This window comes from Agromyces sp. Y575 (assembly GCF_059445445.1).
The window spans coordinates 1,026,584-1,084,254 of the sequence record NZ_JCAIUI010000001.1; the positions used below are offsets into that span (position 1 = coordinate 1,026,584).

The 57,671-nt window shown below is 67.9% G+C and carries 47 protein-coding genes, 2 tRNA genes and 1 pseudogene (2 of these 50 running past the window's edge); 23 read left to right on the forward strand and 27 right to left on the reverse strand.

Annotation, left to right across the window (positions count from 1 at the left end; genetic code table 11):
* Nucleotides 1–62: the start of a winged helix-turn-helix domain-containing protein gene (locus tag AC1C2U_RS04915; RefSeq protein WP_495360585.1), read on the reverse strand. It extends 2,191 nt beyond the left edge of the window; the window shows 62 of its 2,253 coding nt (coding positions 1–62); the start codon lies at nt 60–62; its stop codon lies beyond the left edge, outside the window.
* A 90-nt stretch (nt 63–152) separates the two neighbouring features.
* The gene (locus AC1C2U_RS04920; protein ID WP_495360586.1) at nt 153–1,712 is read right to left on the reverse strand and encodes a DUF1254 domain-containing protein; all 1,560 of its coding nucleotides are present in this window, start codon (nt 1,710–1,712) and stop codon (nt 153–155) included.
* A 180-nt stretch (nt 1,713–1,892) separates the two neighbouring features.
* On the opposite strand from AC1C2U_RS04920, the gene AC1C2U_RS04925 reads away from it, so the two are divergent.
* The 4 genes and pseudogenes from AC1C2U_RS04925 to AC1C2U_RS04940 all read left to right on the forward strand — a co-directional run bounded on the left by AC1C2U_RS04925 (nt 1,893) and on the right by AC1C2U_RS04940 (nt 4,610).
* Complete coding sequence (locus tag AC1C2U_RS04925; RefSeq protein WP_495360587.1) at nt 1,893–2,210, forward strand: hypothetical protein; 318 nt, start codon at nt 1,893–1,895, stop codon at nt 2,208–2,210.
* Between the two features lie 12 nt (nt 2,211–2,222).
* Nucleotides 2,223–2,507: pseudogene (locus AC1C2U_RS04930) on the forward strand (DUF1254 domain-containing protein); the annotation flags it as partial.
* 105 nt (nt 2,508–2,612) lie between these two features.
* Nucleotides 2,613–3,461: a DUF1214 domain-containing protein gene (locus tag AC1C2U_RS04935; protein ID WP_495360841.1), complete on the forward strand. Its 849-nt coding sequence runs from the start codon at nt 2,613–2,615 to the stop codon at nt 3,459–3,461.
* Nucleotides 3,462–3,464: 3 nt separating this feature from the next.
* A complete protein-coding gene (locus AC1C2U_RS04940) occupies nt 3,465–4,610 on the forward strand; it encodes an AI-2E family transporter (protein ID WP_495360588.1) in 1,146 nt (381 codons plus the stop codon).
* Between the two features lie 72 nt (nt 4,611–4,682).
* Here AC1C2U_RS04940 and AC1C2U_RS04945 read toward each other — a convergent pair.
* Nucleotides 4,683–4,756: transfer RNA gene (locus AC1C2U_RS04945), tRNA-Met, on the reverse strand.
* A gap of 438 nt (nt 4,757–5,194) precedes the next feature.
* On the opposite strand from AC1C2U_RS04945, the gene AC1C2U_RS04950 reads away from it, so the two are divergent.
* Nucleotides 5,195–6,850 (forward strand): MDR family MFS transporter, encoded by a 1,656-nt coding sequence (locus tag AC1C2U_RS04950; protein WP_495360589.1) that lies wholly within the window; start codon nt 5,195–5,197, stop codon nt 6,848–6,850.
* A gap of 145 nt (nt 6,851–6,995) precedes the next feature.
* On the opposite strand, the gene AC1C2U_RS04955 is transcribed toward AC1C2U_RS04950, so the two are convergent.
* Nucleotides 6,996–7,069, reverse strand: a tRNA-Met gene (locus tag AC1C2U_RS04955).
* 251 nt (nt 7,070–7,320) lie between these two features.
* Here AC1C2U_RS04955 and AC1C2U_RS04960 point away from each other — a divergent pair.
* A complete protein-coding gene (locus AC1C2U_RS04960; RefSeq protein WP_495360590.1) occupies nt 7,321–8,730 on the forward strand; it encodes a glycoside hydrolase family 18 protein in 1,410 nt (469 codons plus the stop codon).
* Nucleotides 8,731–8,762: 32 nt separating this feature from the next.
* On the opposite strand, the gene AC1C2U_RS04965 is transcribed toward AC1C2U_RS04960, so the two are convergent.
* The 3 genes from AC1C2U_RS04965 to AC1C2U_RS04975 form a co-directional block, all read right to left on the reverse strand.
* Nucleotides 8,763–9,638, reverse strand: coding sequence for a class I SAM-dependent methyltransferase (locus AC1C2U_RS04965; RefSeq protein WP_495360591.1), 876 nt, complete (start codon nt 9,636–9,638; stop codon nt 8,763–8,765).
* 1 nt (nt 9,639) lies between these two features.
* Entirely contained in the window at nt 9,640–12,471 is a 2,832-nt protein-coding gene (locus AC1C2U_RS04970) for a UPF0182 family membrane protein (RefSeq protein ID WP_495360842.1), read from the reverse strand.
* A 131-nt stretch (nt 12,472–12,602) separates the two neighbouring features.
* Nucleotides 12,603–13,727, reverse strand: coding sequence for a YlbL family protein (locus AC1C2U_RS04975; protein ID WP_495360592.1), 1,125 nt, complete (start codon nt 13,725–13,727; stop codon nt 12,603–12,605).
* A gap of 220 nt (nt 13,728–13,947) precedes the next feature.
* On the opposite strand from AC1C2U_RS04975, the gene AC1C2U_RS04980 reads away from it, so the two are divergent.
* A complete protein-coding gene (locus tag AC1C2U_RS04980) occupies nt 13,948–15,267 on the forward strand; it encodes a zinc-dependent metalloprotease (protein ID WP_495360843.1) in 1,320 nt (439 codons plus the stop codon).
* A 908-nt stretch (nt 15,268–16,175) separates the two neighbouring features.
* Here AC1C2U_RS04980 and AC1C2U_RS04985 read toward each other — a convergent pair.
* Both AC1C2U_RS04985 and nudC read right to left on the reverse strand, forming a co-directional pair.
* Nucleotides 16,176–17,951 carry an ATP-dependent helicase gene (locus tag AC1C2U_RS04985; protein ID WP_495360593.1) on the reverse strand — a complete coding sequence of 592 codons (1,776 nt, stop codon included), beginning with the start codon at nt 17,949–17,951 and terminating at the stop codon, nt 16,176–16,178.
* Nucleotides 17,936–18,886: an NAD(+) diphosphatase gene (gene nudC / locus AC1C2U_RS04990; protein ID WP_495360594.1), complete on the reverse strand. Its 951-nt coding sequence runs from the start codon at nt 18,884–18,886 to the stop codon at nt 17,936–17,938. Before nudC ends, AC1C2U_RS04985 begins: the two co-directional genes overlap by 16 nt.
* Before the next feature lie 93 nt (nt 18,887–18,979).
* Here nudC and AC1C2U_RS04995 point away from each other — a divergent pair, with 93 nt between their 5' ends.
* Nucleotides 18,980–20,239, forward strand: a complete 1,260-nt coding sequence (locus AC1C2U_RS04995) for a phosphotransferase (protein ID WP_495360595.1) — start codon at nt 18,980–18,982, stop codon at nt 20,237–20,239.
* Here the strand turns inward: AC1C2U_RS04995 and AC1C2U_RS05000 are convergent.
* Both AC1C2U_RS05000 and AC1C2U_RS05005 read right to left on the reverse strand, forming a co-directional pair.
* Complete coding sequence (locus tag AC1C2U_RS05000; RefSeq protein WP_495360596.1) at nt 20,149–23,445, reverse strand: ATP-dependent helicase; 3,297 nt, start codon at nt 23,443–23,445, stop codon at nt 20,149–20,151. The two genes, AC1C2U_RS04995 and AC1C2U_RS05000, sit on opposite strands and share 91 nt — an antisense overlap.
* Nucleotides 23,442–26,609, reverse strand: a complete 3,168-nt coding sequence (locus AC1C2U_RS05005) for a PD-(D/E)XK nuclease family protein (protein WP_495360597.1) — start codon at nt 26,607–26,609, stop codon at nt 23,442–23,444. Before AC1C2U_RS05005 ends, AC1C2U_RS05000 begins: the two co-directional genes overlap by 4 nt.
* A gap of 93 nt (nt 26,610–26,702) precedes the next feature.
* On the opposite strand from AC1C2U_RS05005, the gene AC1C2U_RS05010 reads away from it, so the two are divergent.
* On the forward strand, nt 26,703–26,927 hold the full coding sequence (locus tag AC1C2U_RS05010) for a DUF3107 domain-containing protein (protein WP_495353491.1): 225 nt from the start codon (nt 26,703–26,705) through the stop codon (nt 26,925–26,927).
* A gap of 1 nt (nt 26,928) precedes the next feature.
* Nucleotides 26,929–27,234, forward strand: a complete 306-nt coding sequence (locus tag AC1C2U_RS05015) for a hypothetical protein (protein WP_495360598.1) — start codon at nt 26,929–26,931, stop codon at nt 27,232–27,234.
* Nucleotides 27,235–27,256: 22 nt separating this feature from the next.
* On the opposite strand, the gene AC1C2U_RS05020 is transcribed toward AC1C2U_RS05015, so the two are convergent.
* Nucleotides 27,257–27,970, reverse strand: coding sequence for a ferritin-like fold-containing protein (locus AC1C2U_RS05020; protein WP_495360599.1), 714 nt, complete (start codon nt 27,968–27,970; stop codon nt 27,257–27,259).
* A gap of 270 nt (nt 27,971–28,240) precedes the next feature.
* Here AC1C2U_RS05020 and AC1C2U_RS05025 point away from each other — a divergent pair, with 270 nt between their 5' ends.
* Nucleotides 28,241–29,776, forward strand: a complete 1,536-nt coding sequence (locus tag AC1C2U_RS05025; protein ID WP_495360600.1) for a DEAD/DEAH box helicase — start codon at nt 28,241–28,243, stop codon at nt 29,774–29,776.
* Nucleotides 29,777–29,984: 208 nt separating this feature from the next.
* On the opposite strand, the gene AC1C2U_RS05030 is transcribed toward AC1C2U_RS05025, so the two are convergent.
* A complete protein-coding gene (locus tag AC1C2U_RS05030; protein ID WP_495360601.1) occupies nt 29,985–30,857 on the reverse strand; it encodes a PHP domain-containing protein in 873 nt (290 codons plus the stop codon).
* A gap of 110 nt (nt 30,858–30,967) precedes the next feature.
* Here AC1C2U_RS05030 and AC1C2U_RS05035 point away from each other — a divergent pair, with 110 nt between their 5' ends.
* Both AC1C2U_RS05035 and AC1C2U_RS05040 read left to right on the forward strand, forming a co-directional pair.
* The gene (locus AC1C2U_RS05035; RefSeq protein WP_495360602.1) at nt 30,968–31,984 is read left to right on the forward strand and encodes an endonuclease/exonuclease/phosphatase family protein; all 1,017 of its coding nucleotides are present in this window, start codon (nt 30,968–30,970) and stop codon (nt 31,982–31,984) included.
* Between the two features lie 103 nt (nt 31,985–32,087).
* Nucleotides 32,088–33,659, forward strand: a complete 1,572-nt coding sequence (locus AC1C2U_RS05040) for an aminopeptidase P family protein (RefSeq protein WP_495360603.1) — start codon at nt 32,088–32,090, stop codon at nt 33,657–33,659.
* A 97-nt stretch (nt 33,660–33,756) separates the two neighbouring features.
* Here AC1C2U_RS05040 and AC1C2U_RS05045 read toward each other — a convergent pair whose 3' ends face one another.
* On the reverse strand, nt 33,757–34,098 hold the full coding sequence (locus AC1C2U_RS05045; protein WP_495360604.1) for a TIGR02611 family protein: 342 nt from the start codon (nt 34,096–34,098) through the stop codon (nt 33,757–33,759).
* A 67-nt stretch (nt 34,099–34,165) separates the two neighbouring features.
* Nucleotides 34,166–34,906 (reverse strand): YflT domain-containing protein, encoded by a 741-nt coding sequence (locus tag AC1C2U_RS05050; protein ID WP_495360605.1) that lies wholly within the window; start codon nt 34,904–34,906, stop codon nt 34,166–34,168.
* 79 nt (nt 34,907–34,985) lie between these two features.
* Here AC1C2U_RS05050 and AC1C2U_RS05055 point away from each other — a divergent pair, with 79 nt between their 5' ends.
* From AC1C2U_RS05055 to AC1C2U_RS05075, 5 genes are all read left to right on the forward strand, one after another.
* Nucleotides 34,986–36,314: a magnesium transporter MgtE N-terminal domain-containing protein gene (locus AC1C2U_RS05055; protein ID WP_495360606.1), complete on the forward strand. Its 1,329-nt coding sequence runs from the start codon at nt 34,986–34,988 to the stop codon at nt 36,312–36,314.
* Nucleotides 36,301–36,822, forward strand: coding sequence for a DUF1003 domain-containing protein (locus tag AC1C2U_RS05060; RefSeq protein ID WP_495360607.1), 522 nt, complete (start codon nt 36,301–36,303; stop codon nt 36,820–36,822). Before AC1C2U_RS05055 ends, AC1C2U_RS05060 begins: the two co-directional genes overlap by 14 nt.
* Entirely contained in the window at nt 36,809–38,020 is a 1,212-nt protein-coding gene (locus AC1C2U_RS05065; RefSeq protein WP_495360608.1) for an Mrp/NBP35 family ATP-binding protein, read from the forward strand. Before AC1C2U_RS05060 ends, AC1C2U_RS05065 begins: the two co-directional genes overlap by 14 nt.
* Before the next feature lie 4 nt (nt 38,021–38,024).
* The gene (locus AC1C2U_RS05070; protein ID WP_495360609.1) at nt 38,025–38,954 is read left to right on the forward strand and encodes a hypothetical protein; all 930 of its coding nucleotides are present in this window, start codon (nt 38,025–38,027) and stop codon (nt 38,952–38,954) included.
* 139 nt (nt 38,955–39,093) lie between these two features.
* Nucleotides 39,094–39,381, forward strand: coding sequence for a hypothetical protein (locus AC1C2U_RS05075; protein ID WP_495360610.1), 288 nt, complete (start codon nt 39,094–39,096; stop codon nt 39,379–39,381).
* 86 nt (nt 39,382–39,467) lie between these two features.
* On the opposite strand, the gene AC1C2U_RS05080 is transcribed toward AC1C2U_RS05075, so the two are convergent.
* The 5 genes from AC1C2U_RS05080 to AC1C2U_RS05100 all read right to left on the reverse strand — a co-directional run bounded on the left by AC1C2U_RS05080 (nt 39,468) and on the right by AC1C2U_RS05100 (nt 45,109).
* Nucleotides 39,468–40,259 (reverse strand): ABC transporter ATP-binding protein, encoded by a 792-nt coding sequence (locus AC1C2U_RS05080; protein WP_495360611.1) that lies wholly within the window; start codon nt 40,257–40,259, stop codon nt 39,468–39,470.
* Entirely contained in the window at nt 40,256–41,035 is a 780-nt protein-coding gene (locus AC1C2U_RS05085) for an ABC transporter ATP-binding protein (RefSeq protein ID WP_495360612.1), read from the reverse strand. The genes AC1C2U_RS05080 and AC1C2U_RS05085 overlap by 4 nt, the downstream gene beginning before the upstream one ends.
* Complete coding sequence (locus tag AC1C2U_RS05090) at nt 41,032–41,931, reverse strand: ABC transporter permease (RefSeq protein ID WP_495360613.1); 900 nt, start codon at nt 41,929–41,931, stop codon at nt 41,032–41,034. The genes AC1C2U_RS05085 and AC1C2U_RS05090 overlap by 4 nt, the downstream gene beginning before the upstream one ends.
* A complete protein-coding gene (locus AC1C2U_RS05095) occupies nt 41,928–42,998 on the reverse strand; it encodes an ABC transporter permease (protein ID WP_495360614.1) in 1,071 nt (356 codons plus the stop codon). The genes AC1C2U_RS05090 and AC1C2U_RS05095 overlap by 4 nt, the downstream gene beginning before the upstream one ends.
* A 533-nt stretch (nt 42,999–43,531) precedes the next feature.
* Nucleotides 43,532–45,109 carry an ABC transporter substrate-binding protein gene (locus tag AC1C2U_RS05100; RefSeq protein WP_495360615.1) on the reverse strand — a complete coding sequence of 526 codons (1,578 nt, stop codon included), beginning with the start codon at nt 45,107–45,109 and terminating at the stop codon, nt 43,532–43,534.
* Between the two features lie 465 nt (nt 45,110–45,574).
* Here AC1C2U_RS05100 and AC1C2U_RS05105 point away from each other — a divergent pair, with 465 nt between their 5' ends.
* On the forward strand, nt 45,575–46,465 hold the full coding sequence (locus tag AC1C2U_RS05105) for a serine hydrolase (RefSeq protein WP_495360616.1): 891 nt from the start codon (nt 45,575–45,577) through the stop codon (nt 46,463–46,465).
* A 106-nt stretch (nt 46,466–46,571) separates the two neighbouring features.
* Here AC1C2U_RS05105 and AC1C2U_RS05110 read toward each other — a convergent pair whose 3' ends face one another.
* Complete coding sequence (locus AC1C2U_RS05110) at nt 46,572–48,137, reverse strand: ABC transporter substrate-binding protein (RefSeq protein WP_495360617.1); 1,566 nt, start codon at nt 48,135–48,137, stop codon at nt 46,572–46,574.
* A 393-nt stretch (nt 48,138–48,530) separates the two neighbouring features.
* Here AC1C2U_RS05110 and AC1C2U_RS05115 point away from each other — a divergent pair, with 393 nt between their 5' ends.
* On the forward strand, nt 48,531–48,908 hold the full coding sequence (locus tag AC1C2U_RS05115) for a hypothetical protein (RefSeq protein WP_495360618.1): 378 nt from the start codon (nt 48,531–48,533) through the stop codon (nt 48,906–48,908).
* A gap of 14 nt (nt 48,909–48,922) precedes the next feature.
* Here the strand turns inward: AC1C2U_RS05115 and AC1C2U_RS05120 are convergent, their stop codons facing one another.
* The gene (locus AC1C2U_RS05120; RefSeq protein ID WP_495360619.1) at nt 48,923–50,488 is read right to left on the reverse strand and encodes a pyridoxal phosphate-dependent decarboxylase family protein; all 1,566 of its coding nucleotides are present in this window, start codon (nt 50,486–50,488) and stop codon (nt 48,923–48,925) included.
* On the reverse strand, nt 50,485–51,861 hold the full coding sequence (locus AC1C2U_RS05125; RefSeq protein WP_495360620.1) for an MFS transporter: 1,377 nt from the start codon (nt 51,859–51,861) through the stop codon (nt 50,485–50,487). Before AC1C2U_RS05125 ends, AC1C2U_RS05120 begins: the two co-directional genes overlap by 4 nt.
* A gap of 55 nt (nt 51,862–51,916) precedes the next feature.
* Here AC1C2U_RS05125 and AC1C2U_RS05130 point away from each other — a divergent pair, with 55 nt between their 5' ends.
* Entirely contained in the window at nt 51,917–53,467 is a 1,551-nt protein-coding gene (locus AC1C2U_RS05130) for a succinic semialdehyde dehydrogenase (protein ID WP_495360621.1), read from the forward strand.
* A gap of 33 nt (nt 53,468–53,500) precedes the next feature.
* Here the strand turns inward: AC1C2U_RS05130 and AC1C2U_RS05135 are convergent, their stop codons facing one another.
* Nucleotides 53,501–53,893 (reverse strand): sec-independent translocase, encoded by a 393-nt coding sequence (locus AC1C2U_RS05135; protein ID WP_495360622.1) that lies wholly within the window; start codon nt 53,891–53,893, stop codon nt 53,501–53,503.
* Nucleotides 53,894–53,985: 92 nt separating this feature from the next.
* On the opposite strand from AC1C2U_RS05135, the gene AC1C2U_RS05140 reads away from it, so the two are divergent.
* Both AC1C2U_RS05140 and AC1C2U_RS05145 read left to right on the forward strand, forming a co-directional pair.
* Entirely contained in the window at nt 53,986–54,618 is a 633-nt protein-coding gene (locus AC1C2U_RS05140; RefSeq protein ID WP_495360623.1) for an O-methyltransferase, read from the forward strand.
* Nucleotides 54,619–54,668: 50 nt separating this feature from the next.
* Complete coding sequence (locus AC1C2U_RS05145) at nt 54,669–55,709, forward strand: zinc-binding dehydrogenase (protein ID WP_495360625.1); 1,041 nt, start codon at nt 54,669–54,671, stop codon at nt 55,707–55,709.
* A 63-nt stretch (nt 55,710–55,772) separates the two neighbouring features.
* Here AC1C2U_RS05145 and AC1C2U_RS05150 read toward each other — a convergent pair whose 3' ends face one another.
* The 3 genes from AC1C2U_RS05150 to dapE form a co-directional block, all read right to left on the reverse strand.
* Complete coding sequence (locus tag AC1C2U_RS05150) at nt 55,773–55,946, reverse strand: DUF3117 domain-containing protein (protein ID WP_495353471.1); 174 nt, start codon at nt 55,944–55,946, stop codon at nt 55,773–55,775.
* A 140-nt stretch (nt 55,947–56,086) separates the two neighbouring features.
* Nucleotides 56,087–57,319, reverse strand: a complete 1,233-nt coding sequence (locus tag AC1C2U_RS05155) for a hypothetical protein (RefSeq protein ID WP_495360626.1) — start codon at nt 57,317–57,319, stop codon at nt 56,087–56,089.
* Nucleotides 57,320–57,344: 25 nt separating this feature from the next.
* A protein-coding gene (gene dapE, locus AC1C2U_RS05160; RefSeq protein WP_495360627.1) for a succinyl-diaminopimelate desuccinylase crosses the window boundary here: on the reverse strand, nt 57,345–57,671 show its 3' portion. The gene runs 774 nt beyond the window's last position; only the last 327 of its 1,101 coding nucleotides appear in the window; its start codon lies beyond the right edge, outside the window; its stop codon occupies nt 57,345–57,347.

Genomic DNA, 57,671 nt, shown 5'->3' on the forward strand with positions numbered 1-57,671 from the left:
TCGAGCAACAGCTGATCGAGCGCGATCGCTCGCGGAGCTGCGGCGCGAGCTGTCTCGGCCACGCTCGCATTGTATGGCCGTCGTGTCTCGGTCTCAACGCCCGGGTGCAAGCGGCAACCTCTTCCCGGCCGACCTCGGTCTCGCCTACTCGTTCAGACGGGTTCGATCTCGCTCGGTCGCCAGGTCTTGTCGAAGAACGGCTGCAGTGGGCTGTAGAGACGGAGGATGACGAAGTATCCCTTGCCGGGCACGGTCTGCAGCCAGTTGTTCGCCTTCTCCGACGGCGCGGACGGCCCGAAGTAGATATCGGTCGATCCGTCGGGGTTCTCTTCCACAGTCCCTGACTGGCTTCCGATATCGGGCTTGGACTGATCAGTCTGCAGCATCGAGCGGGTCTGGTTGTCGTAGACCATCACCGACCAGAACCGGCTCTGGGGGATGTCGGGTGGCAGCGTCAGGCGATAGTTCCGGCTTCCGTCGAGGAAGACGGCATCGGCGTCGCGCATGGCCCAGACGTATTGCGATCCGATGCCGGTCAGTCGCATGCACATCGCCGGCGTGATGCCCGTGTACGGGTAGAAGAAGGCGATCCGGGCGTTGAGCTTGCGTGCTCCGTCGCTCGGTGTGGGAACGACACCCTGTGCGGTGATCTGCGGCGGCGGGTCGAGGAAGGTGAAACCTCCGGAGAAGAGCACGTTCGTCCATTGCGAGCCCGGGTAGAACGCCCATCCTTCCTCCTCGCGCGGAGCAAAGGCCACGGCGCGCGCGGTCGCGTTGCCCACGACGACCGAGTCCTCGAGTACCGTCCGTGTTCGCCCGGTCGGAGCGAACGGCTCGCCCTTCACGATGCCCACGGCGGCCAGCAGGCCGAGCAGATCAGGATCACCGGCGCCGACCGGCTCGGACTGGACGAGCTCGTTGACGACGTTCCAGTAGTTGAAGTCGACAGGCGGAACCGTGTTGAACGCAACTCCCGAGCCCTCGATGAAGGGGGTGTCGGGGAACGTCGGCTCTTGGGCCATCGGCGTCCTGCCCGCGAGGAAGCTGGCAACGGCGGTGCCCGCGCCGCCCGGCGTGTAAACGTGGATGCGCAGGCCGTCACGCAGCGTCTGGGCAGGCACGGACGGGCTGTCATCGACCATGAACGCACGAAGGAGGAGCAGCACCCGGGTGGTCCGCGCGTGCGAGACGTGAAAGCCGCTGTCGGGAAGAGGCCCGTCGTAGCCCGGACCGACGAACAGGTAGCGGCCGCCCGTCGTGCGGTCGGGCCCAGGCAGGCCGATATCGGTCACCCAACGGAACCACATGTCGTCGACGGTGCCGAGGATCCCCGATGGCGCGGGAAGAGCGGGGACTTCGACCACCATCGGTCCGTTGCTCAGGTCGACGAAGCTGAGCGCGTAGAGCGTGTCGCAGTTCGCCGTCAGGAACAGCGACGCCGAGTCCATCAGGTCGGAGAAGATCAGGACCGAGTTGTCCTCGACGCCGATCGACTGGAAGCCGCGATGCAGCGCCGTCGTCGACGCCCCGGGGAACGCCCCGATGAATGCCTCGACGCCGTGGAGGAAGTCGAGATGGTCGTAGAGCAGCGCCGCGGTCGCATCGGATGGCGCACCATCCGTGAACTCCAGCGCACCGAGGCGACTCTCGACGCGGTCGGGCGTCGAGATCGACGCGAGTGTCTCAGCTGAGATCCCTGGTTGTGACTTCATCACGTACCCCTTCGTTGGCGTCGTCATGACCGTCCACACGCTAAGCAGCGGGTCCCGATGCCGCATCACACCATTTGCATGATCTGAGGACCTTCGACCTTCACCCAATCCGCGTGATGACCGTCACCTGCGTACTCACTACGTTGCCCGTGAGACGAACTCAGCGAGCAGGAGACCGTGATGCCAACCACCGATGCAACCAGGACGCCAGTGCCCGCCTCTGTACTGACGCCGTCGAGCGTCGCCGCCGGGATCGGGACGTTGGAATTCACCGACGGATACCCGACGAGTGAGACCTCGGCGATGCTGCGCAACCACTTGGACTACGTGCACGGCGTCGAAGCATTCATGAACACCGTCCAGGGGGTGTCGCTAGTTGCGCTGCGAAACGGCTTCCACGATGCCGGGGTTGATGATGGCGACGTGCTCCTCTACTCGAGGTTGATGGACTCGAGGTCGTTGTTCCTCACCGGCAACGCGGACACAGTGTACTTCTAGGCGTTTCTCGATCTTTCGCAGGGACCGCTCGTGGTCGAGACTCCGTCGGAGACCCTGGGCGTCATCGACGACATGTGGTTCCGATGGATCACCGACTTCGGGCTGCCAGGGCCCGATCGAGGCGAAGGTGGGACGTACCTGTTGGTGCCGCCTGCATATGAGGGGCCGCTGCCCGAGGGCGGATGCTATGTGCGCCATTCCCGTACGAATCGCGTGGTGTTCTTGGGGCGGGCGTTCATCAACGAGTACCCGGGCAACGATCCCACCCCCGCCGCCGACCGGATCCGAGAGCAGCTGAAGGTGTATCCGTACGCACCGGGTGGTGTGGGGAGCAGCATCGGGGCGTTCCTGACCGGGAAAGGGCCTCTTGGCCAGCTCGTAGGATCGAAGAGTCCTCGCTTCGTGGAGGGCAGCGGGCTCGCGATGAACACGCTCCCGCCCACCGACTTCGGCCACTTCGAGATGCTCGACGCGCTCGTCCAATTGGAGCCGGCCGAAGCACTCGATCCCGACGTGGCGGGCGACTTCGCTGCAATCGGGATTGTCAAGGGCGAGCAATTCGCGCCGAATGCCAGGCTGCGCGCCATTCTCGACGAAGCATCAGCCGTCGGGAATGCTGCCTCGCGCACGCTGGGGATGGGTGCTCACCCGTCGGACGACTTCCGGTACTACGACGACTCCGCCTGGTGGAACATGCTGTTCGACGGTGGCTACGAGTTCCTCAACCCCCCGCCCCTGATCACGGCCGATGGGGTGGAGCCCTTCCCCAACAAAGGGGCACGCACGCTCCACGCACGCACGTCGTTCTTCTACACGGCAACCGGCGTCACACCGGCGATGTGTATGCGCCTGACCAACGCCGGGTCGCAGTACCTCGTGGCGAATGTCGATCAGCATGGCGGCGCATTCGACGGCTCGAAGACCTATCGGGTACGGCTGCCGAAGGACATTCCCGCTGCCCGGTTCTGGTCGCTGAACGCCTACGACAACCAGACTCGTTCCCTGCTGCAGACCGACCAGATCTACCCGCGCGCCGGAAGCCAGGAATACCCGTCACCAGCCGCGCATGCTGAGACCGACGGTTCCACCGTGGTGTACTTCGCGCCGGCCCAGCCCGATGGCGTCCCCCGTTCCAATTGGATCCAGACCGACCCGGAGCGAGGCTGGTTCGTGCTCCTGCGCCTCTACAGTCCGCTGCAACCCTTCTTCGACAAGACGTGGAGACCCGGCGAGTTCGAGGTCGTGAGTTGACCGGTGAACGCGGCAACAGGAGACCATCGCAACGCGTTCATCCTGCTCGGGCTCGGGAGCGCAGTGCTCGTGGGGTTCGGCCTCGCCGGACTCGGGGCGATCGTCGCCCCCGTCTTCCTCGCCGTAGTGCTGACGATATGCATGCATCCGCTCCGGATCTGGCTGGAACGACGCCATGTTCCGCGCGGAATCGCCACCGGAGCCGTGATTCTGGCTGTCATTCTGCTACTGCTCGGCTTCGGCTACGCGGTGCTCGTCGCGTTCGGCCAGTTCAGTGCGCTGCTCCCGCAGTTCGCTGACCAGATCGCGGCGTTCGGTCAAGACGTGGTCGCGTGGCTGAACTCCCTCGGCATCACGTCGAGAGAGCTCAACACCCTCGTCGCGAACTTCGACCCGTCTTCACTGGTCGATTTCGTCGGCGGCTTGATCGGCGGACTGGCCGGCATCGGCTCGGCGCTGGTCATCCTCCTCACGATCGCACTGCTGTTGGGCATGGATGCCGGCTACGTGCCGACGGTGCTCGCTCAGACCAGCAAGACCCATCCAATGGTGGTGACCGGTCTGTCGAACTACGCCGCCAACGTGCGTCGGTACATGGTCTGGACGACCTTGCTCGGACTCCTGCAGGGTGTCATCGACTTCATCGCCCTGATCCTGCTCGGCGTGCCCGGCGCGTTCATCTGGGGACTGTTGGCGTTCCTGTGCAGCTTCATCCCGAACATCGGCTACTTCCTTGCGCTCGTGCCGCCGATCATCTTCGGCGCACTCGTCGGCGGATGGCCCACGGTGATCGCGGTCATCGTCTTGTACGGCGTCATCAACGCGGTCGTGCAATCGGTCATCCAGCCGCGCGTGATCGGCAACGCCGTCTCACTCAGCCAGACCATCACCTTCTTCTCGGTGCTCTTCTGGGCCGTCATCCTCGGCCCGATCGGCGCCATCCTCGCGATCCCGCTTACGCTCCTCGTGCGCCTGATGCTCGTGGACACGTACCCACCGGCCGGCTGGGTACGTCCGCTGCTCGGCGACCTCAGCGAGACGAAGGAACTCATCGCCGAGGAGGACGCCGCGATCAAGGGTGCCCGGAGGACTCGCTCGACGACCTCAACCCCAGCCGACGCCCCACCCCCACCCCCACCCCCACCGTGACCGATCGGACCGCCGCTGCTTCTCCGCGGAGAGAGAGAAGGCCCGGAACCTTGCGGTTCCGGGCCTTCTTTGTTGCGGGGGCAGGATTTGAACCTACGACCTCTGGGTTATGAGCCCAGCGAGCTACCGAACTGCTCCACCCCGCGGCACCGACCGCCTTGCGGCGATCATCCTCGTAGCAACGCTCGTCAGATCATGTTTCTCAGTCGACCTGATGCGATGCTCCCTTGAGTCTACGTCACCGCTCGAGTCCGCTTCGACCATCATCGCTTCAGTTCTGTCATCACGTCACCCGCGATGCCGGCCGCCGTTGTGCAGAATCTGCAGCGATGCGATAATCCAAAAGTGCAGCAAGCACAAGGGCAGCGTCAATACAGAAGCCCGGTTTCGCCCTGGGGAGAGGCGTCAGCGAGAGGCATCAGCGACGGGCCTGATCGCACTGTGAACGGCGTTGCCGCTCTCCGTGATGCACGTCGGTCACCTTCAGCGAGAAGGATGAGGGAGCTCCGGTTCTTCGAGAAAGGCTTCTGGGGTCTCGGTGAGACGATCTGTGTCCTTGAGTGACGAGTACTGGAGAAGGCCAAATGAGTGATTCGCCCGCTTCCGCAACGCCGACTGCCGCCGCCGTCGCGGCCCACAAGAAGAGCATCTTGTTGGTTTTCGCGGGACTCATGCTGACGATGCTGCTCGCGTCCCTCGATCAAACCATCTTCAGCACCGCGTTGCCGACCATCGTCGGGGATCTGGACGCTGCCGACGAGATGGGCTGGATAATCACGATCTACCTGCTCACATCGACGATCGTGCTCCCGATTTACGGAAAACTCGGTGATCTTGTCGGTCGCAAAGGCATCTTCATCACCGCGATTTCGATCTTCGTCATCGGCTCGACCATCGGCGGTTTCGCTCCCGACATGACCTGGTTGATCATTGGTCGCGGTGTGCAGGGCCTCGGTGGCGGCGGGTTGATGATTCTGTCTCAAGCGATCATCGCCGACGTGGTGCCCGCCAGAGAACGCGGTCGCTATATGGGAATCATGGGCGGCGTCTTCGCGGTGTCCTCGGTAGCGGGTCCATTGCTGGGCGGCTGGTTCACCGACGCCATCGGCTGGCGGTGGTGCCTCTGGATCAACATCCCCCTGGGCATCCTCGCGATCATCGCGGCCGTGGCCTTCCTTCACCTGCCGAAGCACAGCACCACCGGGTTGCGGCTTGACGTATTCGGAGTGGCGCTCCTCGCGCTTGCCTCGACCGGACTCGTGCTGATCAGCACGTGGGGTGGGACAACCTACGATTGGGACTCCCTCGTTATCATCGGTCTGATCATCGGAACAGTTCTCGCCGCGGGTGGCTTCGTCCTCGTCGAACGACGCACTGCGGAACCGGTCATGCCTCTCGACCTGTTCCGGAGGCGCAACTTCAATCTGAGCACCAGCGCAGGTCTCTTGATCGGCGTCGCCATGTTCGGCACCCTCGCATACGCGCCGACCTACCTGCAGATGGTGACTGGCGCCAGCGCAACACAGGCGGGACTGCTGATGGTCCCGATGATGGCTTCGTTGCTGGTCGCCTCGGTCGCCTCCGGGCAGATCGTGAGCAGAACCGGCCGCTACAAGTGGGCGCCGATAGCGGGGACGCTCGTGACTGCTGTGGGCCTGTTTCTGCTTTCGACGATGTCGTCGACGACGGAGGTATGGGTGACCTGCGCATATCTGAGTGTCATGGGCTTGGGCTTGGGCATGTGCATGCAGAACCTGATACTCATCGTCCAGAACACGTTCCCGAACGCCGTTGTCGGTACGGCGACAGCGACCAACAACTACTTCCGTCAGATCGGTTCGTCGCTGGGTGCTGCCATCGTCGGCGCCGTGTTCACGTCACGGCTCGCGACCCTTCTGGCGGAACGACTGCCATCAGACGAATCAGCAGCCGCCGGCTCGAGCAACGCATTCACACCTGAGTCTGTAAAAGATCTGCCTGCGCCGATCCGCGACATCATCGTCGGTGCGTACGGCGACGCTCTCACACCCGTATTCTTCGCCATGGTTCCACTGATGCTCGTCGCGGCCATCATTGTTTCGTTCCTCCGCGAGGACCCACTGAAAACGACGTTGGACCATGGCGACGTGATCTCAGGCAGCTTGGAGATCGACGGAGCGAGCGCCGCGGCACTGAGCACTGCATCGCTGGCGATTATCAGTCAGGAGCAGATCGACTCCGAGCGGGCGCAAAAACGGTAGCCGCTGGACGGGGCCACCTGGCTGGTCAGACCTGCACTACCGCAGTGGCATCGCATTTGCGAGAGCGACGACTCTCCGTCTGTCAACGCAAAAGTCCCGGCCTCATACGAGACCGGGACTCATGGCGCTTCTGATAAACACAGCGTTGCGGGGGCAGGATTTGAACCTACGACCTCTGGGTTATGAGCCCAGCGAGCTACCGAACTGCTCCACCCCGCGGCACAAGAATTGACTCTAGCACGGCGCAGAAGCGCCGTCCAATCGAGGGCATCCACGACGACGGATGCCCCGGCGCATCCGATTCCCGACCGCGACGACGGGCGCCCGGAGCGCACGAACTCGATCGCACTTTCTTTGTTAGGACTCTTTCCAAACGGGTCGAGCGTTGGTACTGTCGCCGCAACAGTTCGCATTCAGCCGTCCCGGCCATCGGGATCGGCATGGCCAGACAACGATCGATGAGGATTCACATGTCACCACGCCATCTGTTCCGTGGAGCGGCCATCACCGCCGTCGCCACCGCACTCCTCGCCGCTGCTGCGGTCTCCCCCGCCCTCGCCCACGGCAACGGCCATGGGAATGGGCACGGCAACGGCCATGGGAATGGGCACGGCAACGGCCATGGACACGGCCACTCCGACTCGGCCGGCCCCACCGACATCAACGGGTACCGCTCGGTCGGCTACCTCATGTCGGACACCCCGGTCACTCGCGATTACCAGATCGAGGACCTCCTGCGCACAGGCGCGATCGAGGATGTCACGCACCTCAACTACGCCTTCGGCAACGTGACGACGAACCTCACGTGCGAGATCACCGACGTACCCGGTGAAGGCGACGCGCAGAACGACTACCTGCGGCTCGTGTCTGCCGCCGATTCGATCGACGGCAAGAAGGACAAGACGAACAAGCACCAGCGCCTGGCGGGCAACTTCAACCAGCTGCTGAAGCTCAAGAAGGAGAGCCCAGACACCAAGGTGCTCATCTCCCTCGGCGGCTGGACCTGGTCCGACAATTTCTCGGCCGCGGCCTCGACACCTGAGAGCCGTGCCACCCTCGTCTCCTCCTGCATCGACGTGTACCTCAAGGGAAACCTCCCGCGGGTCGGCTCGCTCGGCGGCCCCGGCGCCGCGGCAGGGATCTTCGACGGCATCGACGTCGACTGGGAGTGGCCGGTCAACGGCGGCGAGACCGCGAACGCCAAGCCCGAAGACCGCGAGAACTTCCTGGCCCTCATGGAGGAGTTCCGCGCACAGCTCGACGCCTACGGCGCAGAGACCGGCGAGGAGTACCTGCTGACCGCCTTCGCCCCGGCGGGGGGCTGGAACACCAACGCCGGCGGCTGGACCGACCCCCGGCTCTTCGCCGTCATCGACTGGCTGAACGTTCAGGGCTACGACTACGCAGGCGGATGGACCGGCACCACCGGTCACCAGGGCAACCTGCACCCCGACGGCGACCACAACTGGGGGCTCGCGATCGACAACGCCGTCGGCCTGTACACGGCCGCCGGTGCCCGACCCGACCAGCTGAATGTGGGCCTGGCCGCCTACGGCCAGGGCTGGGCGGGCGTCACCGTCGGCGACTCGGCGTGGCAGGCGACCACGGGTTCGCTCGGAACGAAGCCGTACTACGAGATCCGCGACGTCGGCGAGGGCTACTTCGACCCCGCCCTCGGCGCTTCATGGCGATTCGACGCGGCCACCGGCGAGTGGTGGAGCCTCGACGACCCGAAGTCCGTCACCGCGAAGGCCGAATGGATCGCGAGCCAGGGCTTCGGCGGCGCCATGTGGTGGGATCTCTCGGGCGACTACCGCAATGAGCTCGGCGACGCGCTGGGCGACGCGCTCCGCGACGCCGACGAGGGCCCGCTCGACTGAGGCCGCGGCGCGGCGACCGCGTCGGGCAGCACTCAGCTGCCGGTCGCGGCCGTCGACGTCTGCGGCGACGCCACGATCTCGAATGACAACGGCAGCCAGCGCTCGGCGGGCCAGCCGTACATGCCCTCGCCGAGGTCGACCGTCGCCGGGAACATACGCCACGGCACGCGATAGTGCTCCTGGAAGGAGTCGATGGCGAGGCCTGCACCGCGCACAGCGTCGAACACCTCACTGAGCGGATGCATCCACTCCCACGTGCGCGAGTTGACGAGGGCGGCATCGGGGTCGGCGTAGTCGCTCGGGTCGTCGATCACGTCGGGCTCGGCATTCGCATACGGGTACGCGAACGTCGGCATGCCGCCTGGACCGCCATCGTCTTCGAAGACGAGAGCCGCCGGGTGACCGTCGGCGAAGTAGAACCGACCGCCGGGCTTCAGGAACCACGACACGATGCGCGCCCACTCCGCGACATCCGGAAGCCAGATGATGGTGCCCCAGGTCGTGAAGACCAGGTCGAACGACTCGGGCTCGGGCAGCATGTGGCGAGCGTCGTAGACGTTCGCCTCGATGAACCGGGCACGTTCGGCGAGACCGAGCTCGTCGGCCATCCGGCGGGCCTCCGCGATCGCCGAGGGCGAGAAGTCGATGCCCACGACGGTCGCGCCGAGGTTCGCGAGGGAGAGCGTGTCGGAGCCGAAGTGGCACTGCAGGTGCAACACCCGCACACCCTCGAGCCCGTCGGGGTAGAGGCGCTCGATCGCCGCGCGCGTGATCGGGTCGAGCACTCCCCCGCCGGCGCGCAACGGCTCCTGGTCGTAGAACTCCGACGCAACGTGCACGCCGACGCGTTCATCCCAGTTCGCGAGATTGTCATCGAGCCATTCGCCGCCCCGCAGGTCGACCTCCACGTCACTCCTCAGAGGTGAGCACGAGCAGTTGCGCGATGATCTCCGCAAGCTGGGCATCGGCGGCGCCGTAGGCCGCCCAGTCTCCGTCGGTGAGCGCCGCCTGCTTGTTCTTCAACGCCTGCGACGCTTCGTTGAGCAGGGCCTGCACCTCTTCGGTCGGAGTCGCGGGCGTCGTGGGCTCGTCGCCCTCGGCTGGCGGCGTCGGCTCAGCTTCGGGATCCACCTCGTTGTCTCCCGCATCAGCCCCGGAATCACCGCCGAAGAGCACGTCGAGCGCGAGGTCGAGCGTGTCTTGGAAGGCGATCTGGTCGCCGAAGGCGACGAGCACCTTCTGCAGGAGCGGATAACTGGTGTTACCGGTCGACTCCACGAACACGGGCTGCACGTAGAGCAGACCGCCGCCCACCGGCACTGTCAGCAGGTTGCCGTTGATCACGTTGGACTGTCCCTGTTTCAGCAGGTTCAGCGACTGGGAAACCGTGGGGTCGGAGTTGAACTTCGCCTGCACCTGGCCCGGGCCGGGCACGTTGTCGTCTTCCGGCAGGGTCAGGAGCCTCAGGTCGCCGTACCCCTCTGCGCGCTTGCCGTCGGCGGCGCCCGCATCGGCATCGACCGCGAGGTAGCCGCGAAGCACGTTCCGACTCTGGTCGCCGCGCGCCTCAGGGATGAACGTCGAGTACAGCGAGTAGCTCGGAGCATCTTGACCCGGCATCTGCATGGTCAAGTAGTACGGCGGCTGCAGCAACGTGCTGCCGGTCTCGGCGGTCGGGTCCTTCGGCGTCGTCCAGGCGTCTTCACGCGAGTAGAACGGAATCGCCTCGGTCACGTGGTAGCGGCCGAGCACCGAGCGCTGCACCTTGAACAGGTCGGACGGGTAGCGCACGTGGCTGATGAGGTCGCCCGACATCTCGCTCATGGGCTCGATCGATGTCGGGAAGACCTTCTGCCAAGTCTTCAGGATCGGGTCCTCGTCGTCCCACGCGTAGAGCTTGACGGTGCCGTCATAGGCGTCGACCGTCGCCTTGACGGAGTTGCGGATGTAGTTGATCTCGTCGAACGCCAGAGTGGGGGCGAGCCCCTCGCTGTCGGCGATCGCGTCGCTCATGCTGACCTTGTTGGAGTACGGGTACTGGTCGGAGAGCGTGTATCCGTCGACAATCCACACGATGCGCCCATCGACGACCGAGGGGTAGACATCGGAATCGAGCGTCAGGTACGGCGCGACCTTCTGCACCCGTTTGAGCGGCTCGCGGTCGTAGAGGATCTGCGAGTCGGTCGAGACCTGGTCGGAGAGGAAGATCTGCTCTGACTGGAACTTCAGCGCGTAGACGAGTTTCGTGAACGCGTTGTCGAGCTTCGGGCCGCCGTTGCCATCGAACGTCGTCTGGGTCTGATCGGCGCCCTCGGTGCCCGACGGGTAGTCGAGCTCGATCGGCTTGGCATCCGTCGGCGCACCGACGATCGAATAGGGCGGCGAGCCCTCTCCGAAGTACACGCGCGGCTGGAAGTCGCCGAGCACGCCCGATGACGGGATGCCGGACTGCAGGAACACGGGTTGCCCGTCGACTGAGCGCTGATTGCCTGCAGCGGCCACGAGCCCGTACCCGTGCGTGTAGACGAGATGCGAGTTGAACCAGGTCTCTGCGTCACCGAGGCCCGAGATCTTCACGTCGCGCACGGCGACGACCGTGTCTTGCGTCGCGCCATCGATCTCGTAGCGGTCGACGTCGAGCTGCTCGGGGAACTGGTAGTACTGGCGGAACTGTTCGAGCTGCTGGAAGGCCGGCGAGATCACGAGCGGATCCATGAGGCGGATGCTTGCCGTCGTTGCGGCATCCGCACGCAGCGCGCCCGACTCGGCATCGGTCTTCGCCTCGAACGGGATCTCTTCGACGTCGGCGACGCCGTAGGCATCACGAGTGAGGTCGATATTGCGCTGGATGTACGGCTCTTCGAGCGAGCGAGCGCTCGGGTCGACCTGGAAACGCTGCACGACCCACGGGTACAGCGAGCCGATGAGCAGGCTCGAGACCACGAGAAGGGCCGTTCCGACGAGCGGCAGACGCCAGCGTCCGATGATCGCGGTGATGAAGAACAGGATGGCGACGACGGCCGCGATGGCGGCCAGGATGCCGCGACCCGGGATCGTCGCATTGACATCGGTGTACGAGGCGCCCGTGAAGAGAGAACCGGTCTCGGTGACGGTCGCGTACTGGTCGAGCCAGATGCTGACGGCCTGGAGCAGCAGGTAGAGCCCCGCGGTGACTGCGATCTGGATGCGCGCCGACTTCGAGATGACGACCTCGCGGCCGCTGACCCGCAAAGCGCCGTAGAGGTAGTTGGTGGCGATGACGAGCAGCACCGACAACAGCAGCACTGCCGAGGCGAACCCGACGACGGCACGGAAGAACGGAAGTTCGAAGACGAAGAAGCCGACGTCGAACCCGAACTGCGGATCGGTGGTGCCGAACGGCGTGCGGTTCAACCAAGCGAGCGTGAGCTCCCAGCGGCTGGACGCCGAGACGCCGGCGAAGATGCCGAGCACGACGGGGATGCCGTACATGGCGAGCCGGCGCAGGGGCTCGAAGACCTCTTGGTAGCGGTCGAGCTGTGAATTCAGCTTCGCGTACACCGGGCGCGAACGATACGCGATCTGAATGGAACCCCATACCGGCAGCGCCATGGCGAAGAAGCCGACCGCGAAGAGCACGATGCGGGCGATCCACTCGGTGGTGAGCACCGAGAGGAAGCCGAGCTGGTCATACCAGAGCACGTCGGCGTAGAGCCCTGCGAAGGCGAAGAAGGCGATAACGAGAACTGCCACCACACCGATCGTGATGGCGATCGGCGCGCGACGGCGCTGAGTCCTCGGTTCCTGCGGCTGTGCTGACACTCTCGGCCTCGTGTTCGGTCGGGTTGGGATCGAGACTCCATCCTAGAGTCGCGTTCCTTGGAATCGGCTGTTCAGGCGGCCGGGCACGATGGGTAGGTGCCCGTGATCTGCCCATCTGCGACGTCTTCGACGATCGAACGCGCCTGATCGAGGGTGGACACCGCGAAGACGTAGACCCCGTCGGGAACATTCCCCATGACCTCGTCGCAGTTCGCCTCGGGAGCGAGGAACCAGTCGGCACCGGCTCTTTCGGCACCCCAGAGCTTCTGCTGGATGCCGCCGATCGGCCCCACGGCACCGGCCGAGTCGATCGTTCCCGTACCCGCGACGATCTCGCCGCCCGTCATCGCACCCGGCGTCAACTTGTCGACGATGCCGAGAGCGAACATCATGCCCGCACTCGGTCCGCCGACGTTGTCGAGTTGCAATTCGACATCGATCGGGAATTCGTAGTGCATGCGCACCCCCACACCGAGCACGGCGACTCCGTCGCGGGAGACGGGGGTCACCTCGACGGTCAGCGGGGAACCGTCGCGGATGAGTTCGATCGTCGCAGGGGAATCCGAACCGTGCTCGCGCACCGCCGCTTGAAGCTCGCCGATCGAATTCACCTGGGTGCCGTCGAGCGAGACGATCACGTCGCCCGCCTCGATGATGCCGTCGGCCGGCGACCCCTCGAGGAGCCCGGCGACGGTGACTTCGCGCGGGAAGTCGTACCCGAGCTCGACGAGCGCCGCCGCGATCGCATCCTGTTGCGAATCGACCATCGCCGCTTCGTTCTGCGCGTCACGATCTTCGTTGCTGACGCCGGGCGGGAAGATCGCTTCGACCGGCACGACCGAGCGTGTGCGATCGAACCAGGCAGCAAGCACCTCGAGCCAGCTCGGCGTCTGGCCGGGCCGACCGACGATCGAAACGGTCAGGAGGTTGAGCTCGCCGTCGGTGGGGAAGGTGGTCTCGTCGAGGATCTCGATGAGCGGCACTTCTTCGTCGTCGCCGTTCTCGGCAACGCCGAGCGTGTCGTAAACGGGTCCGGGCTGCTCGATCACGTACGGCGACGGCAGCAGCGCGAAGACAATGCCGATCACGATCGCGACCGTGAGGGCGCTCCAGCCGATGCGTTCAGCGAGCGAACGGCGACCGTGGCGCGCCGGCTGCGAAGACGACGCCGATGGCTCGTCGGAGAAGAGGGCCATCCCACATTCCTTCCGGGGCGACGGGTCGTCGCTGTTGCAAGCGCCGGGGCCGGCGCTGTTCGCGAAGGGCGGACACCCGGAACGCCCAGCCTAGGCCATTTCCCAGACACACGGCCGTGCCTCCGCGTTACGGTTGACATGACGCGACTGGGAGGTGGCGAGAGTGGCCGATCGGCATGATGAGCCCGACGACCGGAGCCCCGAAGACGAGTTCCGAGAGATGCTCCGCGAGCTGCTCTCGGGTGAAGGCGGCATCGATCCGTCGAGCCTCGCGGGCGCCGCAGGTCTGCCCAACGACCCGGCGAGCCTCGCGGCGCTGTTCGGGCAGTTGCAGCAGGCGATGAACCGCGCCGATGACGGCATCGACTGGAGCGTCGCTCTTCGCCAGGGCGAAGAGCGCGCCGCGACCGACCAGCGCCAGATCACCGATGAAGAACGTGCCCGGCTCGGCCAGGCATTCCAAGTGGCATCCCTGTGGCTCGATGAGGCTGTCGATTTCGGCGCACTGCCCGGCACCCCCGAACTGCTCACCCGGCGTGCGTGGGTCACCGCGACGATGCCCATCTGGTCGCAACTGGCCGAGCCCGTCGCGCTCTCCATCTCCGATGCGCTCACCCGGGTCATGAGCGAGCAGGCACCCGAAGAGATGCGCGAGATGATCGAAGGCGCGAGCCGCATGATGCGCGGCATCGGCGGTGCGCTGTTCGCCATGCAGCTCGGGCAGGTCGTCGGCCAGCTCGCCACCGAGGTGGTCTCCGGCGGCGACGTCGGCATCCCGCTGTTCGACGACGGACGCGCTGCGATCCTGCCGCAGAACGCGGCGACGTTCGGCGAAGACCTCGACATCCCGACCGACCAGGTCGAGCTCTACCTCGCCGTGCGTGAACTCGCGCACGCGCGACTCTTCCGGCACGCACGGTGGTTGCGGCTCCACCTGATCACCGCGATCACGACGTTCGCCCGCGGCATCGACATCGACACCGACCGGCTCGAAGAACTCGCCGAGGGGTTCGACCCCTCGAACACCGAAGAACTCCGCAACGCGGTCGTCAACGGCGCCCTCATCCGGGCCAAGAGCGAACCGCAACAGGCCGCCCTCGCGCGGCTCGAGACGATGCTCGCCCTCGTCGAGGGCTGGGTCGACGCGGCCACGGCCGATGCGACCGGGCGACTGCCGAAGTCCGACGCGATCGCGGAATCGATCCGTCGTCGTCGCGCCTCTGGCGGCCCGGCGGAGTCCGCATTCGCGACGCTCGTCGGTCTCGAGCTCCGCCCCCGCCGCCTTCGTGAGGCGACCGCCATGTGGCGGGCCGTCACCGACGCCGTCGGCGTCGAGGCGCGCGACGCTCTCTGGTCCCACCCCGACCTCCTGCCGACCTCTGAAGACCTCGACGATCCGGCTCGCCTCGTCGCGCGCCTCACGGGCACAGACACGGCCGAGGCCGAAGCCGACGACGAGTTCGACCAGGCGCTCGAGCAGCTCCTCCGCGGCGAGACACCGGCAGCACCGGGCGAAGACGGCGAGGAACCGACCGCCTGAGTGGCAGCGGCAGGCTGCTTCGGGCGCAGCCTGTGGAGGAATTCCACGGTGACCCGCGCGATTCGGGCAAGCTCTCGGCATGTCACCGCGCATCGATCCGAACCTCCCCCTCGTCTGGCGCACGCCGACCGAGCTGCAGCTCGGAGCAACGCCGCGCGTGGTGCTGAGCGAGCCGGGTGAGTTCGAGACCGGACTGATCACGGCCCTACGTCACGGCGTCTCGGTGCGCACGCTGCAGACGATCGGCGCGGGGCTCGGCGGTTCGGCGGGCGACGTGCAAGCATTGCTCGACGTGCTCGCGCCGGCGTTCGAGGCAGCACCCCCGACTGCGCCCGAGGCGGCACGCCGGGCAGCACCTGAGACGACCGCCGCCACCGCATCGGGTCCCGCATCGGGTCCTGCATCGGGTCCTGCATCGGGCCGAGCGGATGCCGCGGCATCCGCTCGCTCACCGCTCCTCGTCGCCCTCGACGCACCACCCGCCATCGCGCGCCTGCTCGCCGCGAACCTCGCCACCCTCGACTACGAGACGCTGCCCGCTGAGGAGGCCGCTGCCGCAGCCGACCCCGGCGACATCGCACTCGCCGTCATCGTCGCCTCATGGGTGATCTCCCCCGCACGGCACCTGCCCTGGCTCAGGGGCGACGTACCTCACCTCGCCATCGTCTTCGACGATGAGGGCACGCGCGTCGGTCCGTTGGTCGAGCCCGGGCGCGGTCCGTGCCTGCGCTGCCTCGACCTCGCCCGGCGCGACGACGACCCGGCGTGGCCGGTGGTCGCAGCCCAACTCGCGGGGCGACCGGCGGCGAGCTGCACGCCGCGGGCGGCGCACGATGCCGCCGCCCTGGCCGCATCCCTCGTCGACGATCGACTCGCCCACGGGCTCGAGCGACTGCGCGACGCCTCGCTCAGGCTCGCGCAGCCCGGCGCCCGCGTGCGGCAGACGCTCCACCCGGCGCATCCCGAGTGCGGGTGCCGAGCTCCTGCAGGAACCGTGACGGCTCCCGTTCGCCTCGGTATCCGCCGCCCTGGCGCGGCCAGCTCAGTTCGAGGCGCAGCCGTGCCCGCGTGATGCCGACGTACAGCAACCGCCGCTCTTCGTCGATCGCCTCGAGCCCCTTCGCATATGCGATCGGGAGCATGCCCTCCGTGAGGCCGACGATGAACACCTCGTTCCACTCCAGGCCCTTGGCCGAGTGCAGGGTCGCGAGCGTCACCGCGGCGACCGTCGGCTCGTGTTGCGCCTCGGCGCGGGCGCGCAGCTCGTCGGCGAAGGTGCGGAACGTGGTACCCGGCGGTGCGTCGTCGACGAGTCGGGCGATCGCATTCAGCGACTCCCAGCGGGCGCGCACCGCGCCGGGGCCGTCGGGAGCCTGCGCGGTCCAGCCGAGGGCGCGCAGCACATCGCTGACCGACTTGAACAGCGGCTCGCCCGCGATCGTGAGTGCGGCCGCGCGCAACGCGTGCACCGCCTCGCGCACCTCGGGCTGGTCGAAGAACCTTGCGGCGCCGCGCACCCTCGACCCGACGCCGACCTCCTCGAGCGCACGCTCGAGGATCGCCGACTGGGAGTTCACTCGCATGAGCACCGCGATCGACTCGGGCGGGATACCCGCATCGATGCGCGCGCGAACGCGAGTCGCGACGCCCCGAGCCTCGGCGAGGTCGTCGGCGTACTCGACGATCGTCGGCTCGGCGGAAGCCGCCGGCGCCGGGGCAACCGCTTCGCCGACGACCGCCTCGAGCCGCAGGGCGCCCGCACGACCGCGCATGAGCCGGTTCGCGACGTCGATGATCGCCGCCGTCGACCGGTAGTTGCGTTCGAGGCGCACGACCGTCGCGCCCTCGAACCGACGCTCGAAGTCGAGCAGGTAATCGGCGCTCGCGCCTGCGAACGAGTAGATCGTCTGGCTCGCGTCGCCCACCACGCACAGATCGCGACGACCACCGAGCCAGAGGTCGAGCAACTGCTGCTGGGCGGGCGAGACGTCCTGGTACTCGTCGACGATGAAGTGCCGATAACTCTCGCGCACATGCATGGCCACGGATGCCTCGGACTCGATCATTCCGGCCGTCGCGAGCAGCACGTCTTCGAAGTCGAGCATTCGCCGCTCGTCTTTCAGCGACTCGTAGGCGTCGACGAGTGCGAGGAACTGCTCCGCCGTGAGATTGCCGGGAACCCCGCGGGCGGCGAGCCGTGCCGTATACGCGTCGGGCCCGACGCAGGCGACCTTGCGCCACTCGATCTCGGCCGCAACGTCGCGCAGCGTCGCCGCGTCGACTCGCACTCGTGCGCGTTCAGCGGCCTGGCCGAGCAGCCTGCCCTTGTACTCGAGCACCCGCGGCGCACCGCCGCCGACGACGATGGGCCAGAAGTGGTTCAACTGCGCCAGCGCCGCAGCGTGGAACGTGCGCGCCTGCACTCCGCCGGCACCGAGCGCCCGCAGCCGCGCCCGCAGCTCGGCGGCGGCTCGCGACGTGAAGGTGAGCGCCATCACGCGCGCAGGGTCGTAGGCGCCCGACGCCACTCCGTACGCGATGCGGTGCGTGATCGCCCGAGTCTTGCCCGTGCCTGCACCCGCGAGCACGCACACCGGACCGAGCAATGCCTCGGCCGCGACCCGCTGCTCGTCGTCGAGCGCATCGAGCAGCGGGTCGGATGCCTCGGTCACGACGTCGACCATGCGGGCCCGATCCCCTCGGGGTCGAGAGGTCCGCCGTACCAGCGCTCGAGCAACCAACGTGCGATCGAAGTCTCACCCGGCAGGCCGACATCGGCACGCGCGGCAGCGAGCTCGTCACGCGTGAACCAGCGCAGCTCGAGGATCTCCTCGCCATCGGGCACCGCCGATGACGGTGCGACCGACGGCGCTACCCGCGCACTGAAGCCGAGCATGAGACTCGCCGGGAACGGCCACGGCTGGGACGCGACATACTCGACCCGGTCGACCTCGATGCCGGCCTCCTCACCGATCTCGCGGATGACAGCGGCCTCGAGCGTCTCACCGGGCTCGACGAAGCCCGCGAGCAGTGAGAACCGGTGCTGCGCCCAGAGCGCGTTCGAGCCGAGCAGCACCCGGTCGTCGTCGTCGGTCACGAGCACGATCACGGCCGGGTCGGTACGCGGGAAGTGCTGGCTGCCGTCGGCGGTGCAGCGTCGCGCCCAGCCCGCCTGCTCGCTCTCGGTCGCCGCCCCGCATCGCGGACACCGCACGTGCCGCTCATGCCAGTTGGCGAGCGCCAGCGCTTCGGCGAAGAGGCTCGCATCCCGTTCGCTGAGCACCGGCGCCGCGTCGCGGAGGCCCTGCCAGCGTGCATCTTCGGGTTCGATCGTGCTCGCGGCATCCTCGTCGAAGACCCGCAGCTCGAACCTGACGTCTGCCTCACGACCGAGGTAGCAGCGAAGGAGGGGCGCCGGCAACCCTGCAGCGACGGCCAGTTGCAGCGCCGGCGCCGAACCGTCGACCCGTTCGGCGATGAGGGCGCGGCCTCGGTGCACGGCGATGACGCGGGTCTCGGGGTCGGCATCGAGCGACGCCTCGAGCCCTGGATCGGCCCGCGATGCGGCATCCCGGTCGATCGTCGAACGCGCGAAAACCGGCGATGTCGTTTCGGTCACATGCCACCTCTCGATGCCCGGGTCGGAGTCGGAGTCTGCCGGAAGGCGTGGCGGTCGCTCCCAGCCGCGAGAAGCCCGCTTAAGCTGTGTGCCATGGCCAGATCTCCACTCACTCTAGCCGCGTTGGCCACGGCGGCGGTGCCCGGACTCGAGGTGCGCGCGGTTCGATCGCACACCCGGAAGAGCCACGGCGCGTTCGATGCCGTGCTGCTGCGGAGCACCGACGATCGCCTGCTCGTGCTGCGGATTCCGCGATCGCAAGCCGCCGAATCCGAGCAGTCGGCCGATCTCGTCGCACTCCGCGCGCTCACCCACGGCATCCGCTCGCTCATGCCGTTCGGCGTTCCCGAAGTGGTCGGCCAGGCACCGATCGACGGCACCCGTGCGGTCGTCACGAGCTACGTGCCCGGGGCTGCTCGAACCGCCGACGAGCTCACCGAACACGACGGCATCGCCACCTCGGTCGGCCTCGCCCTCGCCGCGGTGCACAACCTGCCGAGCGCGTTCATCGCCGACGCAGGCCTGCCGCGACAGACGGCCGACGAAGCGCATGACGCCGTCGTCGACGTCATCGATCGTGCCGCTGACACCGGCCGCTTGCCCGCCGCCCTTTTGCGACGCTGGGAGGAAGCGACCGACGACGCCTTGCTCTGGCGCTTCCGCCCTACCGTCATCAACGGGGCACTCGCCGCCGACTCGCTGCTCGTCGATGGCGAGACGGTGACCGGCCTCATCGGGTGGTCGGCGCTCGCCCAGGGCGACCCGGCACGCGATATGCACTGGCTGCTCACCTCGCGAGGGGCCTCAGCCGAGCGCGCCCTCGACGACTACTTCGGCGCGCGCGATGGCGGCGCCGACGCGCACCTGCCGCAGCGTGCGCTGCTCTACGGCGAGCTGGAGCTCGCGAAGTGGCTGTTGCACGGCGTCGAAGTGCGCGACGACGCCATCATCACCGACGCCGTCGCACTGCTCGACGGGCTCGTCGAGAGCGTTCACGACCGCTCGAGCGAGCCCCTCTCGCCCGAGACCGGCCCGATCCTCACGGTCGGCGACGTCGAGCGGCTCCTCGACGAGACGCCGCGGGAGACGTTGCCGCGCGAGGGTGGGGCGAGTCTCCTGACCGACAGCTATGACTTCTCCGAGCTCGAACGACGCGAGGCCGGTGAGCGCGACACGGCCCCGTTCGACGCCACCGCCCCGATTCCGCTCGATCTTTCCGACTGGGGTGACGCAACGCCCGAGCGTGGGAATGCGGCAGGGACTCAGCGAGACGACGAGGCCGCCGACGGCGCCCGAGCAACGCCGGATGCCGCGACCGACGCCCACGCGCGTCGCAATGCCGCTTCGTCGTAGATCGCATCGGGCCTGATGACCCGGTCGTCTTCGACGAAGTAGAACACGGCGTCGATCTGCGCGGGCTCGATGCCGGCCCAGTTGGCGTACGCGAGTCGGTAGAGCGCGAGCTGCGTCTGCTTCAACTCCAGATCGTGCGCGTCACGCGGCGCCTTGCCCGTCTTCCAGTCGACGACCTGATAGCGGATGCCGCGGCGCCCGAGTTCGCTCGAGGGCGCCACCTCGTACACCGCGTCGAGCTTGCAGACGAAGACGTTGTCACCGATCGGCAGATGCAGCTCGATCTCGACCGCGGACGGTTTGCGGTTGCCCCACTCTGACGCCTCGAATGTCGCCTGCAGCGTGCGCATCCGCTCGGGTGTGGCATCGGTGATGCCCTCGTCGCGGGCCGCATCGAGTTCGGCGAAGGCATCGAGACCGTCGAGCGAGCCGAACGCATCGATCGCCGCAGTCTCGTACTCGCCCATCGAACGCTGCTCGACCCACTGGTGGAACAGTGTGCCGATGCGGGTGGCCCGGAACGGTCGCTGCGGCATCGGCCTGCGCAGCTGCGCGGCGACGGCCGCGGGGTCGTCGACGTAGTCCTTGAACCGGGATGCCGGCACGCGTACGGGCACCTCGGCGTTCGCGGAGCCCTCAGCACGGAGGCGGCGCTCTTCGAGGAGCATCCGGATGCGATCGGCCAGAACCGGGCCGATGCCCTCACCGCTCGGGCGTTCGGCCGCGGCGCGCACCGCGGTCGCCGCCGCGGTGACGGCGTGCCGGCGAGCGCCAAGCGGGTCGAGCGGCCAGCGCACGCGCTCGGTCGACCCCGCCCTGGGGTTCTCATCGGACTCGGGTGCGACGGGAAGCACGCTCGCATCGAGCACACCGGCGGTCACGAGTTCGCGAAGGAAGGGGCTGGGCTTTCGCGGCGCCTTCTGGCCCGCCCACCATGAGCCCGATACGAGGAGGTCGCTGCGCGTGCGGGTGAGTGCGACGTAGGCGAGGCGCCGCTCCTCTTCTGCGTGACGCTCGCGGTTCTCTTCTGCGAACGCGGTGACGGCACGGTCGAAGTCCGCCTGGCTCTGCGAGCCGCGCCACGCCAGCTCGGGCAGTTCATCGGCATCGCCCCTGAACTCGTTGGGCAATTCGCCGAACGCGAGCCACCCTTTCGACGATCGTGGCTTCGACGGCAACTCGTCGTCGACCATGCGCGGTATGGCCACGACATCCCACTCGAGGCCCTTCGATCCGTGGATCGAGAGCACCTGCACGGCGCCAGGCTCGGGTTCGTCTTGCCGGGGCGCGAGCCGGTCGCGCTGCTCTGCTTCGGTGAGCCAACCCAGGAACGCGCCGAGTGTGGGGTGCTCGGAGACCTCCGCGAAACCGGCGAGCAGTTCGTCGAACGCCTCGAGGCTCGGCGCGCCGAGGGGCTGTGCGGCATTGGCTGCGACCTCGATGTCGAGCAGTAGTTCCTGCTGCACGAGGCTGACGAAGTCGATGAGACCGAGCCCTGCGCGGCGTCTCAGCGACTGGAGTTGCGCGCCCGCCCGGCGCATGCGCGCGAGCCCGACGTCGCTGAACCGGGCGAGAGCGGAATGGGAGTCGGGTGCCACGAGCAGGAAGTCGAGGGCGTCCACGATCGACGGCGATTCGTCGGGCGCGATGGAGGCGCGAAGCCCGGCTCGCACATCGTCGCCGAGCTTTCGGGTGGCGAGGTCACGGTCGGCGAGCCACTTCGCAAGCCCGTGCAGCGCGGCGAGATCGGCGGATCCGATGCGCCACCGAGCACCGCCGAGCACTCGCACGAGTTCTGAGCCCGCCGTCGGGTCGTTCAACACCCGGAGCACGCAGACGAGGTCGGCGATCACGGGCTGGTCGAGGAGACCGGCCATGCCGAGCACGTGCACCGGAACCCCTTTCGCCCGCAGCGCCGCCGAGAAGACGCCGACATTGGCGAAGGTGCGGCAGAGCAGGGCGCCGCTGCGGGCGGCTTCGCGCGGGCCGCCGTTCGTGCCGCGCCCGAGGCGCTCGCGGAACCACGCCGCCACGAGTTCGGCCTCGTGCTCGATCGTCTCCGCCCACGCGGCATCCAGTCGCCCCGGCTGCGCGAACGGCGACGCGCCGAGCGGCGCCTTCGGGATGCCTGCATCGAGCGGCTGGATGAGCGTGTTCGCCGCATCGAGCACGACGCGCGGATTGCGCCAGCTCGTGGAGAGGTCGTACACGGCGGCGTCAGCGCCGGCCGCGAAGTCGGGCCCGAAGCGTGCGAGGTTCGCGGCGCTCGCCCCGCGCCATCCGTAGATCGACTGGTCGGGGTCGCCCACCGCCATCACGGGCTGCCCGCCGAACAGCTTGGCAAGCAACCGGGTCTGCACGACGCTCGTGTCTTGGTACTCGTCGAGGAGCACGGTGCGGTACCGCTCGCGATGCCCGGCGACCACCTCTGGGTGCCCTTCGCAGATCGCGAGTGCGAGCGCGACCTGGTCGGAGAACTCGACGAAACCCTTCTGCTGCTTCGCCGCCGAGTACGCATCGGCGAGCTCGAGCAGCGGCGGCAATGCGCCGACGACGCCGAGTGCATCGACGAACGAGGTGAAGTCGGTGCGCTTGCGCGGAGCCTCGATGGGCAGCCCCTGCATCGCGAGGAAGTCGCGGGTCATGGCACGCACGTCGCGGCTGTCGGCGACGTTCTCGGCGAGCGCCCGGCTGAGCGCGAGCACGGCCGCCGTGACCTTGTCGAGCGAGGCGTCGAGTTCGACGAGTCGCGGGTCGGCCGATGCCGCGACCACCGAGCGTGCGAGCTGCCACGCGGATGCCTCGCCGAGCACGGCGGCGTCGGGCTCTCGACCGATGAGCATGGCGTGCTCACGGTAGATCGCGCTCGCGAACGCGTTGTATGTGCCGACCGAGGCGGACTCGAGCGGATCGAGGGACACCTCGGCGATGCCGAGCGAGACGAGTTGCGCGATGCGCTCCCGGATGCGCTCGGCGAGCTCTCCGGCTGCCTTGCGCGTGAAGGTGAGGCCGAGCACCTCGGGCACCGCCACGTGCGAGTTGGCGAGGAGCCAGACCACACGGTTCGCCATCGTCTCGGTCTTGCCGCTGCCCGCGCCGGCCACGACGATGCTCTGCCCCAGCGGATCGGCTTCGATGACCGCGCGCTGCTCGGCGGTGGGCGCATGCAGGCCGAGGCGTGCGGCGATGTCGGCGGCGGCGATCACGCCGAGACCGCCGGCACGAGATGCACCCGGTACTGCCAGCCGCCGAATCGCGAGCGGTAGCCGAGTTCGGCCGGTCCCTCGAACTCGCTGCCCGCCATGATGCGCGCCACTGCGCCGAGCCGCTCGCGGAACGCCACCTCGGCGTCGTCGTCGAACGGTTGCTGCGCTCGTTCGGTGAAGGCCATACCGCGGGTCGGCTTCGCGAGGTAGACGAGCTTTGCGCCGCCGTGCGTGCCGGCGTCCGGTGCTTCTGGTGTGCCGGCGTCTGGTGTGCCGCCGTCTGGTGTGCCGGCACCGGGCATGCCAGCTGGCACCTTCCCGGCCCGAGCGGCCAGCTGGTATGCGGCGAGCTGCGGGTGGGCTGCGGTCTCGGCCGCCGAGGGCGGCGTGCGGCCGGTCTTCAGGTCGACGATCACGGTGATGCCGTCGGGTGACGCTTCGACCCGGTCGATGGTGCCCGAGATGCGCACGCGATCGACGATGAGCGTGAACCGGCCCTCGGCGCCCAGCAGCACTTTGCCGTCGTCGGCGAAGTTCGTGAGGTAGTCGGACGCTCCTTCGGCCATGCGCCGCGCACCGCGGCGTTCGCGCTCGGCCACCCAGCCGGCCTCGAAGCGCAACTCGCGCCAGCGCTCCTCGACGGCCGCCCAGAGCGTCTCGACGCTCGTGTCGCCGTCGTCGCGGGCACCAGCCTCTTCGACGACGGCGTGCACGATCGTGCCGATCGAGGCGGCGAGCCCCGATGGCGGGGACGCGACATGGTCGATGAACCAGCCGAGTGGCGACTCTTCGGCGCGATCGATCTGCGATGGCGAAACGGCGACGAGCGCCTCGGGATCGCCGTCGAGATCGACGAGTGGCGCCGTCGTCGAGGGCTCGGCGAGCCCGTACCACTCGTCGGGGTGTGCCCCCGGCACCCCTTGTTCGGCGAGGAGTGCGAGCGCGGCCGACGCTTCACCCATCGCTGTACTCGTCGCCTCTTCACGCAGCGCGCCGACGAGTCCGCGCAAGTGCAGGGGGCGCCGACGTGCGGCCTTGATCCGTTCGGTCGCGTACCCCATGAGCATCGACGGCTGCTCATCGTCGTTCGCGGTGCAGCTCAACACGAGTTGCCGGTTCGCGCGCGAAGCGGCGAGCACGAATAGCCGCAGTTCGTCGCTGCGCACCGAGACGCGCGCCTCGGCGACCGTCTCGGGCGCCGGAAGCGGAGCCCCGGCGCGCGCGGCAGCGACCACCCGCGGCACGAGCGCTGCATGCAGGAGAGTGCCCCGAGGGCGCAGGTTCGGCCACACGCCGTCTTGCAACCCGGCGATGACGACCACGTCGAACTCCCGGCCGATGACGGCGGGCGGGGTGGTCACGAGCACGGTCTCGGCTGAGCGTTGCGGCGCGAGCGAGTCTTCGGGCAGCTCGCTCGCGAGCACCTCGTCGACGAAGCGCACGGCCGGAGCGTCTGGTTCGCGTTCGACGAAACGCTGGGCCGCGGCGAACAGGGCGACGGCCGCGTCGAGGGACCGGTTGGCCTCTTCTGCCAGCACGCCCGTGCCGGCCGCTTGGGCGCCCCACTCGGTGGGGAGTCCACTGGCCTCCCAGAGCGACCACAGCACCTCTTCGATAGTGCCACCGCGCTGCGCGACGCCGCGAGCGGTCGAGAGGAGCTTGGCCAGGCGTGCAGCCCGTCGGGCCGGCGCCGCGTCGATCGTCTCGAACCCGCCGGGCACTGCGAGCGCTTCGACGAGAAGTTCGTCGGCCGTGCGCGAGCCGTCGACCGCGAGCTCTTCATGCCGCAGTGCGAGCCGCAGTCGGCGAAGGCCGACGCTGTCGAGCCGGCCGAGCGGCCCGGTGAGCACGGTGACCGCGAGTTCGGGCGTGAGCAGCTCGCGATCGAGTACCAGTGATGCCGCGGCAAGCAGCGCAGCTGCCGCGGGTGCGTCGCGGAGGGCCGTTCGTGCGGCACTCCCGGCCGTGGGAACATCGGCGAGCGCGAGCCCCCGCTCGAAGGCGGGCACGTCGCCGCCCGAGCGCAGCACCACAGCCATCGACGACCACGGTACGCCGTCGAGCAGGTGACGCTCTCGCAGCACGGCCGCGACGGCCTGGCACTCAGCGGCATGCGACGGCGCCTCGATGCCGAGCACTGCGGCGAGCGGGTCGGGCTCGGTCGCCGCGTGACGCTCGGCCGTGCGATGCGTGCCGCCGAGTGCCGTGCCGATGTGCTGGCTCACCGACTGCACGATCGTGCGCAACTCGGGCCGACCCCGGTAGACGACGGGCAGCTCGACGCGATGCACGAGCTCGCCGCCGAGCACCGAGCCGAGTGAGCCGAGCAGCTCGGCGCGCCCGCCGCGGAATCCGTTGGACGCGACGTCAGGGTCGCCGAGCGCGACCACGGCGACGCCGCGGGCAGCGAACGCGCCGAGCAGCGCAGCGGTCGTCTCGGTCGCCTCCTGCGCATCGTCGACCACGACGAGGCGCACCCGTGCGAGTAGCCCGAGTGCCGCCGCGGCGGAGGCGTCCGTCGTGCTGCGCCTCACGATCGCCGCCGCGAACGCCCCGAGCTCTGAGGAGTCGTACTGGGTCGGCCGCAGCTGCGCCTTCACCTCGTCGTACTCGTCGAGGAATCCAGCGGCCGCAACCCAGTCGGGCCGGCCTGCACGTTCGCCGAGCGTCGCGAGTGCGCTGGCGTCGACGCCGTGTTCGACGGCCCGCATGAGCAGGTCGCGCAGCTCCGAACGGAAGCCTCGGAGCACCCGCACGTCGGGAGTCAGCGGGTCGGGCCACTCGGGCCCGAAGCCGTCTCGGATGCCGCCGTCGATGAGCTCGCCGATGATCTGGTCGTGCTCGGCGCCCGTGAGGAGTGTGACGGATGCGCCGGTGAACGCCCGCACCAACTGGAAGGCGATGGAGTTCGCCGTGCGGGCGAGCGGACCTCTCGTCGTCGTGCCGAGACGCACCGCGAGCCGGTCGCGGAGCGACGTCGCGGCGGCACGCGTCGCCGAGATCACGAGTACCTCGTCGGTGGCGTACCCGAGCCGCTCGACGCGGTCGGCGACGAGCTCGATCGCGAACGTCGTCTTTCCGCTGCCGGGAGCCCCGAACACCGCTGCATGCTCGCCCTCGGCGAGCCTCGGGAGTAGTGCTGCGGATGTCGCGGTGGCCTGCATGTTGGCAACGTTAACGGGTTCCGCCGACAGTGAACGGGTACGGGCCCGGCCAGCCGGTGTCGTAGTGTTTGAGCAACAGGAGAAAGGCGCACAGTGGACGTTCGCATCGGTATTCAGAACTCCCCCCGTGAACTCGGTTTCGAGACCTCGCAATCATCGGCCGAGGTCGAGCAGGCGGTCGCCGCCGCTCTCGCGGGTCAGTCGGCGCTGCTGAAGCTCACCGACGACAAGGGCACGCTCTACGTGGTTCCGGCGGCGGCACTCGCCTACGTCGAGATCGGTTCAGAAGAGTCGCGTCGCGTCGGGTTCGTCGCCTGACATGGAACTCATCTTCGTCGTCGTGGGCGGTGCCATCCTCGGTCTGGCTGCACAGTTCGTGCTGCCGCTGCGGCACCTCCGCGGCGTCGCAGTGGGCCCCGCGATCGGAGCGGCGGTCGCCGCGGTCGTATGGGTGGCTCTGACCTGGCTGGGCTGGGCGTGGGACGGCGGCTGGATCTGGGTCGTCTCGCTCGTCGCGGCCGGTCTCGTGCCCGCGGCGTTCCTGTACCTCATCTCCCCGCGACGTGAGCGAGCGGATGCCGCGCTCTTCGAGCGTCTCTCCCGCCCGGGCGTCGTGCGCGCCTGACGCGCAGCGCAGTCGAACGGGCTCAGGCCGTCAGGCCGAGCGCGTCCATGCGACGCGTATGCGCAGCGATCAGTTCGGTGAAGACCGGTTCGACATCTGAACCGCGAGCCGCCGAGTCCGTCGCGCGAAGCGCGGAGCGGGCGATCAGCAGGGTGTCGCCGACGAGGCTCCGACCCCAGAGCGCCAAGCGATCGGCCAACCCGGGTTCGGCCTCGATCGCGACGCGAAGCTCTTCGTGCAGCACTGCGCCCGAAACCTCCTCGGCGAGGATCGCGCGCGCTCGCGAAGCGAGGTCTGCCGGAAGACCCTCGGCCAGTCGCGAGAAGTAGTCGTCGAGCATTCCCGACGTGACGTGGATGCCGAGCAGCAGCTCGTACCAGTCGGCCCCTGCGCTCGCCTGGCGGAACCGGTCGGCCGCGGGCGCGAACGGCGCCATCACGTCGTCGGGCTCCACGTCGAGTCGACGGATCTCGGCGATGAGCGCGTGATGCTTGCGCAACGCGATGCCCGCCGCGCGACTGAGTCCCTCTTTCGACGGCAGGGTCGGCGCCGTGGCCACCGATCTCGCGAGACTCTCGAAGAACTCGAGCTGAATGTATGCGGCCTGGCCGAGGAACGGCACGGGCTCGGGCACGAGTTCGGTGAAATCGACTCGTGTGAGATCGGTCGGCGCGACCCGCGGGCGCAGCCGCGGCAGTTCAGGGCGCGGGATGCGCCGCTTCGACCAGAGGACCACGCAGACAGCCTATCCGAGGCACTCAGACAGTCTCGGATCCAGAAGACCACGCAGACAGCCCGCGCTCACAACCCATCCGAGGCACTCAGACAGTCTCAGATCCAGAAGACCACGCAGACAGCCCGCGCTCACAACCCATCCGAGGCACTCAGACAGTCTCGGATAGGGTAGAAGGTGCATGCGGGCGATGGATCCGCTAGCCGTGCGCCTGGGGTTGAGAACAGGGCGCATCTCCGACCGCCACCTCGAGCAACACGAACAGGCAGACTTTTGACCACTTTCACCGACCTCGGCGTCGCGTCCGATATCGTCGACGCCCTCGCCGGGAAGGGCATCATCGATGCCTTCCCCATCCAGGAACAGACCATCCCCCTCGCCCTCGCCGGTCAAGACATCATCGGCCAGGCCAAGACCGGCACGGGCAAGACCTTCGGGTTCGGCCTGCCGATAATCCAGCGCCTCGGCGACAACCCCGAGGGCGGCGTTCAAGCGCTCGTCGTCGTGCCGACCCGCGAGCTGTGCGTGCAGGTCACCGAAGACCTCGAGCTCGCGACATCCAACCGCCCGACGAAGATCGTGTCGATCTACGGCGGCAAGGCGTACGAAGGTCAGATCGAACAGCTCAAAGCCGGCGCGCAGATCGTCGTGGGCACCCCCGGGCGTCTGCTCGACCTCGCCTCGCAGCGCCTGCTCTCGCTCAAGAACGTCAGCGAACTCGTGCTCGACGAGGCCGACAAGATGCTCGACCTCGGCTTCCTCGCGGACATCGAGAAGCTCGTCGCCCAGACACCGCCGACCCGGCACACGATGTTGTTCTCCGCCACGATGCCCGGCCCGATCGTCGCGCTCGCGCGCCGGTTCATGACCCGCCCGATCCACATCCGGGCGACCGATCCCGATGAGGGCCTCACCCAGGCGAACATCAAGCACCTCGTCTACCGCGCGCACTCGCTCGACAAAGACGAAGTGATCGCCCGCATCCTCCAGTCCGAGGGCCGCGGCAAGACGATCATCTTCACACGCACGAAGCGTGCAGCGGCCAAGCTCGTCGAAGAGTTGAACGACCGCGGCTTCAACGCCGCCGCCGTGCACGGCGACCTGAACCAAGACCAGCGAGAGCGTGCGATGGCCGCGTTCAAGGCCGGCAAGAAAGACGTACTCATCGCCACGGATGTCGCGGCTCGAGGCATCGACGTCGACGACGTGACGCACGTCATCAACCACACCATCCCCGACGACGACAAGGCGTACCTGCACCGCGTGGGCCGCACCGGCCGAGCAGGCAAGACCGGCATCGCCGTGACCTTCGTCGACTGGGACGACCTGCACAAGTGGGCGCTCATCAACCGCGCCCTCGAGTTCGGCCAGCCCGAGCCCACCGAGACCTACTCGTCGAGCCCGCACCTCTTCCACGACCTCGACATCCCGGCCGGCACCAAGGGTCGATTGAAGCCCGCCTCCGCGGTTGCCGCACCGACCCGCTCGGCAACGGCCGGTCGCAGCGAGGGTCGCTCCGGTGGTCGATCCGAGGGTCGCTCAGAGCGATCCGATGCCGCGGCAGAGACTGCGCCCCGCAACCGCACCCGCAGTCGCACTCGCGGCGGCAAGCCCGCCGGCGACGCCACCGCGACGACCGAGTCCGCGGCCGCTGCGCCCGAGGCCTCCTCGGCCGACGTTGCCGTCAAGGAGCCCGGCACGGGCACCCACGACGGCAAGGGTCACGAGCACCACGACGGCAACGCGGCTCCGCAGCGTCGCCGCCGTCGTCGCGCGCCTCGCACGGGCGGCACTGCTCCGCAGGCGTAGGCAGCAGCTCTACGATTCAGCGCCCGCTCGGCTTCGTCCGGGGTCACGGGGTCTGACTCGGTTCCAAGACCAACCGAAGAGCGGATGCCACGCGGCATCCGCTCTTCGTGGTCTGCGGGGCGCCCGTCGCCGTCGGTCACAAGCGACCGGGTGGACCCGGGCCGACCGATCTGATCGTCTCGGATCGTGGCGGGTCGTGGTCACGGCGCTACGGCAGCACCGGCGCCGAACCGCGCCCCTCTGCGATGATCTCATCGACGACATCAGCGGCCGTGCGGCACTCGCCGAGCCGGTTTGGCTTGCCGGTGCCGTGGTAGTCGCTGGAGCCCGTCACCCGGAGCCCGAACCGCTTGGCGAGTTCGCGCAGCCGGGGCTTCGCGTCGTCGCGATTCTCGGGGTGGTCGATCTCGAGCCCGAAGAGGCCGGCCTCGACGAGCTGCTCGAGCCGCGCGGGCGGGATCACCCGCTCAGCGCCGCGCGTGCCGGGGTGTGCGAGCACGGGCACGCCGCCGGCGGCGCGGATGAGGCGAACCGCGGTCAGCGGATCGGGCGCGTAGTGCGGCTGGGCGTAGCCCGCGCGCGGATGCAGGATGCCGTCGAACGCCGCGGAGCGGGTGGCGACGTGGCCTCGGGCGACGAGTGCGTCGGCGATGTGCGGACGGCCGATCGTCGTGCCCTCGACTGTCTGCGCGAGCACGTCGTCCCAGGTGAGGGCGTAGTCACGCCCGATGCTGCGAACGATCGCTTCGGCGCGCGTCATGCGCGACTCCCGGATGCGCGCTGTCTCGGCCAGCAGAGCCTCGTCGAACGGATCGATGAGGTAGGCGAGCATGTGCACGCTCGTGTAGCCCTCGCGGGTCGAGAGCTCCATGCCGGGGATGAACGCGACGCCCGTCTCGGACACGGCGGCCGCCGCTTCTGCCCAGCCGCTGGACGAATCGTGGTCGGTCAGTGCGATGCCCCAGAGGCCGGCGCGAGCCGCCTGCCGCATGAGCACGGCGGGGGCTTCGGTGCCGTCGGAGACCGTCGAGTGCGTGTGCAGGTCGGCTTCGCCCGCGACGACGACGGTGGCTTCTGGCATCCTGCCATGCTATCCGTGGCCCGTCGGTGACCGGTCTCACCGGGGACTCCCAGCCGATCGGCAGCGCGTTGCCCGGCGCCGAGCATGCGCGCTCGCCTAGGGTGGATGGAATGCTCCCCCGCATCCTCGGCTGGGCCATCGTGCTCGGCACCGCCGTCGTGGCGCTCATCCTCCTCTGGCCGCAGGGCTTCGGCCTGCAGAACCAGTGGGTGGCGACGCACGTCGTCGCACTTCGCGGCACGGCTGCCGCTGGTGGAGTCGTCGCACTGGTCGTGTTCCTGCTGCTCGCGCTCGCGCGGCCGCTTCGAGTCTTCGCGTTCGCCATGGCTACGGTGTTCGCGCTCTTCGCCGTGGGCAATGTCGCGGTGCTGGTCTCGCGCGGCTTCGGCGGTTCGAGCACCGAGTCCGGCCCAGACACGGTGACGGTGCTCTCGTGGAACACACTCGGCGAGGTGCTCGAAGCGTCGACGATCGCCGATCTCGCGATCGAGCGCGGCGCCGATATCGTCGTGCTGCCCGAGACGACCGACCCGCTCGGCGAAGAGGTGGCGATCGAGATGCGCGAGGGAGGCAGCCCGATGTGGGTGCACACGCTCGCGTACGACGACGTCGCGAAGGCGCGCTCGACGACCATCCTGATCAGCCCCGACCTCGGCAACTACGAGGTCGTCTCGGCGGATGTTCCCGGCCCGCCCGGCAACACGAACACCCTGCCGAGCGTCGTCGCCGACCCGGTGAGCGGCGACGGACCCCGCATCGTCGCCGTTCACGCCGTCGCGCCGATCCGATGGGAACTGCGCAACTGGCGCAGCGACCTCGACTGGCTCGCCGAGCAGTGCGCCGGCGAGAACGTCATCATGGCGGGCGACTTCAACGCCACAGTCGATCACTTCGCCGGTCACGGTATCGACGGCGGCGACATGGGCCGGTGCTCGGATGCCGCGGTCGAGGCCGGCGCAGCGGGCCTCGGCACTTGGCCAACCGACGTGCCGCCGTTCTTCGGCAGCCCTATCGACCACGTGATGGCGACCCCGAACTGGAGTGTCGAGGCGTTCGAGGTGCTCGACGGCTACGACGACGCGGGCAGCGATCACCGGCCGATCGTCTCGACGCTCGTCGCTCGCTGAGATCGTCGCTCGCTGAGCCTGCCGCTCGCTGAGCCTGTCGAAGCGCTGGGCACCCTTCGACAAGCTCAGGGAACAGGGCTCGCGAAGTGCGAGAATGGTCGGCATGGCGAACACCAGCGACACCTCCACGACTGAGACGGCGACTCCCGCCACGACCGCGAACGACGAGACGGTGCGCGATGCGAACCGCTCGACGACGCCCGGCTCAGAGGGCTTCAAGAACTTCATCGGCAGCGGCTGGGCCGAGCGCGACGAGACGCTGCCGCCGGCGCGTGAGCAGGCGGTCTTCGCCGCCGCACGCCGAGCGAAGGTCTCGGTGGCATTCACCGGCCAGCGCCTGATCGTTCCCGCCGGCGACATGAAGCAGCGGGCCAACGACACCGACTACCCGTTCCGGGCGCACTCCGCGTTCGCTCACCTCACGGGCTGGGGCTCCGACTCCGAGCCCGGCGCGGTGCTCGTCTTCGAGCCTACGGCCGACGGGCACGAGACGACCGTGTACTTCCGAGAGCGCGCAGGGCGCGACTCCGAGGAGTTCTACGCGAACCCCGCGATCGGCGAGTTCTGGATCGGCGCGCGTCCCTCGCTTGCGCACGTCGCCGCCGATTTGGCCGTCGCGACGCGTGCGCTCGAGGCGTTCGACCGGGTGATCGACTCCGTCGACACGGCGACCCTCGTGCTGCGTGAGGCCGACGCATCCGTCACCGAGCGGGTCGACCACGCACGCATCCGGTTCGCCGCCGAGCAGGCGCTGTCGACGAACGCGTCCGACGCCCCGTTCTCGCTCGAGGTGGGCGGCGAGCACGAGCCCGACGCCGAGCTCGCTCGGATGCTCTCAGAGCTGCGGCTCGTGAAAGACGAGTTCGAGGTCGCCGAGATGCGCGCCGCGATCGATGCGACGCAGCGCGGCTTCACCGAGGTGCTCGAGGAACTGCCCCGCATCACGGCGGAGGTGCGCGGCGAGCGCGTCATCGAGGGCGTGTTCGCCACCCGCGCTCGACTCGACGGCAATGACGTCGGCTATAGCTCGATCGCCGCTGCCGGCCCGCACGCGACCGTGCTGCACTGGACCCGCAACGACGGCCCGGTGGTGCCCGGCGACCTCGTGCTCCTTGACGCCGGCGTCGAGATGGACAGTTACTACACCGCCGACATCACCCGCACCTTCCCCGTGAACGGCACGTTCTCGGTTGTGCAGCGTCAGGTCTACGAAGCGGTGCGCGAGGCCGCCGATGCAGCGTTCGCGGTCGTGAAGCCGGGTGCGATCTTCCGCGAAGTGCACGCCGCCGCGATGCAGGTCATCGCCCGCAAGACCGCCGAATGGGGGTTCCTGCCGGTATCGGCTGAAGAGTCGCTCGAGCCCGAGAACCAGTTCCACCGCCGGTACATGGTGCACGGCACGAGCCACCACCTCGGTCTCGACGTGCACGATTGCGCGCAGGCACGGCGCGACATGTACATGGACGGCGTGCTCGAGCCCGGCATGGTGTTCACGATCGAGCCGGGTCTCTACTTCCAGCCCGACGACCTCACCGTGCCCGCGGAGTTCCGCGGCATCGGCGTGCGCATCGAAGACGACATCCTCGTCACCGAGGGCGGCGCCGAGAACCTCTCATCGGCCATCCCCCGCACGGCCGACGAGGTCGAGGCCTGGGTGCGCGGCACGCTCGTCTGACCGACCGAACGACTGCACCGCGGGCGTACGCGAAAGTGCCGTCCACGCCTCGGGAGTGCAGTCTTCGCCCGGGACCGGGCGGAGACTGCACGCTCGTTCAGGCCGTCGTGCGAGCGGCGCGACGTGCCTGCCACCACGCCCAGAAGCCGGCCAACTGGCGCTTCGTGAATGCCGCGAGGCGCTTCGCCCAGGCGAACTCGGTACCGAGGATCGCAAGACCCAGGAAGACGACGAGCCAGCCAGGCCCGGGCAGCGGCACGAGCAGGAGCCCGAGCAGGGCGATCGCGCCGCCGAGCACGCCGACGGCGACCCGGTAGGCGCGGCGCAGGCCAGGGCGGCGTTCGATGCGTCGACGGATGCTGCGAAGCATCCGCCTGATCGGTCGGTCGCTCCGCTCGCCCTCGGCGATCTCGCTGTCGAGCTCTGCCTGGGTCACCATGCCGGTCACGATATATCGCGAGTCTGGGAATGTGCCGCCCGGCCGGGAACCACAGTCGCGCGGCGGCTCAGCGCTCCGAAGCGGGCGGTTCCGATGCGGCAGCGTCGGTGTCAGCCTCGGGCGCAGCGGATGCTTCATCGCCGCTCTCCGCCGTCGGTGCCAGCTCCCCGTAGCGCGGTCGGGCGGGCGGCTGCGCGGCACGAGCCGCATCGACTTGGGCCCGCCGCGCGGCATCCGTCGCCTCGCCGTAGCTCATCGGCTGCGACGTGGGTGCCGATGACGTCGGCTGCGGCGACGCCGCCGATCGTTCGGGTGCCGGCGCGTCGACGCCGAGCACGCTGCGGGCACGCTCGACATGGGCCGTCGCGGCGATGATCGCATACCGGCTCGCGAGCACCTGCATGACCGAGGTGAAATCGCGTCGACGCCGATTCAGCGAGTAGGAGACGACGCTGAAGATCATGCCGAACCCGGCGCCGATGAGCACCGCCGAGATGAGGATGCCGATCGAGGCGCCGGTCGGCGCGAAGATGAAGAACAGCAGACCGAGGAACGTGCCGAACCACGCTCCCGACAACGCGCCGGCGCCTGCGGCCCGCCCCCAGGAGAGCTTGCCGGTGATGCGTTCGACGCTCGTCAGGTCGGTGCCGACGATCGCGAGCTCCTTCACGGGGAACTCCGCCTTGGAGAGCGCATCGACGGCAGCCTGCGCCTCGGCGTAGGTCTCGAAGCTCGCGACCGTCTCCCCCTTGGGCAGGGTCGGGAATGCTCGGCCCACACGTCCGCCGAACGGCGATTGATTACTCACCCGGTCATTCTCCCACGGCCACCTGCGCCACAGGCCGGGAAGCGGACCGCACGCGGCATCCGGCACTAAGTTGGTAGACGTGAGCGCTACGAGAGTCTTCGTCGCCCGACTCGCCGGGTGTGCCGTCTTCGACCCCGCCGGCGATCGGGTCGGCAAGGTGCGCGACGTGCTCGTCGTGTACCGCAAGAGCGATCCGCCCCGGGTGGTCGGCCTCATCGTCGAGATCCCGGGCAAGCGCCGCGTGTTCGTCTCGATCGGGCGGGTCACTTCGATCGGCGGCGGCCAGATCATCACCACGGGCCTCATCAATCTGCGCCGATTCGAGCAGCGCGGCGGCGAGGTGCGCGTCATCGCAGAGATGCTCGGTCGCAAGGTCGCTTTCGTCGACGGCTCGGGCGAGGCGACGGTCGAGGATGTCGCGATCGAAGAGCAGGAACCCGGTGAGTGGGAGGTCGACCAGCTCTTCGTGCGTCGACCGAAAGGCGCGTCGCCGTTCTCGAAGGGCCAGTCGGCGTACGTCACCTGGCGCGAGGTACGCGAGGTGAACCCGAGCGGCGAGGCGCAGTCGGCCGAGCATCTCATCGCGAGCTACTCCGAGCTGAAGCCCGCCGATCTCGCGAGCACGCTGCTCGACCTTCCAGCGCAGCGACGCCAGGAGGTCGCTGAGGAGCTCTCCGACGATCGGCTCGCCGACGTGCTCGAAGAGATGCCCGAGTCAGACCAGGTCGTGATCCTCGCCGGTCTCGGCGATGACCGGGCAGCCGACGTGCTCGACCACATGCAGCCCGACGACGCGGCCGACCTCATCGCCCAGCTGCCCGAAGAGCGCGGCGAGCACCTCCTCGAGCTCATGGAGCCCGAAGAGGCCGAAGACGTGCGCTTCCTCCTCTCCTACGGGCCAGACACCGCCGGCGGTCTCATGACGACCGAGCCGATCATCGTCTCGGCCGACGCGACCGTCGCCGAGGGGCTCGCGCTCATCCGCCGCCACGACCTGCCCCCCGCGCTGGGTGCGGCGGTCTGCGTCACCCTGCCGCCCTACGAGCCGCCCACTGGCCGCTTCCTCGGCTTCGTGCACTTCCAGCGGATGCTCCGCTATCCCCCGCACGAACGTCTCGGCACGCTCATCGACCAGGGCCTCGAGCCCGTTCGCGCCGACACCTCCGCCGCCGAGGTGAGCCGCATCCTCGCGAGCTACGACCTCGTCTCGGTGCCAGTCGTCGACGAGAAGCACCGTCTCGTCGGGGTGGTGACGATTGACGACGTGCTCGACTACCTCCTGCCCGATGACTGGCGAAGTCATCCCGAAGATGCCGAGGTGGGCCGCCGCGCAGCAGCGCGGGCCCAGCTGACGACGGGGAGCATCCCCGTCCCACACGGAAGGAGGGCAGGAGATGGCACGCGCTGACGCCGACGACCGGCGATTCGAGACCCCGAAGGGCATTCGCCGTTCCCCGTCCTTCCGTGGTTCGGGTGACAACGACCGGTTCGGTCGCTTCACCGAATGGGTCGCGCGCGGCATGGGCACCCCCGGGTTCCTTCTCGGTCTGTCGGTGTTCGCGATCGGCTGGATGGCGTGGAACACCTTCGCCCCCGAAGAGCTGCGCTTCGACTCGTTCGCGATCGGCTTCACGGCGCTCACGCTCGTGCTCTCGCTGCAGGCGTCCTACGCCGCCCCGCTCATCCTGCTCGCGCAGAACCGTCAAGACGACCGCGACCGCGTGCAGATCGAGCAGGACCGCCAGCGCGCCGAGCGAAACCTCGCCGACACCGAGTACCTCGCCCGCGAGGTCGTCGCGCTCCGCCTGGCCGTGAAAGACCTCGCGTCGAAGGAGTTCATCCGCGCCGAGCTTCGCGCGATCCTCGAAGAGCTCGACCGGCGCGACGAGGAGGACGCGGAGCATGCAGCACGCTGACGCCGGGGCACCCGGAGCGCCCGGAGCGCCCGACGCGGCGACGCTCGAGGCCGCGGTGCGCGCCGCGCTCACGGGCGTGATCGACCCCGAGATCCGCAAGCCTGTCACCGAGCTCGACATGGTCGATCGAGTCGTCGTCGGCGACGACGGTCGCGTCGAGGTCGGCATCAGATTGACGATCGTCGGATGCCCCGCATCCGAGCGCATCGAGCGCGACGTGCGTGAAGCGGCCGAGTCCGTTGCCGGAGCGGGCAACGCCGACGTCGTGCTCTCGGTGATGACGCCCGAGCAGCGCGCCGCCCTCACCGAGCGACTCCGCGGCGGGCGTGCCGCCCGAGGCAATCCCTTCGGCCCCGGCAGCCTCACCCGTGTGATCGCAGTCACGAGCGGCAAGGGCGGCGTCGGCAAGTCCACGATCACCGCGAACCTCGCAGTCGCCCTCGCGGCACGCGGACTCTCGGTCGGCCTCGTCGACGCCGACGTGCACGGCTTCTCGATCCCCGGGCTGCTCGGCCTCGTCGACGCATCCGGACTCGCGGCGCGACCGACGCGCGTCGACGAGATGATCCTGCCACCTGTCGCGCACGGCGTGAAGGTCATCTCGATCGGCATGTTCGTCGAACCCTCCGAAGAGGGCGGGCGCGCGTCATCCGTCGCCGTCGCCTGGCGGGGGCCGATGCTGCACCGAACCCTCTCCCAGTTCCTCACCGACGTGTACTTCGGCGATCTCGACGTGCTGCTCGTCGACCTGCCGCCCGGCACGGGCGACGTTGCGATCTCGCTCGGGCAGTTGTTGCCGAACGCCGAGGTCGTCGTCGTGACCACGCCGCAGCCCGCTGCTGCTGACGTCGCCGAGCGTTCGGGCGTCGTCGCGCGTCAGACCGGCCAGAAGATCGTCGGCGTCGTCGAGAACATGGCCGGCTTCGCGCAGCCCGACGGCGAGGTGTTCGACCTCTTCGGCGCCGGTGGCGGCGCGATCGTCGCCGAACGCCTCTCGGCGGGCCAGCCCGCCCCGGTACCGCTCCTCGCGAGCGTGCCGCTCAGTGTAGCGCTGCGGCGCGGCGGCGACGACGGGCTGCCGATCGTGCTCGCCGAGCCCGACGACCCGGCCGCGCGCGCGATCGAACAGGTCGCCGCGCAGCTCGCGGCCCTCCCCCGCTCACTCGGCGGCCGACGACTCGACGTCACGGTCCGGTGACTGGATGCCGCGCGCCCGCGTGACCCGCCGGCCCGCGATCCTCTTCGCCATCGCGGCCGTCGGCACGGTCACGCTCGGACTCGGGGCGTGCGCCCCGCAGCCGACGCCACCGTCGACCCTGCCCGACGGGCTCTCGGCGAGCATCCAGCAGGGCCGCCTCGACATCGAGGCGAACCAGCTCGTCGTTCGCGTGGCGAACGAGGGCGACGGGCCCGTCACGGTCGAGCACCTCGAGGTCACGTCGCCGACGCTCGCGCCCGGGATGGTGCTCGACGAGCCGTTCGATGTGGCAGCAGGTGGTGCGCTGCAGGTTCGCGTGGATCTCTCGCAGAGCGAGTGCGATTCCCGGGGCGAGACCGCCGCGAAGGCGGTCGCTGCGGTGCAGCTCGACGTCTCGACGGAATCGGGCCTCGCCTCTGGCGAACTCATCGCCGACGATCCGTTCGGCACGATCGCCCGGGTGAACAACAGCAGTTGTCTCGCCGAGTCGGTCGACGCCGTTGCGGCGATCGAGATGCCCGAGCATCTCCGTTCGACCGGCAGCGGCACCGAGCGACGTGGGTTCATCGACGTGGTCGTCGTGCCAGCGGCATCCGTTCAGGCTCACGACGACGACGACGCCGGCGCCGGCGCCGGCGCCGGATCGTTCGTCATCGACCGCGTGTACGGCACGACCCTGCTGAACGCCGAGGGCGGCGTCGACTGGCCCGTCGGCGCCGAGGTGACGACCGGCGGCGAACCCTTCACGATCTCGTTGCCGGTGCGTCCGGCTCGATGCGACGCCCATGCGATCGCCGACGACAAGCGCGGCACGATCCTGCCGTTCGAGATCCGCGCGAGCGATGGACGCGAGGGTCGACTCGATCGTTCGTCGGGCGACACCCTGAAGGCCGAGCTCTACGCCTACTACGGCGAGCGCTGCGGGCTCGAGTGAGGCCGCCTCGCCGCGCGGCGAGACTCTGGGGTGGTTGGCCCGAAATGAGAATCGTCGTCACGTGCCATGCCTCGGCCACCACTCTGCCACCCTTGTGACGCCTGTGGCGCACCCGGTCGAACGCCGGTAAAGTTCGGGCATGAGCACCCCGAATCCGTCCCCAGCAGCGCTGTCCGACGAGTCGCGCGCCCAATTGCTCAATGCGGAGGTGGCGAAGTACGCGCAGCGCGGTTGGACGGTCCAGTCCGTCGCCGCAGGCCAGGCCGTGGTCTCCAAGAACAAGCGCATCGGTTGGTTCTGGAACCTCATCCTCGTGCTGCTCACCGGCGGCCTCTGGCTGATTTACGTGATTTACCGCGCACTCAACCGCAAGGTGCAGACCGTTGTCATCACGGTCGATGCCTACGGCAGGATCCGCACGAGCTGACGGCTCGTCTGCACAGCTGAAAAAGCAGACCAGCTACTGTTCTGCACCCGTTTGAATTTCGGTGTGCGGTGTCAGAGCCGTCTGCGCTACATGCCGCCGGGAATGACGCCCTTGCCGTCGACGCGCGGAATGGCCGCGAGGAGACGCTGGGTGTACGGATGCGACGGCTCGTTCCAGATCTGCGCGGTCGGCCCGGTCTCGACGATCCGCCCAGCCTCCATGACCGCGACGCGATCGGCGATCTCACGCACCACCGAGAGATCATGGCTGATGAAGATCATCGATGCTCCCGCCTCGATCGCGAGGTCGCGCATCATCTTCGCGATGCGCGACTGCAAGAAGGCATCGAGCGAAGCGATCGGCTCATCACCGATGAGCACCTTCGGCCCGGCTGCGAGCGCGCGAGCGATCGCAACCCGCTGCCGCTGCCCGCCGGAGAAGGCATGCGGGTAACGATCGGCCGCGTTGGCGGGAAGATCGACTGCGTCGAGCAGGGCGTCCACCGTCCAACGATGCGCGGAATCGAGCGCGAGCGCATCCTCGATCTGGGCGCCGATCTTGCGGCGGGGATTCAGGGACGCGTATGGGTTCTGGAACACCATCTGGATACCCGTGTCGCTCTTCGGGCGGGTGCGAAGCCCGAGTGGGCGCACATCGTTGCCCTGGAACGTGATCGATCCCTGCGAGGTCTTCTCGAGACCGCAGATGAGCTTCGCGAGCGTGGATTTGCCGCACCCCGACTCTCCCACGAGCCCGAGCACCTCGGATTCACCGAGTTCGAGGGAGACACCATTCACGGCCCGGAAGCGCCCGCCACCGTTGAGTTTGTATTCGCACCCGACGCTGTCGAGTGTCAGCAGAGCATCATTCGAGCTCACTGGAGGACCTCCGTTCCCGGCAGGGACTCGATGAGTGAACGTGTGTATTCGTGCTGCGGCGCGGTGATCACCGATTCCCGGTCGCCCATCTCGACGACCACGCCGTTCTTCATGACGACGATCGTGTCGGCGACGGAGGACAGCACCCCGAAGTCGTGCGTGACGAGCAGCACCGCGAGATTGAGCTCGTCGCAGAGGTCGCGCAGCAGGCGCAGAATGCCCGCTTGCACCGTGACGTCGAGCGCCGTCGTCGGCTCGTCGGCGATGAGCACACGCGGATCGCAGATCACCGCCGAGGCGAATGCGATGCGCTGCAGCTGTCCACCGGAGAACTGATGCGGATACTTCTTCACCGCCTCCTCGGGGTTCGGAACCTTCGTCCGGTCGAGCATCTCGATCGCGCGCGCCATCGCCGCCTTCTTGCCGATCTTTCGGTGGTGGCGCAGATGATCGGTGAGCTGCTGGCCGACCGAGAGCATCGGGTGAAACGCCGAGGCCGGATCTTGAAACACCATCGCGAGCTGCACGCCCCGAAGCGCGTTGTGCTTCTTTGACGGCATGCCGACGAGCTCCGTGCCGTCGAAGTCGATGCTGCCCGAGAGCTCTGCTCCATCTGGCGAGAGGCCCATGATAGCCATGCCTGTCTGGGTCTTCCCCGATCCGGAAGCGCCCGCGACGCCGGTGATGGTGCCGGCCTCGAGGGGGAACGATACGTCCCGCAGAATGTGGTTCGAACCGACGGTGAGGTTGAGTTCGCGTACCGCGACGACACTCATACGTTGGCCCCCTCGATCTGTTTCGCCGTGCGTGGATCAAGCGCATCACGCAGGCTGTCGCCGATGAAATTGAACGCCATGACGACGGAGAGCACGCAGATGCCCGGGAACAGTGCGATCCACCAGGCGTTGAACTGGGACACGCCCTCACTGATCATCGCGCCCCAGTCGGGATCGGGCGGCACGACTCCGAGCGCCAGGAACGACAGCCCCGCCATCGACAGGATCGCGTCGCCGACGCCGAGGGTGGCGAGCACGACGACGGGCGAGGCGACGTTCGGCAAGATGTCGCGGATGAGCGATCGCCAGGGGCTGAAGCCCAGCAGACGCCCCGCGACCACGTACTCGCTGTTGCGTGCGGTGATGACGAGTGCGCGCGTGGTACGCGCGTAGCCCGGCCACGACACGATGAGGATCGCGATGATGGCGTTCTTGAGCCCGGGGCCGAGTGCCGCCGCGATCACCATCGCGAAAATGATGGTCGGGAACGCGAAGAAGAGGTCGGCGATGCGCATGATGACCTCGTCGACGACCTTGCCGAAGTAGCCCGCGATCGCACCGAGCACGGAGCCCACGATCGCGGAGCATGCGACCACGAAGAGTGCTGCGGGAAGCGTTGTGCGGGCAGCCATGATGACGCGCGAGAGCACGTCGCGCCCGAGGCTGTCGCTTCCGAGCACCGTGTCGACGCCGGGAGCGGTGAGTCGGGGGAAGATCTGCGCGAGGGGATCCTGCGGAGCGATGAGCGGTGCGAAGATCACGACCAGCAGCCAGAAGGCGAGGACGATCACCCCCGCGATGCCGAGCGGAGTGCGCAACGACTTCGGGAAACGGAGCCCCCAACGCCAACGCTTGACGCCGAGCGAGATGGCCACGGTGGCACTTGGAGTTGTCATTTGACTCTCACTCTCGGGTCGATCAGACCATAGATCACATCGACGAGGAGGTTCATGCCGATATAGATGATGCCGATGACCAGGCCGACCCCCATGATCACGGGAAGGTCGAGAGCCGTTGCGCCGCGGAAGGCGAACTGGCCGAGGCCACCCCAGGCGAACACCGTCTCGGTGAGTACGGCTCCCGACAAGAGGGAGCCGAAGGCAAGCCCGACGACCGTGATGATCGGAACCATGGCGCCACGGAAGATGTACGTGGAGATGATCCTGTGCGCAGGGAGCCCCTTCGCGCGGCCTGCGGTGACGTAGTCCAGATTCATGACGTCGAGCACGCTCGAGCGACTGAAGCGCGCGAGCAATCCGACGGTGAACAGTGCCAGCACGCACGAGGGCAGCAGCAGGTGGGACAGTGCGTTGCCGAACACGGCGGTATCGCCCGCGACCAGCGCGTCGACCGTATACAGGCCCGTGACAGTCGGTGGCGGGGTCATCCACGGGTCGAGCCGGCCGGCACCGCTCACCACGCCGAGCCTGAACGACAGGAAGTAGTAGCTGATCGTCGCCACCCAGAAGGTCGGCGCTGAGATGCCGATCAGGCTGACCCCGCGGATGATGTGGTCGATCACCGTGTTGTACTTCAGCGCGGCGAGCAGACCGAGCAGCAGACCGAAGACGACCGCGATGAGGATCGCGCCGAGGCCGAGCTCCAACGAAGCGGGAAGGACCTTGCCGATCGACTCGAGCACCGGCACGCGGGTCTGGTTCGAGACGCCGAGGTTTCCGTGCAGCAGATTGGTGAGATAGGTCCAGTACTGCACGATGAGCGGCTGATCAAGGCCGAGCTCTCTCCGAGTCTGCTCCACGATCGCGGGGTCGGCAGACGCGCGGTCACCGAGGATCGCCTGCACCGGATCGGCGGGCACGAGATTGGTGAGCAGGAATGTCACGACAGTGACACCCCAGATCAGCAGCACGCTGATGCCCAGGCGTATGAGGATGTATCTCAGCAGCGGATGAAGCTTGGGCGGCTTGATCCGCTGCTGCACACCAGTATCGATCGCAGTCACGCGATATCGGCTCCTTATGCAGCGCGCGCGATTCGAACACGGATTCGGTGTTGGATTCGCGCCGAGTGATGGAAATGCCAACAGAGAGGCACGGCGCCGAAACGACAGTGCGAGGTATCGCTGACGGTGGGGTGACCGGGCGCGGGGTTCGCTCCATTGCGGCTTCCTTCTCTTTCAACGTTCGAAAGAGAGGCGTTCTTCACCCTATCCATCAGCGGGTCTCAGTTCAACGAAACTCGCAAAAGGGTTCGGGGTTATTGGAATCATATCCTCTCACCTTTGCGCGAAGCATGCGCGTAATACAGGGAGACTACCGGAAGTCTCGAGGCGTATACGATACGCAAAGCAAGGTGCGGGCAGGGGTGCGACGAGCCGGATCACCCGGATCCCGCGGCTCCCGTCAGCGAGATTCACCCCCGGAAAACCGCTCGGCGCGACGGGTGCGCCAAGGGGCCGGGGAACCCCCGAGCATTCCCCGCCCCGGCGCGCCTACAGGGCTCCCCGAACGGGGCGGGCCTCCGTTGCGACCACCGCTACTTCGCGAGTGCGAACTCGAAGCTCACATCGGCATTCGACACGAAGTCGGTGATGTTCTTGCTCACCACGACGGTCGCAACGGGCTGAACCAGCGGGATGAACGGGCCGACCCGTGTGGCCTCGCGGTACAGTTCCTCGTAGGCGGGTCCACGGTCAGCCCCCGAGGTCTTCGCGGCCGCTTCAATGAGCGGAGTCAGCGTCGGCGAGGCTTCGGGCAGCCAGCCCGCGCGCTGAGCCACACCCTCACCCGCGGGGGTGAATACCAGGTAATTGGTGGGATCCGGGAAGTCCGCTCCCCAGTTTCCGATGCCCATCGGCTGCGTGCCTGAACGGTAGCCGTCGAGTTGCGTCGCACCCGGTGCCGGCATGAGCTCGAGCACGATACCCGCATCCTTCAGCTGCGCCTGCAGCGATTCGGCAAGGAGCGCGACATTCACGCCGTTGATGCTCTGGTCACTGGCGTAGTGGAACGGAATCGGCTCGCCGGTGTAGTCGGTCTTCGCGAGCGCCGCCTTCGCCTTCTCGAGGTCACGCGCCGGCGCTTCGTCGGCGGGCACCTTGCCGAGGAACTCGTTCGGCACGATGCTCGCGAGCCGCTGCGACCCCTCACCCGCCAATTCGAGCACCTTGTCGTAATCGATCGAGTACCGAATCGCGTCGCGGAAGTCCTCGTTCGAGGTGAACTCGTTCACCTCGGGGTTATCGTTCGAGAAGAGATAGATGCTCTTCGTCGACGGCTGCGACGACACTTGAGCATCGCTGTCGGCGATGCTCGAGAGCTGATCCCGGCTCAGATCGAAGACCACGTTCGCCTGCCCCGACTGCACATCCGACAGCTGCGTGTCCTTGGCGACGTTCTTGAGCACAACGCGCTTGAACGCGGGTACGGGTCCGGTGTAGTGCTCGTTGTAGGTGAGCACGACCTGGCTGTTCGCGTCGTAGCTCTCCACCTTGTACGGCCCCGACCCCTGCGAATCGGTGTTCAAGAACTGCTCGGCCTCGTCGGATTCGTCGATGGTGCCGCCATTCTCCTTGACCACCTTCGAGTTCAAAATGCCCATGTTCGAGTTCGGCAGAATGAACGGGATCGCCGGGTTCGGAGTCTCGCTCGTCAGCGTCACAGTGTTGTCGTCGGCCTTCGCCACGGTCACACCGTCAAGGTAGAACGCGGGGTTTCCCTGCACCCCTTGGAGGCGCTGGTAGGAGAACACGATGTCGTCCACCGTCACCGGGTCACCATTGGAGAACTTCGAATCCATATCGTCGCAGTGCAGCGTGGTCACCGTGCTGTCGTCTGAGATCTCGTACGAGCACAGTCCGTCGCTCGGGTTCGTCAGATCACCATCGGGAAACACCAGCGCCGTCTCGTACAGCTCGTTGTCGAGAATGGAGCCGGTGAACTCGAACTGACGCGCAGGATCAATCGTCATCAAGTCGAAGGTCGTTTCACCGACGATGGTGCCGCTCGCATCATTGCCGCCGGAGTTGCCTCCCTCGCCGCTGCACGCGACCATTGAGGCCGCGAGCCCCGCGGTCACGGCGACCGAGACCAATACTTTCGGAATTCGCTTCATCGGGTGTTCTCTTTCTCTGCTGCCGTGACGTCGGATCGAACGTCACCGCGTGGTCCGACATTTCCCTGGACTTGACGCTTTCCGAAGACGTAACTCTTCGGTCATCACCACGAAATCTGATTCGTATCACGGAACGGCTCGCTGCCTGTCTCCACCGTGAATTTTCAGCAATCTAGCACGTGGCAATTCGGGGTTGCGGCACGGAACTTGTACGAGTCACAGGATCGTTGACCCTCGGAGCAAGACATTCTGGTGCTCGCTTCCGCTCTTGCGCACCTTCATTCCCACCATGCGTCGCGTAACACCGACCCGCTGCATCGGCGGCGTCACGAAATCGGCATACACTGCATCGAAGCTGTCGACCCCAGTTCATGAAGAATCAATAGTCTTTACGTGACGTAACTTGTCACTCTTGCGCGCGACAGCCGCGTGACAGTGCTTCGGCGCCGACCACGGGAGGAAACGATGGAAGCTACGGACGACGAAGACACGGTGAGTGCCGAACCCACCGAAACCTACGATCTGCCGCTCGATCCCGTGCACGGCGGTGTGCTCGCCGAGCAGTCGGACGGGGTGCCGATGATCTCGTACGCGCTCATCAAGAGCGACGGAACGCCCCTGCGCCTCTACGATGCCGAACGGATCTACTACTCGGCCTCGACCGTCAAGGTCGGTGTGCTCATCGCCGAGCTGCTCGAGATCCAGCACGGCCGGTGGAGCCTCGATGACGAGAAGACCGTCACACGAGAGTTCGCGAGCCTCATTCCCGGGGCGGACCACTTTACCATGGTCGACGGCTACTACGACGCCGGCCTCGGTGAGCCCGGGGACACCGTCTCGCGCGCCCGGGTGCTCAACCGGATGACCACCGTCAGCGCGAACTGCGCGACGAATATCTGCTTCGAAGAGCTCGGCCCCGAACGGATCGCTGCGGTGTTCCAGGCCGCGGGTGCTCCAGAGTGCGGGCTCGGCCGCCCATATGCCGATGAGGCCGCCGAGGCCGCCGGGTATACGAACACGGTGTCGGCGATCGGGCTGACCCGTCTCATGGCCGCCCTCGTGCGTGGAGATCTCCTCGATGAGGAATGGACGGCGTACGCGATGCAGCTGCTGCACGATCGTGAGGGGCCGGTCATCAGCGCTGTCGCACTGTCGCAGGCCGACCGCCGTGGCGAGACGATCTACACGGGCGGCAAGGGCGGCAGCGTTGACGGCATCAAGCACGACTTCGCGTTCATCGAACGCGAAGGCGAGACGCTGTGTTTGGCCGTGTGCACCCGGGGCTATACCGTACCGCAGGGTGCCACGGTGATCACCGCGATCACGAATGCCCTGCTCGAGGAGGCGCACGGCTGAGTTCGACCGCGGCTTGCGAGGCCCGCGCGCATTCACCACACAGGAGACCCCCGAACCGAAGCGAATTCCTTCGGACCGGGGGTCTCATGCGTACGCGAGGTTCGACCTACTTCGCGAGCGCGAAGTCGAACGGCACGTCAGCGTTCGACACGTACTCGGTGATGTCATTGCTGAACACGACGGTCTGCACGGGCTGGACGAGCGGAATGAACGGTCCGGCCTCGGTGGCCGCGGCGAACGCGGTTTCGTACGCGGCACCGCGTGCATCTCCTGAAGCCGCTGCGGCCTCGGTGAAGAGAGCGGTCACGGCGTCATCGGTGACCCAGCCTGCGTTTTCGGCAGATGATCCGCCCGGCGCGAAGACCAGGTAGTTCGTGGGGTCCGGGAAGTCGGCGCCCCAGTTGCCGATGCCCATCTCCTGTTTTCCCGCACGCGCTCGCTCGAGGGTCGTAGCGGAGGGCGACGGGTTCAATTCGAGGTTGATGCCGGCTTCCTTGAGCTGCGCCTGGAGCGATTCCGCGATCAGGGCCAGGTTCACGCCGTTGACGCTCTTGTCGGTCGCATAGCTGAAGGGCACGACTTCGCCGGTGTATCCCGCCTGCTCGAGCAGCGCCTTCGCCTTCTCAAGGTCACGCTCGGGCGCTTCGCTTGCGGGGCGGGCACCGAGGAACTCATTCGGGATCACGCTCGCCATCCGCTGCGCACCCTCACCCGAGAATTCGAGGATCTTGTCGTAGTCGATCGCGTAGCGAACCGCGGCACGGAAATCCTCGTTCGCAGTGATGCCGCCGACATCGGGGTTGTCGTTGGCTGCGATGTAGATGCTCTTCGTCGAGGGGAGCGAGGCGATCTGGGCGGCTCCCTCGGGAAGGTTCGCCACCTGATCGGGACTCAGATCGAGCACGACATGGGCCTGCCCCGACTGGATGTCGGTGAGCTGGGTGTCGGCGGTGACGTTGTTGATCACGACGCGCTTATACGCCGGCTCGGGGCCCGTGTAGTGCTCGTTGTACGCGAGCACGACACTGTTCTCGGCGTCGTAGCTCTCGACCTTGTACGGTCCAGACCCTTGCGAGTTGTTGTTGAGGAACTGCTCGGCGTCGTCGGAGGCGTCGGTGCTCCCCCCATTGGCCTGCACCTCTTTCGCGCTGACCACACCGAGGTTCGGGTTCGGAAGGATGAACGGGAGAGCCGGATTCGGAATCTCGCTGGTCAGCGCGATCGTGCCGTCGTCGACCTTCTCGACGGTGACCCCGTCGAGATAGAACGAGGGATTTCCGTTGACGCCCTGCAACCGCTGGTATGAGAAGACGATGTCGTCCACCGTCACCGGGTCGCCGTTCGAGAACGTCGCATCGATGTCATCGCAGTGCAGTGTCGTGACAAGGTTGTCATCCGATATCTCGTACGAGCAGAGGCCGTCACTCGGCTCCGAGAGATCGCCATCGATGAATTTCAGTGCGGTCTGATAGATCGCCTTGTCGATCGTGATTCCGGTGAACTCGAACTGACGAGCCGGGTCGATGGATTGCAGGCTGAAGTTCGTCTCGACGACCAGCGTTTCGCCGCCGCCCTCACCACCATTTTCGCCGCCACCGGCGCATGCCACCATCGTGACCGCAAGTCCCGTCGCCGCAAGGACCGACATGAGCACTCGGGGAGTTCGCTTCATTGCTGACCTATTCTTCCTTCGTTACCTGAGCAAATCAGCCCTTACGCTATCCGTCCGCGCTCTGCATTTCAATGAAATCTGAGAAACTTTCTCAAAGGATACGTCTCGTATCATCATCACGTGAAACTCCCGTGGCAGTAGAATATGAGCTTTCGCATTCGAACCTTACTCTCGTTACGCTACGCAACTTTGCGTCCCCTCACCGTGAGCAGGGCTCTCCTCTTACTCCTCGAGCGCGCGACCCGCGTGCTCCACAAGCCCTCAGGTCGCTGCGGCGCCGGTCACGAAGTTCACTGCGAGCCCGACGAAGCGAGAGCGTCGCCGATGCTGGAGGATGAACACGACTCGGTGCGTTCGCGCCCAGACGCTCAGCATCACGACGATTGGAGAATCGTGGCAGTACCTGCCGACTGGATCGAGCATCGCCGCGGCGACGGTGAACTGCTCGGGTGGATGCGCCCCGAGGGCGAGGGCTTCGTCGTCATCGACCTACTCGGTCGGCCACTGACCGACGCGATCGACTGGCTGAGCGCCGAGGAGACGCTCGAGTCGACGGGCATCGGCTATCTCGCCGATCTCTACGAACTGCGCCTCGACGACGGCCGATGGCTTCGTGTGCGCATCACCGAGGTCTCCTCGGCGGTGCTCAAGCTGAAGAAAGACGACTTCGGCGCCATCGATGCGCCCGCGCTTCACTACGAGTTGCCGTTCCCGACCGACGACCGGCTCCGCCCCCTGACCGGCGAGCGAGCGTTCATCCTCGACCTGTGATCGACTGACCGACGTCAGGAAGCGGCAGCAGGCTCCACGACGCGTGCGAGTAGCTCCACCAGCAAGCGCTCGGTCAACTTCGGCGGCAGCGCACCGACGAGTGCGAGCACGGGGGCGAGCCGGTCGGGCAGCGCACCCTCGGCACCAGACGGCAGGGTGTCGTCGGCCGCAGCGCCGCCGCCGCTACCACCGCCCAGCAGGCCGAACGCGCGCAGCAGCGCCGCCGCGCTCTCCGAGTCGAGACCAGCGGATGCCGCGGCGAGCGCGGCGATGCCACCCGGCAACGACTCCGCGAGCCCGGCCAGGAGCACGGCGCCGTCGACGGCCGGCTCGCCGCGCACCGCGTCGGCCGCGGCGACCAGCACGGCCGAGAGATCGGGCACGACGGCCTCCGTCACCGGCGTCACCGTGAGGTGCGTGGTGTGCGGCAGGCGAGTGCCGTCGGCCTGAGTGAGACCGGGCTGCAGTTGCAGGTGCCAGCCCTCGGCACGCGCGGCATCCGCCCAGTGATGCGGATCGACCCGGCGCGAGGCCGGCACGCTCTCGTCGGTCGCGACGGCGAAGAGCGGCCCGGTCGGCGCGCCCACCACCCGCAAACCCTCGATGCCGTCGACGACTGCGCGGAGCGCATCCGTCGCGCGCGCGGTGCGCGCGACGAGCGACGTGAAGCCGTCTTCGCCGAGCGCCTCGGTGATCGCCCACGCCGCTGCGAGCGGACCGGCGGGCTTCGAGCCCGTGAGTGTCGGGTTGACGACGGGGTATCCGGGCCAGGCGGTGGTCGCGAAGTACTGGTGGCGCTGGCGGTCGCGCCCACGCGTGAGCAGCACCGAGACGCCCTTCGGCGCATAGCCGTACTTGTGCAGGTCGGCCGAGATACTCGTGACGCCCGGCACCCGCAAGTCCCACGCCGGCAGTGATTCGGGCCAGAAGGCGAGCGCGAACCCGCCGATGCAGGCGTCGACGTGCAGTGCGATGCCCCGCCTCGCCGCGATCGCCGCGACATCGACCACGGGGTCGAGGCCTGCGAACGGATACGAGGGCGCGCTCACCACGACGAGCGCGACGTCGTCGCCCAGGCGTTCCTCGAGCGCGGCCACGGAGACCGCACCCGTGTCGGGATCGACGGGCACCAGGTCGAGCTCGAGGCCGAAGTACTCAGCGGCCTTGTGGAAGGCCGCGTGCACGGTGACCGGCGCGACGATGCGCGGCACCCGCGGGGAACCCGCGCGGGCCTCTCGCCACGCGTCACGTGCCGACTTCACCGCGAGCAGGCAACTCTCGGTGCCGCCCGAGGTGACCGAACCGACGATGTCGTCGTCACCGGCGCCGCCCAGCACTCGCCGGGCGAAGCCGACGAGACCCGACTCCATCACGGCGACCGAGGTGAACGTCGTCGGGTCGAGGCCGTTCACGGGTTGCACGAGACGAGCGGCGCGGGCCGCGAGCTCGTCGAGCTCCGGCAATCCCGAGTCGTAGACGTACGAGAGCACGCGGCCCCCGTGAGTCGGCGCATCGGCGGCGCGCAGCGCCTCGAGTTCGACGAGGATATCGGATGCCTCGCGCCTGAAGCCGAGCATCATGCCACCACCGTTTCGTTCGCCGCCGCGGCATCCGCTTGGATGTCGCCGCGTCTGAGCGGATATCGACGAATCGCGACGAGGCTCGCCGCGACGAGCAGTGCGGGGATCACGCTGAAGCTGATCGCGATGCCGACGACGGCCGCCGGCGATTGCGTGACCGCCTCCGAACCGGTCGACTCGACGTACCCCGTGATCGCGAGCACGATGGTGAGCACCGTCGCGCCGAGCGCCATGCCGGCGGTCTCCCCGGCAGTCCAGACTCCGCCGAAGCTGCCGGCGCGCCCGACGCCGTGCGTGCGGGCGTCGTGCGAGATGACGTCGGGCAGCATGGCCATCGGCAACGACTGCATGCCCGCATAGCCGGCACCCGCGAGCGCGACCGGGAGGTACACCCAGGCGCCCGGTGCCCAGATCATGCCGACGAGGGTCAGCGCGGCGAGGCCGAAAAGTGTGCTCGCGAACGCGAACCCGCGCTCCTTGCCGACGCGCGCCGCGACCGCCTGCCAGACCGGCGCGCACAACACGGCCGGTGCGATGAGCGCGACGAAGAGCAGGGTCACGGCGCGCTCGTCGCGGAGCACCCAGGTCGCCACGAACTGGGCTCCCGCGAGCATGAGTCCCGTTGCGAGCCCCTGAAGTACGAACGCGGCGAGCAGGGTGCGGAACGCCGCACTTCGACGCAGTGCGGCGAGGCCCTCGGCGTAGCCGGCGCGGATGTCGCGCCCCGGCGGGGCATCCGTGGAAGCGATGCCCTTCGCCGCCGTTGACGTCGCGACGAACATGCCCGCCGCGATCACGAGACCGGCGACGAGTGCCATCACGAGGTAGCCGGTGTGCTCGTCAGCGAACGCAGCCCGGAGTTCGGGTCCGCCCGCTCCGAAGAACAGGATCGCGATCGTCAGCACTACGACTCGCCACGTCAGCAGCCGCGTGCGTGCGTCGTAGTCGGCGGTGAGCTCGGCGGGCAGTGCGATGTAGGGCACCTGGAAGAGACTGAACGCCGTGGCCGTCGCGAGGAAGGCGACGAAGACCCAGATGCCGGATGCCGCGGGCGCGAGCCCCGCCGGAACCGCGAAGGTCGCGACGAACCCGATGGGAAGAGCGAGAGCGCCGACCACCATCCATGTGCGCCGGGTGCCCGTGCGGGCGAGCGCACGGTCGCTGCGTTCGCCGATCCACGGGTCGATCACGACGTCCCACACCTTCGCGGCGGTGACGACGAGACCGGCGATGAGCGCGGTCACGCCGAGCGTGTCGGTCAGGTAGTACACGAGCACGAGCCCGGGCAGCGTCGCGAAGCCACCGGTGCCGATGGAACCGATCGCGTACCGGGTCACGACACCGCGGGAAATACTTCGCTCCATTGCGGCCATGGAGGCAGTGTACTCACCCGACGGCGAAGTGGGTCACTTGTCCTAGACTGTGCCCATGCGCGCCCCCACGGCCTCCCCTGAACTGTTCGAGAGCCTCACCGACGATGTCGTCGCCTCCGGCTCCGAGACCATCCCCGTGCCGACACCCTCGACCGGCGAGACGCTGCACGAGCTGCCGCGCTCGAGCGCCGACGACGTGCTCGACTCCGTCGCTCGCGCTCGTCTCGCGCAGCTCGCCTGGTCCCGAGCCGGTTTCGCCGAACGCCGACGCGTGCTGCTGCGCGCACACGACCTCATCCTCGAGCGTCGGGATCTGCTTGTCGACCTCATCCAGCTCGAGAGCGGCAAGACCCGCGGTCAGGCGTTCGAAGAGATCTTCGGCGCGGTCTCGGTCATCCGGTACAACGCACTCGCCGCACGGCGCGTGCTCGGCGGCCGCCGGGTGCGTTCAGGACTGCCGGGCTTGGCGACCACCCGTGTGCGATTCAGCCCCAAGGGCGTCGCGGGCGTCATCACTCCGTGGAACTTCGCGTTCAGTCTCGCCGCCATGGACGTCGCGCCGGCGCTCGCGGCCGGTTGCGGCGTCGTGCAGAAGGCCGACGACCAGGGTGCGCTCTCGATTCTCGCCCTGCGCCGGGCATTCATCGACGCGGGCGTGCCTGCGGCGTTGTGGGCGGTCGTCACCGGCCCGGGCTCCGAAATCGGCGAAGCGCTGACGGATGTCGCCGACTACATCTGCTTCACCGGTTCGACCGCGACCGGCCGCACCATCGGCGAGAAGGCAGGCCGACGGCTCGTCGGCGCTTCGCTCGAACTCGGCGGCAAGAACGCCCTCCTCGTGCTCGACGACGTCAACCCCGTGACGGCAGCGGCGAACGCCGCACACGCTGCATTCTCAGCGATGGGCCAGCTCTGCGTTTCGGTCGAGCGCATCTACGTGCATCAGAAGGTCGCCGGCCCATTCCAGCGCGCCCTCGTCGACTGGCTCCGGAGCGCGAAACTCGGCTCCGGATTGGGCTTCGACGCCGACTTCGGATCGCTCGCGAGCGCCGATCAGCTCGCGCGAGTGCAGGCCCACCTCGACGACGCGATCTCCAAGGGCGCGACCGTGCTCGTCGGCGGCAACCACCGGCCAGACGTCGGTCCGTGGTTCTTCGAACCGACAGTGCTGACCGGTGTCACCCCCGAGATGCATGTCTACGCCGAGGAGACCTTCGGCGCGATCGCCTCGCTCTACCTCGTCGGCAGCGACGAAGAGGCAGTGCTCGCCGCGAACACGAACGAGTACGGCCTGAACGCGGCCGTCTTCACTGCCTCGGCCCGTCGCGCGCGCCGTGTCGCCGACGCCCTCCAGGCGGGCAGCATCAATATCAACGAGGGCTACCGGGGTTCATTCGCTTCGATGGCTGCGCCGATGGGCGGGGTCAAGCAGTCCGGCCTCGGCCGGCGCAATGGCGAGGCGGGCCTCCTCCGCTTCGTCGAGCCGGTCACGATCTCGTCGGCCACCGGACTGATTCAGCTGCCGCGCACCGCGCACGAGTACGAACAGCTGGCGCCGCTCCTCGTGCTCTTGGCCCAGGCTCTGAAGGCGCTGCGCAGACGCTGAGTCGGCTCGGTGCCGACCCTGACGCGGTGCCGATCAAGTCGCTTCGGAGTCGAACGGTGCCGTCTCGTCGGCGCCGAGCGGTTCGCGCTTCCGCCCGCGCTGCAGGTATGGGGAGTTCTCATCGACTGATGCGCGAGCCACCACGGGTGCCGCCTTCTCGTCGGCGAAGGGGTCGGCGTCGGTCAGTGCCTCACGGATGATGCGGCGCGGATCGTACTGGCGCGGGTCGAGCTTCTTCCAGTCGACGTCGTCGAAGTCGGTGCCCATCTCGTCGCGCATGCGGTCTTTCGCGCCGTTGGCCATGTCGCGCAACGATCGCACGAGACGACCGAGTTGGGCCGCATAGTGCGGCAGCCGCTCGGGCCCGAGCAGGAAGACGGCGATCACCCCGATGATGAGGAGCTTCTCGAACGTCAGACCGAACACCCCTACAGGATAGTCGGCGGCGAGGCGTGCAGAGACCGTGTCGCCCGCGCTCTAGGCTTAGGGGCTGGAAGAGTCATCCCGGGAGCCGCCACGTGTCCGATCACGACCTGAACTGGAAGTACGTCGACGACTCGGTCGCCGTGCCCGAGTCGATCGCCAAGGCGCGCCAACAGTCACTCGAGCTCGGCATCGAACCGGTCTCGCCCGCTGTGGGCGCGCAACTCGCCGTGCTCGCTGCCGCCTCACGCGCCCAGTCGATCATCGAGGTCGGCACCGGCGTCGGCGTCTCGGGGCTGTGGATGCTCCAGACTGCGCGCCGGGCACTGCTGACCTCGATCGACACCGAGACCGAGTATCAACAGCATGCCCGCCAGCACTTCGCCGATGCCGGCATCGCGGCCGCTCGCGTTCGCCTGATAGCCGGGCGCGCGGGCGAGGTGCTGCCGCGAATGAACGAGAGCTCGTACGACATCGTCTTCATCGACGCCGACGCGCCGTCGGTCATCGAGTACGCCGAGCACGGACTGCGCCTCGCCAAGCCCGGCGGCATCGTGCTCGTGGCTCGCGCGCTCTGGAAGGGTCGAGTCGCCGACCCGGCACGCCGCGACGAGTCGGCGAGCGCCTATCGCACGCTCGTCGCGGAACTCGCGACCTCGACTGCCGTCGCGACGGCCATCTCGCCGGCGGGCGACGGCCTGCTGCAGATCGTGAAGCTCGGCGCCTGACACGCGGTCCGACTTGACCTCAACAGAGGTTGAAGTTGGAGACTCACCGAATGGAAGCAATTCGCCTGCACTCGTTCGGCCCGCCTGAGAACCTCGTCCTCGAACAGGTTCCCGACCCCGCACCCGGCCCCGACCGAGTCATGATCTCGGTGCGCGCTCACGGTGTGCATCTGCTCGACACCACGCTGCGCCGGGGCGAGAGCGGCGGCCCGCTCGGGCTGCCGACGCTGCCGACGATTCCTGGCCGCGAAGTGGGCGGCACTGTCATCGAGGTCGGCGAGGGGGTCGACCCTGCGTGGATCGGGCGGCGCGTCGCCGCACATCTCGGCGCAACGCCCGATGGCGGCGGGTACGCACGCCTGGCCGTCGCGCCGGTCGAGGCGCTGCATCCGATTCCCCTCGGACTCGACGAGGCGGATGCGGTCGCGATGATCGGAACCGGTCGGATGGCGGCGTACACGCTCGAGATCGCCGCGCTCCGCCACGATGACATCGTGGTCGTGACGGCTGCGGCCGGCGGCCTCGGATCGCTCTTCGTGCAGGCAGCCCTCGACGCGGGCGCGCGCGTGCTGGCACTCGTCGGTGGTGACGCGAAGGTGGGGGTCGTCGAGTCGCTCGCCCCCGATGCCGGGGCACGCCTGAACGTCGTCGACTACCGGCATGCCGATTGGCTGCCGACGGCCAGAACCGCACTCGGCATTGCTGCCGACGATGACGATGCAGCGCATTCCGCGGCCGGCAAAGTGGGAGCCACCGTCGTCTTCGACGCCGTCGGTGGCGAACTCGGGTCCGCGGCCGCGTCGCTACTCACCTCTGGCGGTCGGCTCGTCGTCTACGGCTGGGCATCAGGGGCGGCGAACCCGTTCGCCGACTCCGACCGGGCCGCGGCCGCCGGCATCGACGTGCTCCCAGCGGTCGGCCCCGGCGCGCCCCGACCCGGCGACATGCGCCCGTATCAGGAGCGTGCACTCGCGCTTGCAGCCGCGGGCACGTGGCAGGTGGTGACCCACCGGGTACCGCTCGCCGAAGCCGCGCGAGCCCACCGCGAGCTGGAGGAGCGCCGGACCACGGGCAAAGTGGTGCTCGTCTGACGGTCGGTGAAACGACTCGAGCCCCGAGGTGACTCGGGGCTCGACTCGAGGAGTGATGTTGACTCAGGCGGGCTTCACGACGCCACCGAGGACGTCGTGCAGCTCCTTGGCCTCAGCGTCGTTCACCGAGACGACGAGGCGGCCTCCACCTTCGAGCGGAACTCGAACGATGATGAGCCGACCCTCCTTCACAGCCTCCATTGGCCCGTCTCCGGTGCGTGGCTTCATGGCCGCCATTGAGCTCCCCTTTCGTGGCTGAGCTTCCATTATCGGCCATTACAGGCGGTGCTGGGAAATCGCCGCGAGTTTGTGGACAACCTGGTTGAACCGATTCGACAGCTCGAGGGTGAGGTCGAGGCAGCGGATTCATGCTCCGATCAGGGCGGCGTCCAGTCGCGGCCGTCAATCCCCCATGCGATGAGCAGCCAGCCCAGTTGCAATATGAGGGAAAGCGCTACCACGCCCCAGCGGTACCAACCGGCTCGCGGCTGCGCCAACGCGCCCACGAGGGGGAACATCGGGGCCAGGATGCGGAAGGTGCTCGATTGCGGGAAGAATACCGCGAGGAGGTACAGCGCGTAACTCGCCAGCCACAGCCGGAGGTCGATGCCGAGCCGCCGCACCGCCGGCAGAAGCAGCACGAGCGCGAACCCGATAATGAGCGCAGCCACCGCGATCGTTCCGAACGGCTGGCCCAGCCACCAGTCGCCCGACTGGAACCAGGCTGTGAACGGCACGAGTTCCTGGTAGCCGATGTAGGCCGATCGCCAGGCGAGCTCGGTGGCGGTGTACCCGTGCAGGTCACCGGTCACGACCCAGACGACGCCCGGCCATGCCAGGCCGATGAGCCCCGTGAACACGGCGACGGATGCCGCGAGCACACGTTCCCGCATCGGGAACGGGTCGCCCTTGCGTGAGAACCACCGCCACAGCCAGTGCAGTCCGAGGGTGAGCGCGAACGCGAGCGCCCCGGGGCGCGTGAACGCCCACACGGTGATCACGGGCACGAGCCATCCGTAGCGTCGATCGACGAGCAGGAGCAGCGCGAGGGCGAGCCACAGGAGGCCGAGGGATTCGGCGTAACCGAACTGCATGATCGGCGACGCCGGTGCCACCGAGAAGAGCACGACCGCGAAGAGCGCCCGGTCGGGCTCCATGAAGCGCGACATCAGTCGGTGCACGACGAGGGCGGCACCGAGTCCGGCGAGCAGGGCGATGATGGCGGATGCCGCATTCCACGGCACCCCGAACCAGGTCACGACTCCCACGAGCAGCGGGTAGACGGGGAGGAACGCCCACGCGTTCTCGGCGACGTGCCCCGTCTCGGTGAGCGGGAGCTCCTGCGGATAGCCGCCGAGCCAGATGATCTGGTACCACCTGGCATCCCAGAGGTTGGCGTACTCGAAGTAGCCGGGTTTCGCTCCGGTCCACGGGTTCGCCCCCTGCACGCTCGCCATGACGAGCACCATCACCGTCGTGATCGCGCGCGCGCCGAGGTAGATGAGCGCGACTTTCGCCCACCAGGGCGCGATTCGCCAACGCACGCGAGGTGACCATCGCGTCACGCGGAACGGGTCGGGTTCGCGGATCGCGGCCGACGACGTGTTCATGCGTGCCTCGTTCGGATCGTGCCGCTCAGGCGGTCGTGCCGGTCAGCCAGGCTCGGAGCGCGAGCTCGGTGTGCCGGATCTGCGACACCTCCACCCGCTCGTCGTCGGCGTGCGCCTTGAGCGGGTCGCCGGGGCCGAAGTTCACCGCCGGGATGCCGAGGGCGCTGAAGCGCGCGACATCCGTCCAGCCGTATTTGGGGTGCGCCTCGGCGCCGACGGCGTGCACGAACTGTTGCGCGAGCGGGTCGTCGAGTCCGGGTCGTGCGCCTGCTGCGCTGTCGACGATCGCGACGTCGAAGCCGGCGAAGAACTCGCGCACGAAATCGGATGCCTCGGCGACGCTGCGGCTCGG

Coding starts and splice junctions, on each gene's coding strand:
- AC1C2U_RS05155 (WP_495360626.1), bottom strand. CDS start 57,319: ATGAACACGTCGTCGGCCGCGATCCGCGAACCCGACCCGTTCCGCGTG.
- AC1C2U_RS04980 (WP_495360843.1), top strand. CDS start 13,948: ATGCTCCGCGAGCTGCTCTCGGGTGAAGGCGGCATCGATCCGTCGAGC.
- AC1C2U_RS04975 (WP_495360592.1), bottom strand. CDS start 13,727: ATGGCCCTCTTCTCCGACGAGCCATCGGCGTCGTCTTCGCAGCCGGCG.
- AC1C2U_RS04925 (WP_495360587.1), top strand. CDS start 1,893: ATGCCAACCACCGATGCAACCAGGACGCCAGTGCCCGCCTCTGTACTG.
- AC1C2U_RS04950 (WP_495360589.1), top strand. CDS start 5,195: ATGAGTGATTCGCCCGCTTCCGCAACGCCGACTGCCGCCGCCGTCGCG.
- AC1C2U_RS04985 (WP_495360593.1), bottom strand. CDS start 17,951: ATGGTCGACGTCGTGACCGAGGCATCCGACCCGCTGCTCGATGCGCTC.
- AC1C2U_RS05030 (WP_495360601.1), bottom strand. CDS start 30,857: ATGCCAGAAGCCACCGTCGTCGTCGCGGGCGAAGCCGACCTGCACACG.
- AC1C2U_RS05070 (WP_495360609.1), top strand. CDS start 38,025: ATGCCGCGCGCCCGCGTGACCCGCCGGCCCGCGATCCTCTTCGCCATC.
- AC1C2U_RS05110 (WP_495360617.1), bottom strand. CDS start 48,137: ATGAAGCGAACTCCCCGAGTGCTCATGTCGGTCCTTGCGGCGACGGGA.
- AC1C2U_RS05065 (WP_495360608.1), top strand. CDS start 36,809: ATGCAGCACGCTGACGCCGGGGCACCCGGAGCGCCCGGAGCGCCCGAC.
- AC1C2U_RS05145 (WP_495360625.1), top strand. CDS start 54,669: ATGGAAGCAATTCGCCTGCACTCGTTCGGCCCGCCTGAGAACCTCGTC.
- AC1C2U_RS05150 (WP_495353471.1), bottom strand. CDS start 55,946: ATGGCGGCCATGAAGCCACGCACCGGAGACGGGCCAATGGAGGCTGTG.
- AC1C2U_RS04995 (WP_495360595.1), top strand. CDS start 18,980: ATGGCCAGATCTCCACTCACTCTAGCCGCGTTGGCCACGGCGGCGGTG.
- AC1C2U_RS05040 (WP_495360603.1), top strand. CDS start 32,088: ATGGCGAACACCAGCGACACCTCCACGACTGAGACGGCGACTCCCGCC.
- AC1C2U_RS05035 (WP_495360602.1), top strand. CDS start 30,968: ATGCTCCCCCGCATCCTCGGCTGGGCCATCGTGCTCGGCACCGCCGTC.
- AC1C2U_RS04960 (WP_495360590.1), top strand. CDS start 7,321: ATGTCACCACGCCATCTGTTCCGTGGAGCGGCCATCACCGCCGTCGCC.
- AC1C2U_RS05090 (WP_495360613.1), bottom strand. CDS start 41,931: ATGACAACTCCAAGTGCCACCGTGGCCATCTCGCTCGGCGTCAAGCGT.
- AC1C2U_RS05015 (WP_495360598.1), top strand. CDS start 26,929: ATGGAACTCATCTTCGTCGTCGTGGGCGGTGCCATCCTCGGTCTGGCT.
- AC1C2U_RS05130 (WP_495360621.1), top strand. CDS start 51,917: ATGCGCGCCCCCACGGCCTCCCCTGAACTGTTCGAGAGCCTCACCGAC.
- AC1C2U_RS05100 (WP_495360615.1), bottom strand. CDS start 45,109: ATGAAGCGAATTCCGAAAGTATTGGTCTCGGTCGCCGTGACCGCGGGG.
- AC1C2U_RS05085 (WP_495360612.1), bottom strand. CDS start 41,035: ATGAGTGTCGTCGCGGTACGCGAACTCAACCTCACCGTCGGTTCGAAC.
- AC1C2U_RS05120 (WP_495360619.1), bottom strand. CDS start 50,488: ATGATGCTCGGCTTCAGGCGCGAGGCATCCGATATCCTCGTCGAACTC.
- AC1C2U_RS05105 (WP_495360616.1), top strand. CDS start 45,575: ATGGAAGCTACGGACGACGAAGACACGGTGAGTGCCGAACCCACCGAA.
- AC1C2U_RS05045 (WP_495360604.1), bottom strand. CDS start 34,098: ATGGTGACCCAGGCAGAGCTCGACAGCGAGATCGCCGAGGGCGAGCGG.
- AC1C2U_RS05125 (WP_495360620.1), bottom strand. CDS start 51,861: ATGGCCGCAATGGAGCGAAGTATTTCCCGCGGTGTCGTGACCCGGTAC.
- AC1C2U_RS05005 (WP_495360597.1), bottom strand. CDS start 26,609: ATGCAGGCCACCGCGACATCCGCAGCACTACTCCCGAGGCTCGCCGAG.
- AC1C2U_RS04920 (WP_495360586.1), bottom strand. CDS start 1,712: ATGAAGTCACAACCAGGGATCTCAGCTGAGACACTCGCGTCGATCTCG.
- AC1C2U_RS05075 (WP_495360610.1), top strand. CDS start 39,094: ATGAGCACCCCGAATCCGTCCCCAGCAGCGCTGTCCGACGAGTCGCGC.
- AC1C2U_RS05060 (WP_495360607.1), top strand. CDS start 36,301: ATGGCACGCGCTGACGCCGACGACCGGCGATTCGAGACCCCGAAGGGC.